At 70.4% G+C, this 55,415-nt stretch carries 57 protein-coding genes; 31 read left to right on the top strand and 26 right to left on the bottom strand.

The window, feature by feature from the left end; translation table 11 throughout:
• Window positions 1–344 precede the first annotated feature (344 nt).
• The 5 genes from ACWDAG_RS08555 (at window position 345) to ACWDAG_RS08535 (ending at window position 5,914) form a co-directional block, all read left to right on the top strand.
• Window positions 345–1,739: a hypothetical protein gene (locus ACWDAG_RS08555; RefSeq protein ID WP_450694856.1), complete on the top strand. Its 1,395-nt coding sequence runs from the start codon at window positions 345–347 to the stop codon at window positions 1,737–1,739.
• A 293-nt stretch (window positions 1,740–2,032) separates the two neighbouring features.
• Window positions 2,033–2,698: a hypothetical protein gene (locus ACWDAG_RS08550; protein ID WP_450694855.1), complete on the top strand. Its 666-nt coding sequence runs from the start codon at window positions 2,033–2,035 to the stop codon at window positions 2,696–2,698.
• 90 nt (window positions 2,699–2,788) lie between these two features.
• Entirely contained in the window at window positions 2,789–4,387 is a 1,599-nt protein-coding gene (locus tag ACWDAG_RS08545) for an ABC-F family ATP-binding cassette domain-containing protein (RefSeq protein ID WP_450694854.1), read from the top strand.
• Window positions 4,388–4,759: 372 nt separating this feature from the next.
• The gene (locus ACWDAG_RS08540) at window positions 4,760–4,981 is read left to right on the top strand and encodes a helix-turn-helix domain-containing protein (protein WP_004002281.1); all 222 of its coding nucleotides are present in this window, start codon (window positions 4,760–4,762) and stop codon (window positions 4,979–4,981) included.
• 129 nt (window positions 4,982–5,110) lie between these two features.
• The gene (locus ACWDAG_RS08535) at window positions 5,111–5,914 is read left to right on the top strand and encodes an enoyl-CoA hydratase/isomerase family protein (RefSeq protein WP_450694853.1); all 804 of its coding nucleotides are present in this window, start codon (window positions 5,111–5,113) and stop codon (window positions 5,912–5,914) included.
• Between the two features lie 103 nt (window positions 5,915–6,017).
• Here the strand turns inward: ACWDAG_RS08535 and ACWDAG_RS08530 are convergent, their stop codons facing one another.
• Window positions 6,018–6,731 carry a nucleopolyhedrovirus P10 family protein gene (locus tag ACWDAG_RS08530; protein ID WP_450694852.1) on the bottom strand — a complete coding sequence of 238 codons (714 nt, stop codon included), beginning with the start codon at window positions 6,729–6,731 and terminating at the stop codon, window positions 6,018–6,020.
• An 88-nt stretch (window positions 6,732–6,819) separates the two neighbouring features.
• Between ACWDAG_RS08530 and ACWDAG_RS08525 the strand changes: the two genes are divergently transcribed.
• The 5 genes from ACWDAG_RS08525 to amaP all read left to right on the top strand — a co-directional run bounded on the left by ACWDAG_RS08525 (window position 6,820) and on the right by amaP (window position 9,178).
• Window positions 6,820–7,317 carry an Asp23/Gls24 family envelope stress response protein gene (locus tag ACWDAG_RS08525; protein ID WP_450694851.1) on the top strand — a complete coding sequence of 166 codons (498 nt, stop codon included), beginning with the start codon at window positions 6,820–6,822 and terminating at the stop codon, window positions 7,315–7,317.
• A gap of 64 nt (window positions 7,318–7,381) precedes the next feature.
• A complete protein-coding gene (locus ACWDAG_RS08520) occupies window positions 7,382–7,567 on the top strand; it encodes a hypothetical protein (protein ID WP_450694850.1) in 186 nt (61 codons plus the stop codon).
• On the top strand, window positions 7,564–7,947 hold the full coding sequence (locus ACWDAG_RS08515; protein ID WP_450694849.1) for an Asp23/Gls24 family envelope stress response protein: 384 nt from the start codon (window positions 7,564–7,566) through the stop codon (window positions 7,945–7,947). The genes ACWDAG_RS08520 and ACWDAG_RS08515 overlap by 4 nt, the downstream gene beginning before the upstream one ends.
• Window positions 7,944–8,594: a DUF6286 domain-containing protein gene (locus ACWDAG_RS08510; RefSeq protein WP_450694848.1), complete on the top strand. Its 651-nt coding sequence runs from the start codon at window positions 7,944–7,946 to the stop codon at window positions 8,592–8,594. Before ACWDAG_RS08515 ends, ACWDAG_RS08510 begins: the two co-directional genes overlap by 4 nt.
• Window positions 8,595–8,599: 5 nt before the next feature.
• A complete protein-coding gene (gene amaP / locus ACWDAG_RS08505; protein ID WP_450694847.1) occupies window positions 8,600–9,178 on the top strand; it encodes an alkaline shock response membrane anchor protein AmaP in 579 nt (192 codons plus the stop codon).
• Between the two features lie 35 nt (window positions 9,179–9,213).
• Here amaP and ACWDAG_RS08500 read toward each other — a convergent pair whose 3' ends face one another.
• The 5 genes from ACWDAG_RS08500 to ACWDAG_RS08480 form a co-directional block, all read right to left on the bottom strand.
• On the bottom strand, window positions 9,214–9,969 hold the full coding sequence (locus ACWDAG_RS08500) for an SDR family oxidoreductase (RefSeq protein WP_450694846.1): 756 nt from the start codon (window positions 9,967–9,969) through the stop codon (window positions 9,214–9,216).
• A gap of 5 nt (window positions 9,970–9,974) precedes the next feature.
• Entirely contained in the window at window positions 9,975–11,762 is a 1,788-nt protein-coding gene (locus tag ACWDAG_RS08495; RefSeq protein WP_450694845.1) for a glycoside hydrolase family 15 protein, read from the bottom strand.
• A gap of 68 nt (window positions 11,763–11,830) precedes the next feature.
• Window positions 11,831–12,622 (bottom strand): SURF1 family cytochrome oxidase biogenesis protein, encoded by a 792-nt coding sequence (locus tag ACWDAG_RS08490; protein ID WP_450694844.1) that lies wholly within the window; start codon window positions 12,620–12,622, stop codon window positions 11,831–11,833.
• A gap of 49 nt (window positions 12,623–12,671) precedes the next feature.
• The gene (locus tag ACWDAG_RS08485; protein WP_450694843.1) at window positions 12,672–12,905 is read right to left on the bottom strand and encodes a hypothetical protein; all 234 of its coding nucleotides are present in this window, start codon (window positions 12,903–12,905) and stop codon (window positions 12,672–12,674) included.
• An 80-nt stretch (window positions 12,906–12,985) separates the two neighbouring features.
• Window positions 12,986–13,975 (bottom strand): DEDDh family exonuclease, encoded by a 990-nt coding sequence (locus tag ACWDAG_RS08480; RefSeq protein ID WP_450694842.1) that lies wholly within the window; start codon window positions 13,973–13,975, stop codon window positions 12,986–12,988.
• Between the two features lie 279 nt (window positions 13,976–14,254).
• On the opposite strand from ACWDAG_RS08480, the gene ACWDAG_RS08475 reads away from it, so the two are divergent.
• The gene (locus tag ACWDAG_RS08475; protein WP_450694841.1) at window positions 14,255–14,968 is read left to right on the top strand and encodes a VIT1/CCC1 transporter family protein; all 714 of its coding nucleotides are present in this window, start codon (window positions 14,255–14,257) and stop codon (window positions 14,966–14,968) included.
• Between the two features lie 125 nt (window positions 14,969–15,093).
• Window positions 15,094–16,140 (top strand): zinc-dependent alcohol dehydrogenase family protein, encoded by a 1,047-nt coding sequence (locus ACWDAG_RS08470; RefSeq protein ID WP_450694840.1) that lies wholly within the window; start codon window positions 15,094–15,096, stop codon window positions 16,138–16,140.
• 3 nt (window positions 16,141–16,143) lie between these two features.
• Here the strand turns inward: ACWDAG_RS08470 and ACWDAG_RS08465 are convergent, their stop codons facing one another.
• From ACWDAG_RS08465 to ACWDAG_RS08450, 4 genes are all read right to left on the bottom strand, one after another.
• A complete protein-coding gene (locus ACWDAG_RS08465) occupies window positions 16,144–17,154 on the bottom strand; it encodes a CopD family protein (RefSeq protein WP_450694839.1) in 1,011 nt (336 codons plus the stop codon).
• A gap of 100 nt (window positions 17,155–17,254) precedes the next feature.
• The gene (locus ACWDAG_RS08460) at window positions 17,255–18,619 is read right to left on the bottom strand and encodes a CoA transferase (RefSeq protein ID WP_450694838.1); all 1,365 of its coding nucleotides are present in this window, start codon (window positions 18,617–18,619) and stop codon (window positions 17,255–17,257) included.
• Between the two features lie 46 nt (window positions 18,620–18,665).
• Entirely contained in the window at window positions 18,666–20,183 is a 1,518-nt protein-coding gene (locus ACWDAG_RS08455; protein WP_450694837.1) for a S8 family peptidase, read from the bottom strand.
• A gap of 109 nt (window positions 20,184–20,292) precedes the next feature.
• The gene (locus tag ACWDAG_RS08450) at window positions 20,293–21,819 is read right to left on the bottom strand and encodes a S8 family serine peptidase (protein ID WP_450694836.1); all 1,527 of its coding nucleotides are present in this window, start codon (window positions 21,817–21,819) and stop codon (window positions 20,293–20,295) included.
• A 252-nt stretch (window positions 21,820–22,071) separates the two neighbouring features.
• Here ACWDAG_RS08450 and ACWDAG_RS08445 point away from each other — a divergent pair, with 252 nt between their 5' ends.
• From ACWDAG_RS08445 to moaA, 3 genes are all read left to right on the top strand, one after another.
• The gene (locus tag ACWDAG_RS08445) at window positions 22,072–22,428 is read left to right on the top strand and encodes a DUF485 domain-containing protein (protein WP_390662725.1); all 357 of its coding nucleotides are present in this window, start codon (window positions 22,072–22,074) and stop codon (window positions 22,426–22,428) included.
• Window positions 22,425–24,050, top strand: a complete 1,626-nt coding sequence (locus ACWDAG_RS08440) for a solute symporter family protein (protein ID WP_450694835.1) — start codon at window positions 22,425–22,427, stop codon at window positions 24,048–24,050. Before ACWDAG_RS08445 ends, ACWDAG_RS08440 begins: the two co-directional genes overlap by 4 nt.
• A 189-nt stretch (window positions 24,051–24,239) precedes the next feature.
• Complete coding sequence (moaA, locus tag ACWDAG_RS08435; RefSeq protein WP_450694834.1) at window positions 24,240–25,229, top strand: GTP 3',8-cyclase MoaA; 990 nt, start codon at window positions 24,240–24,242, stop codon at window positions 25,227–25,229.
• A gap of 15 nt (window positions 25,230–25,244) precedes the next feature.
• On the opposite strand, the gene ACWDAG_RS08430 is transcribed toward moaA, so the two are convergent.
• Both ACWDAG_RS08430 and ACWDAG_RS08425 read right to left on the bottom strand, forming a co-directional pair.
• The gene (locus ACWDAG_RS08430) at window positions 25,245–25,463 is read right to left on the bottom strand and encodes a hypothetical protein (RefSeq protein ID WP_450694833.1); all 219 of its coding nucleotides are present in this window, start codon (window positions 25,461–25,463) and stop codon (window positions 25,245–25,247) included.
• Between the two features lie 236 nt (window positions 25,464–25,699).
• Window positions 25,700–26,098, bottom strand: coding sequence for a DUF3099 domain-containing protein (locus ACWDAG_RS08425; RefSeq protein WP_450694832.1), 399 nt, complete (start codon window positions 26,096–26,098; stop codon window positions 25,700–25,702).
• 246 nt (window positions 26,099–26,344) lie between these two features.
• Between ACWDAG_RS08425 and ACWDAG_RS08420 the strand changes: the two genes are divergently transcribed.
• The gene (locus tag ACWDAG_RS08420) at window positions 26,345–26,623 is read left to right on the top strand and encodes a GlsB/YeaQ/YmgE family stress response membrane protein (RefSeq protein ID WP_450694831.1); all 279 of its coding nucleotides are present in this window, start codon (window positions 26,345–26,347) and stop codon (window positions 26,621–26,623) included.
• A gap of 87 nt (window positions 26,624–26,710) precedes the next feature.
• On the opposite strand, the gene tyrS is transcribed toward ACWDAG_RS08420, so the two are convergent.
• From tyrS to ACWDAG_RS08405, 3 genes are read right to left on the bottom strand one after another with little or no spacing between them, the layout of a single operon-like run.
• Window positions 26,711–27,979, bottom strand: coding sequence for a tyrosine--tRNA ligase (tyrS, locus tag ACWDAG_RS08415; RefSeq protein WP_450694830.1), 1,269 nt, complete (start codon window positions 27,977–27,979; stop codon window positions 26,711–26,713).
• 56 nt (window positions 27,980–28,035) lie between these two features.
• A complete protein-coding gene (locus ACWDAG_RS08410; RefSeq protein WP_450694829.1) occupies window positions 28,036–29,430 on the bottom strand; it encodes a metallopeptidase TldD-related protein in 1,395 nt (464 codons plus the stop codon).
• Entirely contained in the window at window positions 29,427–30,950 is a 1,524-nt protein-coding gene (locus ACWDAG_RS08405; RefSeq protein ID WP_450694828.1) for a TldD/PmbA family protein, read from the bottom strand. Before ACWDAG_RS08405 ends, ACWDAG_RS08410 begins: the two co-directional genes overlap by 4 nt.
• A 255-nt stretch (window positions 30,951–31,205) precedes the next feature.
• Here ACWDAG_RS08405 and fabG point away from each other — a divergent pair, with 255 nt between their 5' ends.
• The 3 genes from fabG to ACWDAG_RS08390 all read left to right on the top strand — a co-directional run bounded on the left by fabG (window position 31,206) and on the right by ACWDAG_RS08390 (window position 33,202).
• On the top strand, window positions 31,206–31,910 hold the full coding sequence (fabG, locus tag ACWDAG_RS08400) for a 3-oxoacyl-[acyl-carrier-protein] reductase (protein ID WP_450694827.1): 705 nt from the start codon (window positions 31,206–31,208) through the stop codon (window positions 31,908–31,910).
• A 5-nt stretch (window positions 31,911–31,915) separates the two neighbouring features.
• Complete coding sequence (gene fabI / locus ACWDAG_RS08395; RefSeq protein ID WP_450694826.1) at window positions 31,916–32,683, top strand: enoyl-ACP reductase FabI; 768 nt, start codon at window positions 31,916–31,918, stop codon at window positions 32,681–32,683.
• Between the two features lie 171 nt (window positions 32,684–32,854).
• A complete protein-coding gene (locus ACWDAG_RS08390; RefSeq protein WP_450694825.1) occupies window positions 32,855–33,202 on the top strand; it encodes a hypothetical protein in 348 nt (115 codons plus the stop codon).
• Here ACWDAG_RS08390 and ACWDAG_RS08385 read toward each other — a convergent pair.
• Entirely contained in the window at window positions 33,183–33,872 is a 690-nt protein-coding gene (locus ACWDAG_RS08385; RefSeq protein ID WP_450694824.1) for a FadR/GntR family transcriptional regulator, read from the bottom strand. The genes ACWDAG_RS08390 and ACWDAG_RS08385 overlap by 20 nt on opposite strands.
• 70 nt (window positions 33,873–33,942) lie before the next feature.
• Between ACWDAG_RS08385 and ACWDAG_RS08380 the strand changes: the two genes are divergently transcribed.
• From ACWDAG_RS08380 to ACWDAG_RS08365, 4 genes are all read left to right on the top strand, one after another.
• The gene (locus ACWDAG_RS08380) at window positions 33,943–35,241 is read left to right on the top strand and encodes a CynX/NimT family MFS transporter (RefSeq protein ID WP_450694823.1); all 1,299 of its coding nucleotides are present in this window, start codon (window positions 33,943–33,945) and stop codon (window positions 35,239–35,241) included.
• A gap of 43 nt (window positions 35,242–35,284) precedes the next feature.
• A complete protein-coding gene (locus ACWDAG_RS08375) occupies window positions 35,285–35,401 on the top strand; it encodes an SGM_5486 family transporter-associated protein (protein WP_097262240.1) in 117 nt (38 codons plus the stop codon).
• Between the two features lie 171 nt (window positions 35,402–35,572).
• Window positions 35,573–35,779, top strand: a complete 207-nt coding sequence (locus ACWDAG_RS08370; protein WP_450694822.1) for a hypothetical protein — start codon at window positions 35,573–35,575, stop codon at window positions 35,777–35,779.
• A gap of 65 nt (window positions 35,780–35,844) precedes the next feature.
• A complete protein-coding gene (locus ACWDAG_RS08365) occupies window positions 35,845–36,363 on the top strand; it encodes a SixA phosphatase family protein (protein WP_450694821.1) in 519 nt (172 codons plus the stop codon).
• A gap of 109 nt (window positions 36,364–36,472) precedes the next feature.
• Here the strand turns inward: ACWDAG_RS08365 and serB are convergent, their stop codons facing one another.
• Window positions 36,473–37,687, bottom strand: coding sequence for a phosphoserine phosphatase SerB (gene serB, locus ACWDAG_RS08360; RefSeq protein ID WP_450694820.1), 1,215 nt, complete (start codon window positions 37,685–37,687; stop codon window positions 36,473–36,475).
• Window positions 37,688–38,513: 826 nt separating this feature from the next.
• Window positions 38,514–40,394 (bottom strand): streptophobe family protein, encoded by a 1,881-nt coding sequence (locus tag ACWDAG_RS08355; RefSeq protein ID WP_450694819.1) that lies wholly within the window; start codon window positions 40,392–40,394, stop codon window positions 38,514–38,516.
• Between the two features lie 241 nt (window positions 40,395–40,635).
• Here ACWDAG_RS08355 and ACWDAG_RS08350 point away from each other — a divergent pair, with 241 nt between their 5' ends.
• Window positions 40,636–43,155 carry an FHA domain-containing protein gene (locus tag ACWDAG_RS08350; RefSeq protein WP_450694818.1) on the top strand — a complete coding sequence of 840 codons (2,520 nt, stop codon included), beginning with the start codon at window positions 40,636–40,638 and terminating at the stop codon, window positions 43,153–43,155.
• A gap of 122 nt (window positions 43,156–43,277) precedes the next feature.
• Here ACWDAG_RS08350 and ACWDAG_RS08345 read toward each other — a convergent pair whose 3' ends face one another.
• The 3 genes from ACWDAG_RS08345 to ACWDAG_RS08335 form a co-directional block, all read right to left on the bottom strand.
• Entirely contained in the window at window positions 43,278–44,033 is a 756-nt protein-coding gene (locus ACWDAG_RS08345; protein WP_450694817.1) for a transglycosylase SLT domain-containing protein, read from the bottom strand.
• Window positions 44,034–44,373: 340 nt separating this feature from the next.
• Complete coding sequence (locus ACWDAG_RS08340; protein ID WP_450694816.1) at window positions 44,374–45,417, bottom strand: S-adenosylmethionine:tRNA ribosyltransferase-isomerase; 1,044 nt, start codon at window positions 45,415–45,417, stop codon at window positions 44,374–44,376.
• Window positions 45,414–46,112 (bottom strand): SDR family NAD(P)-dependent oxidoreductase, encoded by a 699-nt coding sequence (locus ACWDAG_RS08335; RefSeq protein ID WP_450694815.1) that lies wholly within the window; start codon window positions 46,110–46,112, stop codon window positions 45,414–45,416. The genes ACWDAG_RS08340 and ACWDAG_RS08335 overlap by 4 nt, the downstream gene beginning before the upstream one ends.
• Before the next feature lie 225 nt (window positions 46,113–46,337).
• On the opposite strand from ACWDAG_RS08335, the gene ACWDAG_RS08330 reads away from it, so the two are divergent.
• The 3 genes from ACWDAG_RS08330 to ACWDAG_RS08320 all read left to right on the top strand — a co-directional run bounded on the left by ACWDAG_RS08330 (window position 46,338) and on the right by ACWDAG_RS08320 (window position 48,535).
• Entirely contained in the window at window positions 46,338–47,483 is a 1,146-nt protein-coding gene (locus tag ACWDAG_RS08330; RefSeq protein ID WP_450694814.1) for a GAF domain-containing sensor histidine kinase, read from the top strand.
• Window positions 47,476–48,117: a response regulator transcription factor gene (locus ACWDAG_RS08325; RefSeq protein ID WP_344403680.1), complete on the top strand. Its 642-nt coding sequence runs from the start codon at window positions 47,476–47,478 to the stop codon at window positions 48,115–48,117. The genes ACWDAG_RS08330 and ACWDAG_RS08325 overlap by 8 nt, the downstream gene beginning before the upstream one ends.
• Window positions 48,118–48,286: 169 nt before the next feature.
• Complete coding sequence (locus ACWDAG_RS08320; RefSeq protein WP_099927856.1) at window positions 48,287–48,535, top strand: chaplin; 249 nt, start codon at window positions 48,287–48,289, stop codon at window positions 48,533–48,535.
• Window positions 48,536–48,786: 251 nt separating this feature from the next.
• Here ACWDAG_RS08320 and ACWDAG_RS08315 read toward each other — a convergent pair whose 3' ends face one another.
• Window positions 48,787–49,575 (bottom strand): hypothetical protein, encoded by a 789-nt coding sequence (locus ACWDAG_RS08315; protein WP_450694813.1) that lies wholly within the window; start codon window positions 49,573–49,575, stop codon window positions 48,787–48,789.
• A gap of 140 nt (window positions 49,576–49,715) precedes the next feature.
• Between ACWDAG_RS08315 and ACWDAG_RS08310 the strand changes: the two genes are divergently transcribed.
• The 3 genes from ACWDAG_RS08310 to ACWDAG_RS08300 all read left to right on the top strand — a co-directional run bounded on the left by ACWDAG_RS08310 (window position 49,716) and on the right by ACWDAG_RS08300 (window position 52,108).
• A complete protein-coding gene (locus ACWDAG_RS08310; protein ID WP_450694812.1) occupies window positions 49,716–50,507 on the top strand; it encodes an ABC transporter ATP-binding protein in 792 nt (263 codons plus the stop codon).
• Between the two features lie 93 nt (window positions 50,508–50,600).
• Complete coding sequence (locus ACWDAG_RS08305) at window positions 50,601–51,032, top strand: NfeD family protein (RefSeq protein ID WP_450694811.1); 432 nt, start codon at window positions 50,601–50,603, stop codon at window positions 51,030–51,032.
• Between the two features lie 131 nt (window positions 51,033–51,163).
• Window positions 51,164–52,108 (top strand): SPFH domain-containing protein, encoded by a 945-nt coding sequence (locus ACWDAG_RS08300; protein ID WP_099927853.1) that lies wholly within the window; start codon window positions 51,164–51,166, stop codon window positions 52,106–52,108.
• A 63-nt stretch (window positions 52,109–52,171) separates the two neighbouring features.
• Here the strand turns inward: ACWDAG_RS08300 and ACWDAG_RS08295 are convergent, their stop codons facing one another.
• The 3 genes from ACWDAG_RS08295 to ACWDAG_RS08285 all read right to left on the bottom strand — a co-directional run bounded on the left by ACWDAG_RS08295 (window position 52,172) and on the right by ACWDAG_RS08285 (window position 54,187).
• Window positions 52,172–52,678, bottom strand: coding sequence for an HNH endonuclease (locus ACWDAG_RS08295; RefSeq protein WP_450694810.1), 507 nt, complete (start codon window positions 52,676–52,678; stop codon window positions 52,172–52,174).
• 144 nt (window positions 52,679–52,822) lie between these two features.
• Window positions 52,823–53,362 carry a YbhB/YbcL family Raf kinase inhibitor-like protein gene (locus ACWDAG_RS08290; RefSeq protein ID WP_450694809.1) on the bottom strand — a complete coding sequence of 180 codons (540 nt, stop codon included), beginning with the start codon at window positions 53,360–53,362 and terminating at the stop codon, window positions 52,823–52,825.
• Window positions 53,363–53,404: 42 nt separating this feature from the next.
• Window positions 53,405–54,187: a sporulation protein gene (locus ACWDAG_RS08285; protein WP_450694808.1), complete on the bottom strand. Its 783-nt coding sequence runs from the start codon at window positions 54,185–54,187 to the stop codon at window positions 53,405–53,407.
• 137 nt (window positions 54,188–54,324) lie between these two features.
• On the opposite strand from ACWDAG_RS08285, the gene ACWDAG_RS08280 reads away from it, so the two are divergent.
• Window positions 54,325–54,966, top strand: a complete 642-nt coding sequence (locus tag ACWDAG_RS08280; protein WP_450694807.1) for a DNA-3-methyladenine glycosylase — start codon at window positions 54,325–54,327, stop codon at window positions 54,964–54,966.
• 168 nt (window positions 54,967–55,134) lie between these two features.
• Here ACWDAG_RS08280 and ACWDAG_RS08275 read toward each other — a convergent pair.
• Window positions 55,135–55,415 (bottom strand): hypothetical protein (locus ACWDAG_RS08275; protein ID WP_450694806.1); only part of this gene is annotated, 281 nt, incomplete at its 5' end.

The raw sequence follows: 55,415 nt of genomic DNA, 5'->3' as shown, positions 1-55,415 counted from the left end.
CACTCGGCTCGTGCATCTGCTCCTTCGACCCTTCGCCCTGCTCGCGCACCCCTTTCGTGCCGGGTTTCGCTCGGCTCGCGCACTCGCTCCTCCGAACCCCTGCCCTGCCCGCGCGCTCCCCCTCCGCCGGTGCCTCCCCCCGCTCGTGCGCCCCCGTCCGGCACCCCTGCCCGCGATGCCGAGCCGGAGCGGAGCTGAACGGTCGGCACGATTCCGTTTAAGGCCGTACCACTGGCTTGTTCCCGTCCCCGAGCCGCCCGCCGGACCCCGTGCGTTGGCCAGTCCCGTCGCCCGCCGTGACATTCCGTTTGGGTTTTCGGACCGTCAACCGGAAGACTGCACCCGTGACGTCCCGTATCCCGCGCGACTCCAGGCTTCGACTCGTCGGCCCGCGATCCCTGTCCGCCGCCCCCAGAGCCGTGAACCAGCGCCGCCCGCGCCGCGCCGCACCCCGCCCCCCGGAGGGCACACCGGCACCCGCGGAGCTGGCCAGAATGGCTCGCTCCCAGCTGGCCGCCGCGGCCCGCGTCGCCCGCTGGGCCGACGCCGCGCTCGGCCCGGGCAGCGACGGCGCGACCGCCGACGGCAAGGCCACCCTCGCCGACGCGACCGCCGAACGGGCCGCCCGGGATCTCGGCCTGACCGTGACTCAGGTGCGCGCCGACTGGGACACCGCCCGCCTCGCCGGCCTCGTCGAGGTGCATGGCGACAGCGCCCGCCCCGGCTGGCGGCTGCGCGCCTGGAACCGCGACGACAGCGCCGTCCTGCGCGGCTGGGTCGCCCTTTTCGACGCCTGGTCCCTCGCCCACGCGGAACCCGCGGACCACGAGCCCGCCGCCGTCGCCGAGGTCGTCTCGGCCATGCCCCAGGTGCTCTCCTTCCTCCAGCTGTCCGCCGGGCCCGTCCCGGTCGAGCAGCTCCTCGACCTCCTGGAGCAGCGGGTCACGGAACTGCGCACCGAGCGCTGCGAGATCCCGTACGGCCCCCAGCCGGAGCCCGTGGAGCCGCCCCAGGACACGCCCCTGGCCCCCCTCCTCGACTGGGCCCTGCGCGCCCTCGCCTCCGTCGGCGCCCTCACCTACGGCGGCGGACACGCCACGCTCACCCCGCTCGGCAGCTGGGCGGTCTGGGTCAAGCTGGAGCAGATCTGCGTCGCCGCGCAGAGCCCCGCCGGGAACATCGAGGTCGCCGCCGACGAGATGCTCCGCGGCTGTGCCCAGCTGCGCCCCAACGCCGCCCGCGCCGAATACCGCGCCTGGCTCGCCGCCCGCCCCGTCGGCAGCGCCGTCACCGAACTCATCGCCGCCGCCCGCGGCGACGACGCCCTGCTGCGCGGCCTCGCCTTCGAGGCACTGCGCGTGGTCGGCGCCCCCGCCGAGCCGGACGTCAGCGCCGTCGCCGACGAGCCGACCCTGCGGCCGTACGCCCTGCTGTGGCTCGCCGAGCACGACGGCGTCGACCCCGAGGACGCCCACGAGGTCCTCACCCGCGAAGAGGCCACCTGGCTGTGGGTCGACACCGCCGCCGCGGTCGCCGACCACGGCGAGGCCCCGATGCTCGTACGCCACCTGGAGTCGGCCGTGCAGCCGACGGTCCCGCTCCTCCTGGAAGAGGTACGGGCCGTCGGCCATCCCCGCACCGTCCAGGTCCTCGTCGCCCTCGCCGCGGCCCACCCGGACCCGGCCCTGGCCAAGGCGGTGCGCCGAGCCGCGTTCCAGGTGCACACGGGCGGAAGCTGAGCAGGAGGCGCACTCCTCGGCGGTCCGGCAATGGCTTTGTAGGCCGACGGTTCGGCAGGGGCTTGTGGGCCGGCGGTCGGGCAGCGGCTTTTTACGGGGCGCGGGGAACTGCGCGACCAGCCACAATGCAGCCGCAGACGCGCGACGGCATATCGCGGCACATCATTAGGCGCTCGGCGTAGGGGCCGAACGGGGGACATCCCCGCTCGCCCACCGCCGTATCCCCCGCACAGCCCGCGCACGCGACTACGCTCTGCGCCGAATCCGAGCCAAGGGGCGCCGAAGGGGGCAAGGTGGTCGTTCAGCCGGTCGAGGTGACGGACCCGAACCCCGCCGCCCCGGGCCGCACCGTGCCCCCGGCCCTTCGCCGCCGCCTCCCCACCGCCCTCGCCCTCCTCGTGGCGGCGCCCGTCCTGGCAGCCCTCCACGCAGCCCGTCCCGCCCCCTACGGCGACCACTTCACCGCCGCCTCGTCCTACGCCCGCGAGGGCCGCCACCCACTCGCCGTGCTCCCCGCGCGCGGGAGCGCCGTCACGCTCTGGGACGACGGAGTGGTCACCGCCGACGACGGCGTCACCGTCCGCTGGCACCGCGCCCTGCCCGCGGCCGAGGACTGGCTGCCCGCCCACGGCGGAACCGGAGTGCTGCGCCCCCTGGGCCGGGGGATCCTCGCCGTCGTCACGCCGCCCCGCATCGCCGCCTACCGCCTCGCCGACGGCGACCTGCGCTGGGTGGTGCCCGCGCGCGAAGGGTGCGCCTTCGCACCCGAGCGTGCCGTACGTCACGCCGGAGCACTGATCGTCGCCCAGCCCTGCCCGGCGGCGGCCTGGACGTCCCAGCTCATCGCCGTGGACGACCTGGGCCGGATCACCCCGCACCGCACCCCCCTCGGCAACGACCTTCCCGCCAGGCGGCCCGAACACCCGAACACAGAAAAAGTGCTTGCACGGCCCCGTTAGACTTGGCCCATGGCCATTCTCCTCGCGCATTAGACGGCGGGAACGCCTCAGCCGCCCACCCGTCAACCCTTTCTGCCCTGGAGCCTGTCCGTGATCTCCGCCTCCGGTATCGAGCTGCGCGCCGGTGCCCGCGTCCTCATCGAGTCCGCCTCCTTCCGCATCGCCAAGGGCGACCGCATCGGCCTGGTCGGCCGTAACGGCGCGGGCAAGACCACCCTCACCAAGGTCCTGGCCGGCGAGGGCATGCCCGCCGGCGGCACGGTCACCCGCTCCGGTGAGGTCGGCTACCTCCCGCAGGACCCCCGCACCGGCGACCTTGACATCCTCGCTCGCGACCGCATCCTCTCGGCCCGCGGTCTCGACGTACTGATCCGCAAGATGCGCGACAACGAACAGCGCATCGCCAACGGGCAGGGCGCGACCCGCGAGAAGGCGCTGAGGCAGTACGAGCGCCAGGAGACGGAGTTCCTCACCAAGGGCGGGTACGCCGCCGAGGCCGAGGCCGCCACCATCGCCGCCGCGCTCAACCTGCCCGACCGGGTGCTCGGCCAGCCGCTGCACACGCTCTCCGGCGGTCAGCGCCGCCGTATCGAACTGGCGCGCATCCTGTTCTCGGACGCGGACACCCTGCTGCTCGACGAGCCCACGAACCACCTCGACGCGGACTCGATCGTCTGGCTGCGCGACTACCTGAAGACCTACCGCGGCGGCTTCATCGTGATCTCCCACGACGTCGACCTGGTCGACACGGTCGTCAACAAGGTGTTCTACCTGGACGCCAACCGCGCCCAGATCGACATCTACAACATGGGCTGGAAGCTCTACCAGCAGCAGCGCGAGGCCGACGAGAAGCGCCGCAAGCGCGAGCGGGCCAACGCCGAGAAGAAGGCCGCCGCCCTCCATTCGCAGGCCGACAAGATGCGCGCCAAGGCCACCAAGACGGTCGCCGCGCAGAACATGGCCCGGCGCGCGGACAAGCTGCTCTCCGGCCTGGAGGCGGTGCGCCAGAGCGACAAGGTCGCCAAGCTGCGCTTCCCCGAGCCCGCGCCGTGCGGCAAGACGCCGCTCACCGCCGAGGGACTGTCGAAGTCGTACGGCTCGCTGGAGATCTTCACCGACGTCGACCTGGCCATCGACAAGGGCTCCCGCGTCGTCATCCTCGGCCTCAACGGCGCCGGCAAGACGACCCTGCTGCGTCTCCTCGGCGGCGTCGAGAAGCCCGACACCGGCGAGGTGATCGAGGGCCACGGCCTCAAGCTCGGCTACTACGCGCAGGAGCACGAGACCCTCGACCCGGAGCGCTCGGTCCTGGAGAACATGCGCTCCTCCGCGCCCGACCTGGACCTCGTCGAGGTCCGCAAGGTGCTGGGCTCGTTCCTGTTCTCCGGCGACGACGTCGACAAGCCGGCCGGCGTACTGTCCGGCGGCGAGAAGACCCGCCTCGCCCTCGCGACCCTGGTCGTCTCCTCCGCGAACGTGCTGCTGCTGGACGAGCCGACCAACAACCTCGACCCCGCCAGCCGCGAGGAGATCCTCGGCGCCCTGCGCACCTACAAGGGCGCGGTCGTCCTGGTCACCCACGACGAGGGCGCGGTCGAGGCGCTGCAGCCGGAGCGGATCATTCTGCTGCCGGACGGCGTCGAGGACCTGTGGGGCGCGGACTACGCGGACCTCGTCGCCCTCGCCTGAGAGCCTCCGAGGCCTCATGGGAGTCAGCACAGCTTGATCGAAGGCGTGATCCACAGCGTATGGATCATTCGGCCGATCCGTGATCCATCATCTGTGTGAGATCTCCTCGTACCGAGGTGTGTCCTACATCCATTTTCCGGCCGAGCCCTTTATCGACAAGGGCTCGGCCGTCGTACGTCTCTGACCTGGCAATTCATAAAAGAACCCGTTCGGCGGTACGAACGCAGACCGGGGGAATTACTGGTTCCGCTTGTGGGGACGCGCTCCCGTCGTCAAAACCCTGTCTCACGGACCTTGCCGAATGGGTGGCCATGAAAGCCCGGAGGGGTGATCATGAGGGGACCAGAGCGCACTTCCCATGAGGAGGCACGGGTGGCCGAGACTCTGAAGAAGGGCAGCCGGGTAACCGGCGCCGCGCGCGACAAGCTCGCGGCAGACCTGAAGAAGAAGTACGACTCCGGTGCGAGCATTCGGGCACTGGCCGAGGAAACCGGCCGCTCGTATGGCTTCGTGCACCGGATGCTCAGTGAGTCGGGCGTCACGCTCCGTGGGCGTGGCGGGGCGACGCGGGGCAAGAAGGCCGCCTCGTCCTGATCCCGGGCGGCCCATCGGCTTCGATGGTGGCCACCCGGTCGGTCGGCAGATCGGCCGGGTGGTTACTGTGCAGTCACTTAGCTTTGCGCTTTAGCTTGCTCTGCTGACCGCACTCATCGGAGGCACCCCATGGTTTCGCCTGCCCAGGACCTCGGTCCGCTGCTCGACAAGGACGGCGTTCGGCTCACCGTCGACGACGCGATCGCCACGGTGACGCTGACCAACCCGGCCAAGCGCAATGCGCAGAGCCCCGCAATGTGGCGTGCGCTCGCCGAGGCCGGGAGGGTCCTGCCGGGGTCCGTCCGCGTCGTCGTGCTGCGCGCCGAGGGGCAGTCCTTCTCGGCCGGGCTCGACCGGCAGATGTTCACGCCCGAGGGAATCGAGGGCGAGCCGACGTTCATCGACCTTGCGCGCAGCAGCGACGGTGAACTCGACGCGAGCATCGCCGAGTTCCAGGCCGGTTTCACCTGGTGGCGGCGGAGCGACCTCGTGTCCATCGCCGCCGTCCAGGGCCACGCCATCGGTGCGGGCTTCCAGCTCGCGCTCGCCTGTGACCTGCGCGTCGTCGCCGACGACGTGCAGTTCGCCATGCGTGAGACCAGCCTCGGGCTGGTGCCGGACCTGACCGGGACGCATCCGCTGGTGGGGCTGGTCGGCTATGCCCGCGCGCTGGAGATCTGTGCGACCGGGCGTGCCGTCCTGGCCGAGGAGGCCGTCAGCACGGGGCTCGCCAATATCGCGGTGCCGGGTGAGCAGCTCGACGGGGCGGTACGAGACCTGGCGTCGGCGATTCTGGCTGCGCCGCGGGATGCCGTGATCGAGACCAAGGCGCTGATCCGCGGGGCGCAGGGGCGGTCCTACGACGAGCAGCGTGCGGCCGAGCGGGCCGCTCAGGCTCGGCGGCTGCGGGATCTTGCCGGTCTCGGTGAGTGAGCCTCCGGCGGTGCGGGGTCTTTTGTCTGCGGCGTCGTCGTGGCTGGTCGCGCCCCGCGGCGGAGCCGCATGTCGATACGGCCCCGCGCCCCTTGGGGGCGCGTCAGCCGACCGCAGTCACCAGCACCGCCACCGTCGGGTGATCCGGTAGCGACTCCGCGACCGCCGCACGGACCTCGCGGGCCACGTCCGACGCCCGGTGGGTTGCGCTCACCGCGAGTTCCACGCGTGCGTGGCGGTGCGGTAGCGCGCCCTCCTCCTGGAGGGCCGTGATGTGCACCGCCGCGCGGCCCAGGCCGCCCGACAGATAGGCGACGCCCGGGACCATCAGGGCGGCGGATGCCACGCGTAGTTCGTCCTCGTCGTCGGGCTCCGCGGCGCGTGGCGGCTCCGGTGTTCGTACGGGGGCGGGTTCCGGTTCCTCGTCCAGCAGGGCCGTGACGCGTAGGTCCACCTCGGCCAGCGCCAGGCCGAGCAGTTCCGTCGCCGCGGCTGCCAGCGTCGTGCGTACGAGAGCCGCCCTCGTCGGCAGCGGCTCGGACGCCGTCGTGGCGAAGTCCGCCGTCACACGCAGCGGTCCGGGGGGCAGGGCGCTCGGCGGCGGCGGTACGGCGGGGTCGTGAGCGGTGTCCGGGTCGGCGAGCGCGATGCGGAGCCCGTCCAGCCGTACCCCGCGCAGTTCCCCGGCCGTGCGCCGGAGCACCGCCTCGGCCGCCTCCTGCGAGATCCACGCGCCGTCGTGCGGCCCGCCCAGCGGCAGGAGTCTGCCCAGGCCCAACTGATGCCGTACTGTGCGCGCCCACTGTTCCGCCGTCATTCCTCCAGCCTGCCGCATCCCCGGCGCGCGGCGGCGTAACCCCACTTACCGTGGTCATAGGACGACGAACCGAAAGGGACGTGCGGCGATGACCGACATGACGGAACAGAACCGGACGAGGAACCCCCAAGGCACGAGCGAGGCCACGGACCCCCCGACGATGCGCAAGGCGCAGCCGACGCGGCGCGGCGGAGGAGACCCCGCCACCCGGGGGCGGACGACCATCGCCGACGGGGTCGTGGAGAAGATCGCCGGACTGGCCGCGCGGGACGTGGTCGGCGTGCATGCCCTCGGCAGCGGCCTCAGCCGCACCTTCGGGGCCGTGCGCGACCGGGTGCCGGGCGGCTCGAAGTCGGTGACACGGGGTGTGAAGGCCGAGGTCGGCGAGGTGCAGACGGCACTGGACCTGGAGATCGTCGTCGACTACGGCGTCTCGATCTCCGACGTCGCCCACGCCGTGCGGGAGAACGTCATCGCGGCGGTGGAGCGGATGGCGGGCCTCGAGGTCGTCGAGGTCAACATCGCGGTGAGTGATGTGAAGCTTCCCGAGGAAGAGGACGAGGAGCCGGAGCCCCGGATCCAGTGACCGGCCGGTGACCGGACAACCGCACCACCGAACCGGACAACCGCACCACTGAGGGGAGCGCACGATGAGCAGGGCCGTGGTCGGCATGATCGCCGGAATGGCGCTGGGCTTCGCCGGATACTTCGGTGGCTTCGGCGCCTTCCTGCTGGTGGCCGCCCTGGGCGCCATCGGGTTCGTCGTCGGCCGGTTCCTGGAGGGGGATCTGGAGATCGGCGAGTTCTTCCGTACGCGTGACGACCGTCGGCGGTGAGCACGGTGAGCGACGGTGTCGGTGAGCTGCGCAGACCCACGGACACCGTCGCAGCCGGCGAGCGCGGGGCCACCAGGATCGCCGACCGGGTGGTGGCGAAGATCGCCGCCCAGGCGGCCCGGGAGACCCTCAGCGACCAGACCGAGGACACCTCACCCCCGCACGCCACCGTCGTCATTCACCATGCGGCCGCCCATGTCCGCGTCCACATCGAGCTCGACTACCCCTGCGACATCGGCGCCCGATGCGCGGATGTGCGTCGACATGTCGCTTCGCGGGTAGCCGCATTGGTGGGCATGGAGGTGCCGGAGGTCGCCGTCCACGTGGAGCGGCTGCATCTGACCCCGGCGCACGGCGTGGCACAGGGGAGGACGCGATGAGCGAGCCCCAGGGCTCCGAGGGCACCACACAACGACTGCCGGTCATCGAGAAGGCACCCGAACAGGAACCGGCCTACGGGCCCCCGCCGTCCGGCCAGGACGGCGATCAGGGCCGCTTCTGGTCGGCGCGCCGCATCCCCGCGGGCATCGTGGCCCTGTTGGTCGTGGCGGTCGCGGGCCTGTTCCTGTACGACGTCGCGGCCGTACGGGCGCACCGGCACGCGATGGCCTGGCGCCGCGAACTCGCCCGCCAGCTCGCCGAGCGCCCTCTCGACGACACCTGGGTGCTCGTCGGTGCCGGGGTCGCCGCCGTCCTCGGCCTCTGGCTGCTCGTGCTGGCGGTCACGCCCGGCCTGCGCAGGATCCTGCCGATGCGGCGCACCCACGTCGACGTCCGCGCCGGACTGCACCGCGAGGCGGCCGCCTTTGTGCTGCGCGACCGCGCCATGGAGGTCGCCGGCGTCCAGTCGGTACGCGTCCGGATGCGCCGCGCCCGTGCCGATGTGTACGCCGTCTCGCACTTCCGTGAACTGGGCGACGTACGCGCCGACCTGAACGCCACGCTCGACGACGCGATCAGGGGCCTGGGGCTCACCCACCCGCCCGCGCTGTCCGTGCATGTACGGCGTCCCGGACGGAAGGGGTGAGGGCGATGCTCAGGATCGTCAACCGGGTACTGATCGGGATCATCGGACTTGCCCTGCTCCTGCTGGGCGGCTCCGTCCTGGCCGTGGGGCTCGGTGCTCCGCCGCCGTCCTGGTGGATTCACGACGGCCGGCACGACGTCCTGCTCAGTGATGCCGAACGCACCCGCTGGCAGGGCTCCGGCTGGTGGTGGCCGACCGTCATCGCCGCACTGGCCGTCCTCGTACTGCTTGCCCTGTGGTGGCTGACCGCGGTCCTGCGCCGGCGCCGGCTCGCCGAGGTCCTCGTGGACACCGGCGACGGCGAGGGCGCACTGCTGCGGGGCCGGGCCCTGGAAGGCGTACTCGCGAGCGAGGCGGGCGAGTTGGAGGGCGTGGCGCATGCCCATGTCCACCTCACGGGCCGCCGTACGGCACCCGAGACGCGCGTTCAACTCCTCCTGGAACCGCACGTGGACCCCGGGACCGCACTCCAGCACCTCACCGCTCAGGCACTGATGCACGCGCGCAACTCGGCGGGCCTGGCAGCGCTGCCGGCGGTGGTGCGTATGAAGGGCGTCAAGCACCGTGCGGAGAGGGTGAGTTGACCGCCCCTCATTTCGGGGCCCACCATGACCCGCAGTCAGAATCCGTGCCGCATGCCCCCGTCGACAGGCACCATGATCCCGGTCAGATAAGAAGCCGCCGGCGACAACAAGAACGCCGCCGTCCGCCCGAACTCCTCCGGCTTCCCGTACCGCCGCAGCGGAATACGGGATTCGTGGGCGGCACGAGTGGCCTCCGGGTCCGCGGACAATCCGTCCAGCTCGCGCACGCGGTCCGTGTCAATACGAGCCGGAAGCAGCCCGACCACCCGAATTCCCCGCGGCCCCAACTCGTCGGCGATCGACTTGGCAAACCCCGCGAGTCCCGGCCGAAGCCCGTTGGAAATCGTCAGCCCCGGAATCGGCTCGTGCACCGACCCGGACAGCACGAACCCGATGACACCCCCGGCCTCCAACTCCTCAGCCGCCGCCCGGGCGAGCCGTACCGCTCCCAGGAACACCGAGTCGAAGGCCGCCTGCCACTGCTCGTCCGTGTTGTCCGCGACGAACCCGGGTGCCGGACCGCCGACGCTGATGAGGATGCCGTCGAAGCCGCCGAACCGCTCACGCGCGGCCGCGATCAGCTGCGCCGGCGCCTCCGGGTCGGCGTTGTCGACGGCCACCCCGAACGCGTTCGGCCCCAGCTCGTCCGCCGCGGCCAGCGCACGCGTCTCGTCGCGACCCGTCACGACCACCTTCGCGCCGTCCGCGACGAGCTCGCGCGCGGCGGCGTTGCCGAGGCCCCGCGTGGCCCCCGTGACGACGTACACCCGGTCCTTCAGTCCAAGATCCATGGCCCCTATCCTGCCTCGCCGTCCCCGAACAGGGCGAGGGCGGTGTTCACCAGGCCGACGTGGCTGAAGGCCTGAGGGAAGTTGCCGAGCTGGCGGTCGGCGACGGGGTCGTACTCCTCGGACAGCAGACCCACGTCGTTGGTGAGGCCCACCAGCCGTTCGAACAGCTCCCGTGCCTCCTTCTTGCGGCCCGTCATGTGCAGTGCGTCCGCGAGCCAGAACGAGCACACGAGGAACGTGCCCTCGTCGCCGGGCAGTCCGTCGACCGTCGTCTCGTCGGTGCTGTAGCGGCGCAGGAAGCCGTGGTGGCCCAGCTCCTCGCGGATCGCGTCGATGGTGCCGGTCACGCGCGGGTCGTCCGGCGGCAGGAATCCGACGCGCGGGATGAGCAGCAGCGCGGCGTCGAGTTCGCGGGAGCCGTAGGACTGTGTGAACGTGTTCCGCTCGGCGTCGAAGCCCTTCTCGCACACCTCGCGGTGCACCTCGTCGCGCAGCGCGCGCCAGCCGTCCAGGTCGCCGCGCAGCTTCGGGTTCTCCTCCAGCGTGCGTACGGCACGGTCGGCGGCCACCCACACCATGATCTTGGAGTGGACGAAGTGGCGCCGGCCACCGCGCACCTCCCACAGCCCCTCGTCGGGCTGTCGCCACTCCGCGTGCAGCCAGTCCATCAGGGAGGCCTGGATCCCCCACATGTGCGGCTTGACGGGCAGGCCCGAACTCCGGGCCAGCCACAGCGAGTCCAGGACCTCGCCGTACACGTCCAGCTGCAGCTGGTGCACCGCCTCGTTGCCGATCCGTACCGGCGTCGACCCCGCGAAGCCGGACAGCCACGGCAGTTCGAACTCGGGCAGCCGCCGCTCGCCCGACAGGCCGTACATGATCTGCAGGTCGGCCGGGTCGCCCGCGACCGCGCGCAGCAGCCAGTTCCGCCAGGCCTCGGCCTCCTCGTGGTAGCCGCAGGTCAGCAGGGCGCCGAGCGTGAGGGTGGAGTCGCGCAGCCAGCAGTAGCGGTAGTCCCAGTTGCGCACCCCGCCGAGCTCCTCGGGCAGGGAGGTGGTGGGGGCGGCGACGATGCCGCCGGTCGGCGCGTAGGTGAGGGCCTTGAGAGTGATCAGGGAGCGCAGCACGGCGTCGCGGTGCGGACCGTCGTAGCGGCATGCGTCGGACCACTTCTGCCAGTCCTCCACACTGGTGTGCAGGGCCTTGTACGGGTCGATCCGGGGCGGCCGCGGGTGGTGCGAGGGGTGCCAGGTGAGCACGAACGCGACCTTCTCCCCCTTCTTCACGGTGAACTCCGAGTGTGTGCCGTAGTCCTCGCCCCAGGTGCGCACCGGGGGGTCGCTGCGCAGCCACACCGAGTCCGGTCCGGCGATCGCCACCCGGTGGCTGTCCGTTTTGCGCATCCACGGCACGATCGAGCCGTAGTCGAAGCGCAGCCGCAGCGTGCTGCGGACGGTCACCGTGCCGTGCAGGCCCTCGACGACGCGTACGAGGTCGGGGGCGCGGTCGCGCTGCGGCATCAGGTCGGTGACGCGCACCGCGCCCTCGTCGGTCTCCCACTCGGTGTCCAGGACGAGGGTGCCGGGGCGGTAGGCGCGGCGGGTGCAGGGGCCCTTGGAGCCCTTGGGGGCGATGCGCCAGTGGCCGTTCTCCTTGTCTCCGAGCAACTTGGCGAAGCAGGCCGGCGAGTCGAAGCGGGGCAGACACAACCAGTCGACGGAGCCGTCCCGGCCGACCAGGGCCGCGGTCTGTTCGTCGCCGATGAGCGCGTAGTCCTCGATACGGGGGTGCACGGAGTTGCGGGTTCCCGCAAGGACCCCAGGGCAATCCGGGGTGGAGCCGGGGGAGTGACCGCGCGTGGCTACACCGCTGCGGGTTCCGCTTCCTCCGCCTGCTCCTTGGCGGCCGCTTCCTCCCGGTCACGGCGCTCGCGCCGTACCAGGACCCACCAGCCCACCGGGACACCGGCGGCGAACAGCCACCACTGGATCATGTACGCGTAGTTCAGCGGGGCGTCCTCGCTGCCGGGGTCGGAGATCTGCTCGGGGCTGTTGTCCCTCGCCTCCGGTGCCGTCTGCTCGATGTAACCGCCGAGGACCGTGGCCCCGAGCCGCCGGGCCTGGTCCGCGCTGTTGATCAGCATGACCTGCCGGTCCGGCAGCCCCTTGATCTCCTTGATGCCGCTCGCCGCGGTCGTCTCGTCGGCCTTCAGCCGCCCCTTGATGGTGACCTTGCCGGCGGGCGGTGCGGGGATCTTCGGGAAGGTGGTCTGCGCCCCGTTCGCCGGGATCCAGCCGCGGTTGACCAGCACCACCTTGCCGTCCGTCAGGACGAACGGGGTCAGGACATGGAAGCCGACCTCGTCGTCGGAGTTGGTGCGGCGCCTGACGACTTCCTCGCGGGCGGTGTCGAAGGTGCCCGTCGCGGTGACGGTGCGGTACTTGTCGGCGCTGGTGACCGCGTGCCCGGGGGAGGTGAGCCGCTCCACGGGGACCGGCTTCGCGTGCAGCGCCGCGGAGACCAGGTCGTTGCGGGCGGTGCGCATCTCGTAGCGGTGCTTCTGCCAGATGCCCAGCCTGATCATCGTGGGGATCAGGAGGAGGGCGATCAGGGTGAGGATCACCCACTGCCGGGACAACAGGAAGCGGTACACCCCACGACGGTACAACTCGGTCGTGGGGTGCATTCGGGCGGGTGGCGGGTTACACCTTGTCGACGATGCCCACCTTGCCCTCCTCGCGGGCGCAGTGCGCTCCGCAGAACCACTGGCCCTCGACCTCGACTCCCTGCCCGATGATCTGCACACGACAGTGCTCGCACACGGGTGCCATGCGGTGGATCGCGCAGGAGAAGCAGTCGAAGACGTGCACCGCTCCCTGCGCATGCACCTCGAAGGTCATTCCGTAGTCATTTCCACATACTTCACAGGTCGCCATGCGCCACAGGGTGAGCCGTCGCCGCCGCGCGGGCGAGCGGGGCGCGGGCGAGTCGCACGGCAATCACCCGTCCGTACGGGTCATCCGTCGGCGGGCTCCACATCCCTGAGCAACTGGCCGAACGCCGCCTCGTCCACCACCGGTGTCCCGTACTGCCGGGCCTTGACCACCTTCGACGTACCCGAGTCCGGGTCGTTCGTGACGAGCAGGCTGGTCAGCCGGGACAGGCTCGTCGCGACATGCAGCCCCGCCTCGACCGCGCGGTCCTCCAGCAGCTCCCGTTCGACGGAGGTGTCCCCGGAGAAGGCGATCCGCATGCCCTGCTTGAGTGGTTTGCCGTCTTCATAACGCCCTGGGTTGGGATACGGGCATACGGGCCTTTTGCGGGAGGGGCGCCAACTGCTCGGCCGATAGCTGCCGTAGCCCCCGCTCTGCTGTCCGATGCGGGGCGCCGGCCGGTCCGCCCACTCCGTCAGCGGCCGGCATTCGTGCAGCGGCAGCCGTACGCCTCCGGCCGCGGCTGCCCGCAGGCTCGGCCGGAACGCCTCCGCCAGCACGCGCGCGTCGTCCAGCGCGTGGTGCGCACGCTGCTGTACGACGCCGAAGTGGGCGGCCAGCGACTCCAGCTTGTGGTTCGGCAGCGGCAGCCCGAGCTCCTTGGAGAGCGCGATGGTGCACAGCCGCTGCCGCACCGGCGCCTCGCGCTCCGCGCGCGCATACTCCCGCGCGATCATCTGCCAGTCGAAGACCGCGTTGTGCGCGACGAGCACCCGGCCCTCAAGCCGGGTCGCGAACTCCTCGGCGATGTCCTGGAAGAGGGGCGCGCCCTCGAGCGCCTCGCTCGTCAGACCGTGGATCCACACCGGCCCCGGGTCCCGCTCCGGGTTGACCATCGTGTACCAGTGGTCCTCGACCTCGCCGCGCGCGTCCAGCCGGTAGACGGCCGCGGAGATTATCCGGTCGTCCCGGGCCAGGCCGGTGGTCTCCACGTCAACGACCGCGTATCCCTGCGGATACGCGGCCGGCCACGCCGTGGGGGAGGACGCTGCGGTCGGAAGGTCTTCGAGCATGGTCCCTGAGGATACGGCCCGGCACTGACAGTCCTGTCCGTCAGGTGGCCTTCCACGCCGCTCTGTTCGAGTGCCGCGAATGGCGCGAATGTCTGTACCCCCGGCTGTGTCACCGGTGTCGTGGCCGCGGAGCCGAGCCGGAAGACCGACTTCTGCTTCAAGTTCCTTCCCGCGGCGGACGGTTCGCGCCCCCGCCGATCCAGTGCTCGCCTCGACGCGCACCCTCGGTACCGGGCGTCGGTACGGGTGTGGTGACGTCCGCAGTGGGATCCTCCCGGTGTGACGGAACCAACGCACGCCGGCGAGGCCCACGGGGGCGCACTGGGTGAACGGCTGAACTGGCTGCGCGCTGCCGTGCTGGGCGCGAACGACGGCATCGTCTCCACGGCGGGTCTCGTCGTCGGTGTGGCCGGCGCGACGGAGAACCGTTCGGCCCTGCTCACCGCCGGGCTGGCGGGCCTGCTGGCCGGGTCGATGTCGATGGCCGCGGGGGAGTACGTGTCCGTCTCCACCCAACGGGACTCCGAGATGGCCGCACTCGCCCTGGAACGGCGGGAGTTGCGCGAACAGCCCGAGGCCGAGCTGGAGGAACTCACCGGGCTGCTGCAGGAGCGGGGCATGTCCCACGAGGTGGCCAGGGAGGCGGCGGAGCAGTTGACCGAACGGGACGCACTCAGGGCGCACGCGCGCGTGGAGCTCGGCATCGACCCCGACGAGCTGACCAATCCCTGGCACGCGGCGTGGGCGAGCTTCCTGGCGTTCACCGTCGGCGCGCTGCTGCCGCTGCTGGCGATCGTCCTGCCGCCCGCCCACTGGCGGCTCCCGGTCACCGTGGTCTCCGTACTGGCCGCCCTCGTCCTCACCGGCTGGACCAGCGCACGCCTCGGCGGTGCCCGGCCGGGGCAGGCCGTGCTGCGCAACGTGGTGGGCGGGGCCCTGGCCATGGGGGTCACCTACGCGGCGGGGGCGCTCCTGGGGGCGGCCGGGGTCTAGCCGGCCCGGTTCCCGCTGCTCCGCGGCGCTCTCGGTGAGCGGTGGGTGTCCGCCACGACGTACCGTGAAGTGCGCTCGACCACCCCCGGGCGCGCCTGTGACACCGCACGAGAAGGACCCTCGCCATGCGCGCCACCACCATCCACGCCCCGTACGACATGCGCGTGGAGGACGTGCCCGAGCCCGTGGTGCAGCTGCCCACCGACGCCGTGGTGCGAGTGCTGCGCGCCTGTATCTGCGGCAGCGACCTGTGGGCGTACCGCGGCGAGGCGGCACGGGAGCCGGGGCAGCGCATCGGCCACGAGTTCCTCGGCGTCGTGGAGGAGACCGGCAGTGAGGTCTCGAACATCCGGCGCGGTGACCTCGTCGTCGCGCCCTTCATGTGGTCCGACGGCGTCTGCGACTACTGCCGGGAGGGCCTCACCACCTCCTGCGAGCACGGCGGCTTCTGGGGCTCCGTCGGACACGACGGCGGCCAGGGCGAGGCCGTCCGCGTGCCGTTCGCCGACGGCACCCTCGTCCGGCTGCCCAAGGAGGCGGCCTCCGACGACCACCTGCTGTCCGCCCTGCTGACCCTCTCCGACGTCCTCGGCACCGGCCACCACGCGGCCCTCGGCGCGGGCGCCCGCCCGGGAGCCACGGTCGCCGTCGTCGGCGACGGGGCCGTCGGCCTGTGCGCGGTGCTCGCCGCCAGGCGGCTCGGCGCGGAGCGGATCATCGCCCTCGGCCGCCACCAGGTCCGCACCGACATCGCACGCCGCTTCGGCGCCACCGACGTCGTCGCCGAACGCGGCGAAGCGGCCGTCGAGGCCGTTCGTGAACTCACCCGCGGCCAGGGCGCACACGCCGTCGTCGAAGCCGTGGGCACCGAACAGTCCATGCGTACGGCGGTCAACATCACCCGCGACGGCGGCGCCATCGGCTTCGTCGGTGTGCCGCACGGCAGCGGCACCGGTGTCGACCTCGGCGTCATGTTCGACCGGAACATCGCACTGCGCGGCGGTGTCGCACCGGTCCGCGCCTACATCCCGCAACTGCTGCCCGACGTCCTGGACGGCACCGTCGACGCCTCACCGGTCTTCGACCTGACGGTCGGTCTTGAGGGCGTCCCCGACGGCTACAAGGCGATGGACGAGCGCACGGCCCTCAAGGTGCTCGTCACCAACGACTGACCGTCACGACCAGCGGATCGGCAGCGGCAGCGCCGTCAGCAGCCCCGACACCAGAACCACCACCCCCAGGGCGGCGACCTCCAAGCGCGCGGGGAAGCAGGCGGTCAGCGGGTCGGCGGCGCGGCGCAGCCGGATCCGTGCCCACAGGGCGAGCAGGGAGACGGTGGCCACGAGGATCACCTTGGCGAGCAGGGTGCGCCCGTACGCCGTCGTGGTCAGCTGGTCCAGGATCGTGTGCGACGGCATGCGGCGCAGCGAACTCCACACCCCGGTCGCGGTGATGACGGCGAGCAGAACGGCCGCCACGCGCGCGTAGAGCCCCATCAGGGCCGCGCCCGCCTCGCAGGGGCCCCACCGGCGCAGCGTCCGCAGCGTGTGCAGCAGACTGCCCGACCACAGCGTCGCGCACGTCAGGTGCACGGCCGTCAGCCCCGACCCGAGCAGTGGGCTGTGTTCGGTCGTGGGATGCGCGCGCAGGGCTTCCGCGGCGATGATCGCGGCGAGCGGCCAGACCTGGGTGGCCGGGCGGCGCGAGAGGGCGCAGAGGCCGGCCGCGAGAAAGCCGTTGACCTCGATCAGCGCGAGCTTGCCGTCCCGCGAGTCGTAGAGGCCGCCGACATTGATGTCGGCCAGGCTGTGCGGCACCAGGTTGCCGGTGGACACGACCGAGGCGAGACCCAGTGCGGCGACGAAACCGGCGGCGGCCGCGTACGGCGCCCAGCTGCGGGGCGCGGCTTCCGGGGCGCCGGGCAGCGAACGGGCCAGACGCCTCACCGACAACTCGCCCACCGGTACGCACAACGCGGCGAACAACACCGCCCGCAGCAGCCCGATACCGCCGACCCCGGGTGCGGCGGCCTCCCCCGTGCGGTGCAGCGCGACGGACGGGCCGAGCAGTGGTATCAGCGCGGCCAGGGCCACCAGGACGAGCACGGCGACGGCCCGGCCGGCACCGGAGCGCCGCCCGGGCTCCCCGGCCTCGGCCTGCCCTGCCGTGGGTTTCGTCAACGTCACCTCACGATGTTCGCCAGCCGCCGCAGAACCGGGCAAGTGGAGTAAGACAACTGGGGTACGGCATTCTGCTCATGGGTACGCTTTCGGACGCACCCGTGACTCAGACCCACCGCGCGGGATCCGTCCCCCAGGGCACCGGCGGCCGCGCCCAGTCGGCCGGCCCGCCCGCGAAGGACACCGGTGGCAGCGCGTACCGCAGCCGCCCCAGTGAGCTGTCGGTCTCGGCGAGCCAGGGACCGGGCCCGTCGTACGAGTCGTCGCCCACGGCACCGGTCCCGATGCCGTTCACGAGCCATTCGGCCGTCCGCGCCAACGCCAGCCGTACGAACCGGCTGCCGCCCTCGTACGACTGCTCGGTCAGCGCCCGCAGCACCGCCGCAGCCAGCAGATAGCCGGTCCCGTGGTCGAGCGCCTGTGCGGGCAGCGCACCCGGCTGCTCCGGGGAGCCTTCGACGGCGGCGATCCCCGACGCCACCTGCACCAGGCTGTCGAAGCCCCGCCGCTCGCTCCAGGGCCCGTAGGCACCCCATGCCGACACCTGTGCCACGACCACCCCGGGCCGCCGTTCCGCCAGTGCGCGCGGCGACAGCCCGAACCTGTCCAGGGCGCCCGGCCGGTACCCGGTGACGACCACGTCCGCCGCCGCGAGCAGTTCCTCGAAGGTGCGCCGGTCGGCGGCCAGGTCCAGCGTGGTCGACCGCTTCCCGAAGCCCGTGTCGGCGTGCTGGTCGGGCAGTTCGGGCAACTGCGGAGGGTCCACGCGCAGCACGTCGGCGCCGAGCAGGGCGAGCGTGCGGGTGGCGACCGGGCCGGCCAGGACCCGGGTCAGGTCGAGGACCCGCAGTCCGGCCGCGGGCCGCAAGGGAGACCCGTCGACCGGGGCGAGCACGCGCGCGTGCGCAAAGTCGAGCCGTTCGCGCTCCACCAGGGGCCGTGCGGCCACCTCTACGGCCTGCTCGTGCGCGGCCCACTCCTCGGGGGTCCGCAGTGCCACGGCCAGACCCCCGACCGCGTACACCGCCTCCTCGACCTCCAGGGCGGACCGCTCGGCCAACGCGGCTGCGACGGCGGCCACCTCGTCCGGCACACCCAACGCGTCCAGCAGCCGTGCCCGGTGGTGCGGATAGTTCGCGTGCGTCCGCACCCATCCGTCCGCTGTCCGCCAGAACCGCGAGAGCGGCGCGAAGCTGACCGGCGCGCGCCCGTCGAGCAGCAGATGCCGCTCACTGTGGAAGGCCGCGGCGACGGCCCCGTCGTCCACCCGGACCCCGGGCACCTCGGGGAGCCCGCTCCGCCGTGCCCCCAGCTCGGCACCGGCCAGCGCACACGCTCCGACGCAGGCCCGCGCCAGCTCCCGTACAGGAAGGCGCCCCTGGGGAGCGCCCTCCCGCACCACGGCCGACACCCGCGGGAGAAGGGCGGCATCACCGCCCAGTGCGGACCATGCGAACTTGATTGCAGTCATGACTGCACTATGCATTATTGACTGAATCAATATATGGCACGGCGGCCTACTTGGTCACTGCCGCCAGCGCGTCCACCGTGCCCCAGCCGTAGAAGCCGTTGTAGTTCCTCGGCCCCTCGCACACCGCGTCGACCTTGCCGTCCCCGTCGATGTCGTACGGGTCCGTGCAAGCGGTGCCGTCGGCCTCGGCGTACAGCAGGGCCTTCACCAGGGCGGGAGAGGCGTGCGGATGGGTTGACTTGATCAATGCGGCGACCGCTGCCACATGCGGCGAGGCCATCGACGTACCGGCCATGTAGCCCCACTTGCCGCCGGGCAGCGTGCCCAGGATCTGGCCGCTGGTGGCCGGCGGGGCCGGGGCCTGGAAGCGGGTCGAGTCGCCGCCCGGCGCGGCGACGTCGATGGTGCCCAGACCGTAGTTGGAGAACGACGACTTGATGCCCTTCGCGCCGGTCGCCGCCACGGTCACCACACCCGGCAACTGGGTCGGTATGTCAAGGCACCGGGACGGGTCGATCACCCTGTCGGAGGGGGTGCCGTCGTCCGGCGAGGACGGGTCCGTGATCGAGTCCGAGGCCAGGTCGTACTTGTCGTTGCCGGCCGCCGCGACGTTGACCGTGCCCTTCCTCTCGGCGAACCGCGCGGCCCGGGTGACTGCGTCCACGAGCGCCTTCTGGTCCGGGTCGTCGGTGCAGTTGAAGTACCAGGGGTCGGTGTAATAGCTGTTGTTGGTGACGTCGACGCCGTGCTCGGCCGCCCACACGAAGCCGCAGACGACGGCCTCGGTGTAGAAGTAGCCCTTCGGGTCGCCCACCTTGATGCCGGCGACCTTCACGCCCGGTGCCGCACCTGTCATGCCGACGCCGTTCTTCGCGGCCGCGATCTCGCCCGCCACATGCGTGCCGTGCGGGCTCTCCGAGGCGCTGGGGCGCCAGGCGCCGTCGGTCGTGTCCGGCTTGCCCGACACACAGTTGACCGAGGCGTTCCGGTTGAAGTTCGGCGCGATGTCGGGGTGTGTGTCGTCGACGCCGGTGTCGATCACACCGACCGTGACCTTCGGGCTGCCCAGAGACTTCTCGTGTGCCTTGTCCGCCTTGATGGCGGCGAGATCCCACTGCAGCGGCTCCAGCGGGTCCTGCCCGTCGACGGCCTGAACGCCCTTCAGCTCCTCGGCCGTCAGCGCCTTCGGCGCGCCCACGTCGGTCGTCGACTGGGCGGGCAGCGGCGCGTTGCGGGTGTTGCCGGCCGACTCCACCCCGTGCACCGCGCGGATGGTCCCGGCGAAGCCGGGGTTCGCCGAGTGGACGACGATCACGCCGATCTCGTCGTACGACGTCACGATCGTGCCGCCGGCCTCGGCTATCGCCTTCTTCACGTACGACGACGTGCCGTGCCCGGGGCGGACGTTGACGACGTAGCTGAGCGTGCTCGCGGCGGCGGCGGTCGTGGCCGCCGGCGCGCCGGCCACGGCCGTGCCGTTCGGCAGGAACGCGAGGGCCGTTGCCATCGCCGTCCCGAGCGGGATCGCGATCGCGCGGCGGTAGCGCGGGTGAGGCGCTGTCATGTGTCGGTGTCTCCAGTTCGTTCGCGGTGCGAAGCGGTGCGTACGGACCGTGCGGGTGGTCCGGGGCGGCGCGGTCCCCGTCACCGCGCCGCCCGAACAGGCACTGGGTCTACTTCACCGCGCGCAGCGCGTTGACGATACCGAAACCGTAGAATCCGTTGATCCGCTTGCCGCCCACGCAGGTGGCGTCCACGACGCCGTCGCCGTTCCCGTCGTACGGGTCGGTCGGGCAGCCCGGGTTGTCGGCCTGCGCCTTGAGGAGGGCCTGCAGCTGGGCCGGAGTCGCCCAGGGGTGCGTCGACTTGAGCAGGGCGGCGACGGCCGCGACGTGCGGTGTGGCCATCGACGTGCCCTGCAGGAAGCCGTACGAGTTGTTCGGCATCGTGGAGAGGATGCGGCCGTTCTTCGACGGCGTGTCGGGGATCTTGTACTTGTCGCCGCCCGGCGCAGCGACGTCGATGACACCGTCGCCGTAGCTGGAGTAGTACGACTTGGCGCCCGTGACACCGGTCGCGCTGACCGTGACCACACCCGGCAGCTGGGTCGGCACGTCGAAGCACTTGTGCGGGTCGACCGTCCGGGTGACCGGGGTCGAGTCGTCGGGGCTGGAGGCGTCGACGAGCGCGTCCGAGTCGAGGTCGTTGTTGGAGTTGCCCGCAGCGGCGACATTGAGCGTGCCCTTGCGCTGTGCATACAGCTGGGCCCTGTTGACCGCATCAACAATGGCACGTTGATCGGGATCGTCCATGCAGTTGTACTGCCATGGATCAACGTAGTAGCTGTTGTTGGTGATCTCGACGCCGTGATCGGCGGCGAACACGAAGGCGCACACGACGCTCTCGGGGAAGAACAGCTGGTTCGCGTCCGGCTGGGCCACCGTGATGCCGGCGACCTTCACACCAGGTGCGACACCCGCGACACCGATGCCGTTGCGGGCCGCGGCGATCTCGCCCGCGACATGGGTGCCGTGGTAGTGGTCGGCGTCCACCGGCCGCCAGGAGCCGTATGTCGTGTCCGCCTTGCCGCTCACACAGTTCGCGGACTGCGAGGCGGAGAAGTTCGGGGCGATGTCGGGATGGGTGTCGTCGACGCCGACGTCGATCACGGCGACGGTCACCTTCTTGCTGCCCGGGTCGACCTTGGCGGCCTGGTCGGCGCCTATCGCCCTGAGGTCCCACTGGTCCGCCTCGAGCGGCTCCTCGCCGGCCGTCGCACTCCCCGCGACCTTGGCGGCCTCGGCCTTGGAGAGGTACTGGACCGCCCCCTCCTCCGTCGTCCCCGCCGCGGTCACCGGCGAGGTGCGCGAGGCTCCCGCGGACTGCACGCCGGGCGCCTTGCGTATCTCCTGGGCGAAGGCGGGGTTCGCGGAGTGGACGACGATCACGCCGATCTTGTCGTACGCCACGACGACGGTGCCGCCGGCCTTGGCTATCGCCTTCTTGACCGACTCGATCGTGCGATGGTCCGTCTTGGTGTTGACGAGATACGCGAAGTTTTCCGCGTCGGCCGCCTGTGCCGTGGACTCCGCGCGCGGGGCGGCGTGAGCGGCCGCCGGCAGGAAGCCGAGCGAGGCGGTCAGCGACAGCACGACCGGTACGGCGAGTGCGAGTCGGCGTCTGGAACGCAGATGAGCCATGGGGTCTCCACATCATCCGGAAACGAAACCGCCCGAGACGCAGATGCTGCTCGGGCAGGTACATGACGGGCGGTGCAGGCCGAAGCTATCTCCCGACGACGCTGGTCAGCAATGAGTTGCCCAAGGTGAGTTCGGAAACAGGTCAAGGGAGTTGAACCTGCCCTCGCGTGGCGCCGTGACCTTGGACAGGGAGCACGAGGACACTCGCCCCCGATCCCCGTCACAACCGCATCCGCAACGCGAGGAGACTCCGTGGCCACCGAGACACCGCCCCCCTCGAAAACCCAAGCCCGACTTCCCTCCACCGAGGAGTTCGTCGCGGAGCAGGAGAGTGCGGAGTTCGGTGAACTGCGCCGCTCCCACCGCTCCTTCGCCTTTCCGCTCACCGTCGGCTTCATCGCCTGGTACCTGCTCTACGTCCTGCTGTCGAACTACGCGGACGACTTCATGGGCACCAAGCTGTTCGGCAACATCAACGTCGCCCTGGTGCTGGGCCTCGCCCAGTTCCTCACCACGTTCCTCATCGCCTGGTGGTACTCGCGGCACGCCGCCACCAAGCTCGACCCCAAGGCCGAGGCGATCAAGTCCCGTATGGAGGGCGACGCATGAGCATCGCGCAGCAGACCGTGCTGGCCGCGGGTGAGGCCAGTGAGCACCGCCCACTGATCATCACCCTGTTCTCGGTGTTCGTCGCCGCGACCCTCGTCATCACCATCTGGGCGGGCCGCCAGACCAAGGACGCCGCCGACTTCTACGCCGGCGGCCGCCAGTTCACCGCCTTCCAGAACGGCCTCGCCGTCTCCGGCGACTACATGTCCGCCGCCTCCTTCCTCGGCATCGCGGGCGCGATCTCGCTGGCCGGCTACGACGGCTTCCTGTACTCCATCGGCTTCCTCGTCGCCTGGCTGGTGGCACTGCTCCTGGTGGCCGAGCCCCTGCGTAACTCGGGCCGCTACACCATGGGCGACGTCCTCGCCTACCGGATGCGCCAGCGCCCCGTCCGCACCGCGGCCGGCACGTCCACCATCGTCGTCTCGATCTTCTACCTGCTGGCCCAGATGGCGGGCGCGGGTGTCCTGGTCTCGCTGCTACTCGGCATCACCAGCGACGCGGGCAAGATCGGCATCGTCGCCCTCGTCGGCGTCCTGATGATCGTGTACGTCACCATCGGCGGCATGAAGGGCACCACCTGGGTCCAGATGGTCAAGGCCGTGCTGCTCATCGCGGGCGCCCTGCTGCTGACCTTCCTGGTGCTGCTGAAGTTCCACTTCAACATCTCCGACCTGCTCGGCAAGGCCGCCGACAACAGCGGCAAGGGCTCGGCCTTCCTGGAGCCCGGCCTGAAGTACGGCCTCACCTCGACGTCCAAGCTGGACTTCATCTCCCTGGGCATCGCCCTGGTCCTGGGCACCGCGGGCCTGCCGCACATCCTGATCCGGTTCTACACCGTGCCCACGGCGAAGGCCGCCCGTAAGTCCGTCAACTGGGCGATCGGCCTGATCGGCGCCTTCTACCTGATGACGCTCGCGCTGGGCTTCGGCGCCGCGGCGCTCATCAAACCGGACGAGATCATCGCCTCGAACAAGGCGGGCAACACGGCGGCACCACTCCTGGCGCTGCATCTGGGCGGTGTCGACTCCAACTGGGGCGCCATCCTGCTCGCCTCCATCTCCGCGGTCGCCTTCGCCACGATCCTCGCGGTCGTCGCGGGTCTGACCCTCGCCTCCTCCTCGTCGTTCGCCCACGACATCTACGCGAACGTCATCAAGAAGGGCGAGGCCACCGAGAAGCAGGAACTGCGCGCGGCCCGCTGGGCGACGGTCGCGATCGGAGCCGTCTCGATCTGCCTCGGCGCCCTCGCCCGCGACCTGAACGTGGCGGGCCTCGTCGCCCTCGCCTTCGCGGTCGCCGCCTCCGCCAACCTGCCGACCATCCTCTACAGCCTCTTCTGGAAGCGGTTCACCACCCAGGGAGCCCTGTGGTCGATCTACGGCGGCTTGATCACGGCGGTCGGCCTGGTGCTGTTCTCGCCCGTGGTCTCCGGCAAGGAGACGTCGATGTTCCCCGACACCGACTTCCACTGGTTCCCGCTGGAGAACCCGGGCATCATCTCGATCCCGGTCGGCTTCCTGCTCGGCATCATCGGCACCTACCTCTCCAAGGAGGAGCCCGACAAGGGCAAGTACGCGGAGCTGGAGGTCCGCTCCCTGACCGGCACCGGCGCCCACTGAAAACCCCACTGAAGCCGCCGAGAACACACTGAGCACGCCCCCTGAGCGGCCGTGTCGTAGGGAACTACGACGCGGCCGCTCCGTACCTCGTGGGATCGGGCCGCTGTCGTTGTCGGTGGTGTCACGTAGGCTCGCAGGTGACGGGAAATGATTGATCCGTACTGGTCCGTTACGAGGGAGGGGGCCCACGTGCTCATCGACACCTACGGCCGAGTGGCCACCGACCTGAGGGTCTCGCTGACCGACCGGTGCAATCTGCGCTGTACGTACTGCATGCCCGAAGAGGGCCTGCAGTGGCTGGCCAAGCCCGACCTGCTCACCGACGACGAGATCGTCCGCCTCATCGACATCGCCGTCAGCTCCCTGGGCATCAAGGAGGTCCGCTTCACCGGCGGCGAACCCCTGCTGCGCCCGGGCCTGGTCGGCATCGTCGAGCGGGTCGCCGCGCTGCACCCCCGCCCCCAGATGTCCCTGACGACGAACGGCATCGGACTGGGGCGCACGGCGACGGCCCTGAAGGCAGCGGGCCTGGACCGGGTGAACGTCTCCCTGGACACCCTCCGCCCCGACACCTTCAAGATCCTCACCCGCCGGGACCGGCACAAGGACGTCATCGAGGGTCTCCAGGCCGCCCGCGACGCAGGCCTGACCCCGGTCAAGGTCAACACCGTCCTGATGCCGGGACTGAACGAGGACGAGGCCCCGGACCTGCTGGCCTGGGCGGTGGAGCACGAGTACGAGCTGCGCTTCATCGAGCAGATGCCCCTGGACGCCCAGCACGGCTGGAAGCGCGAGGGCATGGTCACCGCCGGCGACATCCTCGCCTCGCTGCGCACCCGCTTCGACCTGACCCCGGAGGGGACGGACGAGCGCGGCTCGGCCCCCGCCGAGCGCTGGGTCGTGGACGGCGGCCCCCACCGCGTCGGCGTCATCGCCTCCGTCACCCGCCCGTTCTGCTCGGCCTGCGACCGCACCCGTCTCACCGCCGACGGCCAGATACGGACCTGCCTGTTCGCTCAGGAGGAGACCGACCTGCGCGCAGCCCTGCGCTCCGACGCCCCGGACGAGGAGATCGCCCGCATCTGGCGACTCGCCATGTGGGGCAAGAAGGCGGGAGCGGGCCTGGACGACCCGTCGTTCGTCCAGCCGGACCGGCCCATGTCGGCGATCGGCGGCTAGGAGCCGCAGGAGAACCTAGGTCCCCGGGGCGGACTCCCATTCCTTCAGCAGGACCACGTCCTTGAGGAAACCCCGTACACCGAGGAACTGGGAGAGATGCTCCCGATGCTCCTCACAGGCCAGCCATGTCTTGCGCCGCTCCGGCGTGTGGATCTTCGGGTTGTTCCATGCGAGTACCCACACGGCATCGGCACGGCAGCCCTTGGCGGAGCAGATCGGGTTCTCGTCACTCACAGGTTCGTCTCACAACCGGGCTGAACAAGGCGCTGAAAAGGCGCCGAACAAGGCGACGCCGAGCAGCCACGGGGGGAGCTGCCCGGCGTCGGTCTGTCGCTCCGACGGGGGATGCGGAGCGCGTACGAAGTATGTCACGGGTAACCCGTCGCCCGGCACTGGAACAACATGATTGATCTGAGCTTTTCTTGAGCTTGGTGCGGAGCCCACTTCCGTTTGCGGCCCTTCCAGCGTGGTCACGCCCGGTCGTGCGGCTCGCTTCCTGCGCCCGGTGCGGGCTCGGCCGCGACATCTTCCGGGACCGGTTCCGCGAAACCGTCGTTCGTCCGCGGCGGCGCAATCATCGGACGCATCGGGACACTCACGAAGGTCGACGGAAGCGACGGCGCGTTCTCCCGGCCCGCGTTCGCGATCACCACGGCGATGTAGGGGAGGACCAGTCCGAGGACCAACGCCACGATCGCGACGTGCCGTTCGACGTTCCACAGTGATGCCGCGAGGATCACCGACACCGTACGGATCGACATCGAGATGACGTACCGGCGCTGCCGACCGCGCACGTCCTCGTCGAGGCTCGCCCGGGCCCCGGTGATCCGGAACACCTGGCTCTTGCCGCCGCCATGCTGCTTCCGCATCACATTCCACCATCCGCCCGCATCGGACCGTCCCCGTCCCCGTGCCCGGTCCGCCCCCGGTAGGGAGACGGCGCCCGGACACCTCCAACGTTACGCCGCACCTGCGCCGCCTACGAGACCGGGTCACCTCCCACCTGGCCGAACGGCCTCGGCCGTAGCGCGTACAGCCGCACCCGACATGCGCCGTACGGTGCACGGTCCGACACTGGGCGCAAGGCTCATATCGAGCCGTACGAGGAGGCAGCCATGGGCTGGTTGTGGGCCATCATCGTGGGATTCGTACTGGGTCTGATCGCCAAGGCGGTCATCCCCGGCAAACAGCACAGCCCCCTCTGGCTGACCACCATCTGCGGCATGCTCGGCGCGATCGCAGGCAACGCCATCGCACGTGGCTTCGGCGTCGAATCCACCCGGGGCATCGACTGGAGCCGCCACGCCTTCCAGCTGGTGGCCGCGATCGTCATCGTCTTCCTGGTCGACATGGCGTACATGGCAACCCTGGGCAAGCACAAACAACGGGTGTGAGCTACAGCGCCCCTTCAGGGGCGCGGGGAACTGCGCGAACCACCACGACGAAGCCGCAGCCCGCAGAACACCGCACCCCCACGGCGATCAAGCCCCGCTCACCTCAACGGCGGCAAGATTCTTCTTGCCCCGCCGCAGCACAAGCCACCGCCCGTGCAACAGATCCTCCTTGGCGGGAACCGCGTCCTCGGACGCGACCTTCACGTTGTTCACGTACGCCCCGCCCTCCTTCACGGTCCGCCGCGCAGCCGACTTGCTGGCCACCAGGCCGACCTCGGCGAAAAGATCCACCACCAGGCCGGGCTCGGCGACCCGGACATGCGGCAGCTCGGACAGCGCAGCCGCCAGCGTCCGCTCGTCCAGGTCCGCCAGCTCCCCCTGCCCGAAGAGGGCACGGGACGCGGCGATCACCGCGGCCGTCTGGTCGGCGCCGTGCACGAGCGTCGTCAGCTCCTCGGCCAGCGCGCGCTGCGCGGCACGGGCCTGCGGACGCTCCTCGGTCTGCTTCTCCAGCTCTTCGAGCTCCGCACGGGACTTGAAGGACAGGATCCGCATGTACGTCGAGATGTCGCGGTCGTCCACGTTCAGCCAGAACTGGTAGAACGCGTACGGAGTCGTCATCTCGGGGTCGAGCCAGACGGCGCCGCCCTCGGTCTTGCCGAACTTGGTGCCGTCCGCCTTGACCATCAGCGGCGTCGCCAGGCAGTGCACCTCGGCGTCGGGCTCCAGCCTGTGGATCAGGTCAAGGCCCGCCGTGAGGTTGCCCCACTGGTCGCTGCCGCCCTGCTGGAGGGTGCAGCCGTGCCTCCGGTACAGCTCCAGGAAGTCCATGCCCTGCAGCAGCTGGTAGCTGAACTCCGTGTAGCTGATGCCTTCCTGGGACTCGAGCCGGCGCGCGACGGAGTCCTTCGTCAGCATCTTGTTGACGCGGAAGTGCTTGCCGATGTCCCGGAGGAACTCGATGGCGGACAGGCCGGCCGTCCAGTCCAGGTTGTTCACCATCACCGCGGCGTTCTCGCCCTCGAAGGACAGGAACGGCTCGATCTGCGCGCGCAGCCGGGTCACCCAGTTCGCGACCGTCTCCGGGTCGTTGAGCGTCCGCTCCGCCGTGGGCCGCGGGTCACCGATCTGACCGGTCGCGCCGCCCACCAGGGCCAGCGGGCGCAGGCCCGCCTGCTGGAGCCGGCGCATGGTGAGGACCTGGACCAGGTGGCCGACGTGCAGACTGGCCGCGGTCGGGTCGAAGCCGCAATAGAACGTGACGGGACCGTCCGCGAGCGCCTTGCGCAAAGCATCCTCGTCAGTGGACAGGGCCCACAGACCCCGCCACTTCAGCTCGTCGACGATGTCCGTCACGGTTCTCGTATCTCCTTGATGATCTTCGGGCGGTCGAGCGACCACCGGCTACGAGGTTATACGCCCTGACTGACAGAGCTCATATTGAAGTCGGGCACCCGCAGCGCAGGCATCGCAGCCCTAGTGAACCAGTCGCTCCACTCCCGTGGCAGCGTCTTTTCCGTGCGCCCGGCCTCCGTCGCCCGCCCGAGCAGGTCGACCGGTGACTCGTTGAAGCGGAAGTTGTTGACCTCGCCGCTGACCTCGCCGTTCTCGACGAGGTAGACGCCGTCCCTGGTCAGGCCGGTGAGCAGCAGCGTCGCCGGGTCGACCTCACGGATGTACCAGAGGCAGGTCAGCAGCAGTCCCCGCTCGGTGTTCGCGACCATCTCCTCCAGGGAGCGGTCGTCCCCACCGGTCAGGACGAGGTTGTCGATCGAGGGAGCCACCGGCAGCCCGGTCAGGCCTGCGCTGTGCCGGGTCGTGGTCAGGTGGGCCAGCTCGCCCTGCCGTACCCACTCGGTGGCCGCGAGCGGCAGCCCGTTGTCGAACACCGACTGGTCGCCGCCGGAGGAGTGCGCGATCACGAAGGGCGCCGACTCCAGGCCGGGCTCGTTCGGGTCGCTGCGCAGGGTCAGCGGCAGCTCGCTGAGCCGGTCGCCCACGCGTGTGCCGCCGCCCGGCTTGGAGAACACCGTGCGGCCCTCGACCGCGTCCCGGCCGGACGCCGACCACATCTGGTAGATCAGCAGGTCCGCGACGGCGGTCGGCGGCAGCAGCGTCTCGTACCGGCCGGCGGGCAGCTCGATCCGCCGCTCGGCCCAGCCGAGGCGTACGGCGAGCTCCGCGTCCAGCGCGGCCGGGTCGACGTCCTTGAAGTCCCGTGTGGAGCGGCCCGCCCATGCCGAACGCGTACGGTCCGGCGACTTGGCGTTCAGCTCCAGCGTCCCGTTGGGCTGGTCGTGCCGCAGGCGCAGGCCCGTGGACGTACCCACATAGCTCGACGTCAGCTCGTGGTTGGCGAAGCCGTACAGCTCGCGGCCGCCCGCACGCGCGCGTGCGAAGGCCTCACCGAGCGCCGGCGCGAAGTCGGCGAACACGGTCGACGAGGTCTCGGCGGGCGCGTCCGTGAAGTCCGGCGACTGCGCGACGCCCGTGACCAGCGGCTGCGCGTCCTCCGCCGGCCCGGCGCCGCGCGCGGCGGCCTCGGCGGCCCGCACCAGCGGCTCCAGCTCGTCCACGGTCACCGCCGAGCGGGAGACGACACCGGAGGCGGTGCCCTCCTTGCCGTCGACGGTCGCGACGACCGTGAGGGTCCGCCCGCGCGTGACGCCGTTCGTGGTGAGTGCGTTGCCCGCCCAGCGCAGGTTGGCGGTCGAGTGCTCGTCGGCGATGACGACACAGCCGTCGGCGGTGGACAGCTCCAGCGCCCGCTCGACGATCTCGTGCGGCTTGTTGCTGCGGGCGCTCATCGACCGGCCTCCTGCGTGGTGTTGAGGATGTTGACGCCCTTGAAGAGCGCGGACGGGCAGCCGTGCGAGACGGCGGCGACCTGGCCCGGCTGGGCCTTGCCGCAGTTGAAGGCACCTCCGAGGACATACGTCTGCGGGCCGCCCACCGCGGCCATCGAGCCCCAGAAGTCGGTGGTCGTCGCCTGGTACGCGACGTCCCGCAGCTGCCCGGTGATCCGCCCGTTCTCGATCTTGAAGAACCGCTGGCCCGTGAACTGGAAGTTGTACCTTTGCATATCGATTGACCATGAACGGTCGCCGACGACGTAAATGCCCCGGTCCACCCCGCCGATCAGATCCTCCGTCGCCATCCCGGCCGGGTCCGGCTGCAGCGACACATTGGCCATGCGCTGCACCGGAACATGCCCGGGGGAGTCGGCGAACGCGCACCCGTTGGACCGCTCGAACCCGGTCAGCTTCGCGATCCGCCGGTCCAGCTGGTAGCCGACGAGCGTGCCGTCCTTCACCAGGTCCCAGGACTGGCCCTCGACGCCCTCGTCGTCGTAGCCGACGGTGGCGAGTCCGTGCTCGGCGGTGCGGTCGCCGGTGACGTTCATCAGGTCGGAGCCGTACCTCAGCTTGCCGAGCTGGTCGAAGGTGGCGAAGGAGGTGCCGGCGTAGGCGGCCTCGTAGCCGAGGGCTCGGTCCAGTTCGGTGGCGTGGCCGATGGACTCGTGGATGGTCAGCCACAGGTTGGAGGGGTCGACGACCAGGTCGTACAGGCCCGGCTCGACGCTCGGCGCGCGCATCTTCTCGGCGAGCAGTTCCGGGATCTGCTCGAGCTCGCTCTCCCAGTCCCAGCCGGTGCCGGTCAGGTACTCCCAGCCGCGTCCCACGGGCGGCGCGATCGTCCGCATCGAGTCGAACTCGCCGCTCGACTCGTCGACCGACACGGCCGTCAGCTGCGGGTGCAGCCGCACGCGCTGCTGCGTGGTCACGGTCCCTGCCGTGTCGGCGTAGAACTTGTTCTCGTGCACGGTGAGCAGTGAGGCGTCGACATGGTTGACGCCGTTCGCCGCGAGCAGCTGCGCGCTCCAGTCCGCCAGCAGCGCCGACTTCTCCTCGTCGGGCACGGAGAACGGATCGATCTCGTACGACGAGATCCAGGTCCGGTCCGCGTGCACGGGCTCGTCGGCCAGTTCCACCCGCTCGTCCGAACCGGCCGCCTTGATCACCTGGGCGGAGAGCTTCGCCATCGCCACCGCCTGCGAGGCGACCTTGGCGGCGGCGTCCAGGCTCAGGTCCACCCCCGAGGCGAAGCCCCATGTGCCGCCGTGCACGACCCGCACCGCGTACCCGAGATCGGTGGTGTCCGACGAACCGGAGGGCTTGGCATCCCGGAAGCGCCAGGACGCGCTGCGTACCCGCTCGAACCGGAAGTCCGCGTGCTCGGCCCCCAGCGCACGCGCGCGTGCCAGCGCCGCGTCGGCCAGGGCCCGTAGGGGAAGTGCCGTGAAGGCTTCGTCGATGGTATGAGGCACCGAGGTCTCTCCTTGTTGTCGTGACCTGTGATCGGACCGGCGGTTGCTCCGATCATTTCGCGTGACCGGGCCGCGGACCACAGGTTTCGAGCCGGTACCGGGAACTTTCTGTAGGGACCCGACAGTGAGTCCCGTGAGCCACTGTCGGTGCCCGATTGTCCGCGGACGGTCTCGGCCCGATAGGTTTTCGAGGAAGCCGCCTGTCATCCAGGTGTCCGGGCGGGGGTATCAGACCGCTATCGAAAGGGTGATCCGTTGAGCCGCTCGGTTCTCGTCACCGGAGGCAACCGGGGCATCGGCCTCGCCATCGCCCGCGCATTCGCCGACGCCGGCGACAAGGTCGCGATCACGTACCGCTCGGGTGAGCCGCCGGCCGGCTTCCTCGCGGTGAAGTGCGACATCACCGACACCGAGCAGGTGGAGCAGGCCTACAAGGAGATCGAGGCCGAGCACGGCCCGGTCGAGGTTCTGATCGCCAACGCCGGCATCACCAAGGACCAGCTCCTGATGCGCATGTCCGAGGATGACTTCACCTCGGTCATCGACACCAACCTCACCGGCACCTTCCGCGTGGTCAAGCGCGCCAACCGCGGCATGCTGCGCGCCAAGAAGGGCCGCGTCGTCCTGATCTCCTCGGTCGTCGGGCTGTACGGTGGCCCCGGCCAGGCCAACTACGCCGCCTCCAAGGCCGCCCTGGTCGGCTTCGCGCGCTCCCTCGCCCGTGAGCTGGGCTCGCGCAACATCACCTTCAACGTCGTCGCGCCCGGCTTCGTCGACACCGACATGACCAAGGTGCTCAGCGACGAGCAGCGCGAGGGCATCGTCAAGCAGGTGCCGCTCGGCCGTTACGCGCAGCCCGAGGAGGTGGCCGCGACGGTGCGGTTCCTCGCCTCGGACGACGCCTCGTACATCACTGGAGCCGTCATCCCCGTTGACGGCGGACTGGGAATGGGTCACTGATCACCATGAGCGGAATTCTCGAGGGCAAGCGCGTCCTGATCACCGGTGTGCTGATGGAGTCCTCCATCGCCTTCCACGCCGCAAAGCTGGCCCAGGAGCAGGGCGCCGAGATCATCCTGACCGCGTTTCCGCGGCCCACGCTGACCGAGCGCATCGCCAAGAAGCTCCCCAAGCCCACCAAGGTCATCGAGCTCGACGTCACCAACGACGAGCACCTGGGCCGCCTGGCCGACCTGGTCGGCGAGGAGCTCGGCGGCCTGGACGGCGTCGTGCACTCCATCGGCTTCGCGCCGCAGGACGCGCTCGGCGGCAACTTCCTGAACACGCCGTTCGAGTCCGTGGCCACCGCCATGCATGTCTCGGCGTACTCCCTGAAGTCGCTGACCATGGCCTGCCTGCCGCTGATGCAGAACGGCGGCTCGGTCGTGGGCCTCACCTTCGACGCGCAGTTCGCGTGGCCGCAGTACGACTGGATGGGCCCGGCCAAGGCCGCCCTGGAGGCCACCAGCCGCTACATGGCGCGTGACCTGGGCAAGCAGAACATCCGCTGCAACCTCATCTCGGCCGGTCCGCTCGCCTCCATGGCCGCCAAGTCCATCCCGGGCTTCAACGACCTGGCCTCCGTCTGGGACGACCGCTCCCCGCTGGAGTGGGACCTCAAGGACCCGGAGCCGGCCGGCAAGGGCATCGTCGCGCTGCTGAGCGACTGGTTCCCGCAGACCACGGGCGAGATCATCCACGTGGACGGCGGTCTGCACGCCATCGGTGCGTGATCGCTGCCGCTGTCTGAACGGGGATCGAGGGCGCGCGTCCGGCCGGACGCGCGCCCTTGGCATGTCACCCGTTCGGCCTATCCGGCCGGGCGGGCCGGGGCTCAACTGCGCACTCTGGATCACGTGTTCAGTACGTGATTCCCTCCCCAGCACGGCCGAGGAGGTTCCCTTGTGCGCATCTTCCGCAACCTGGCCTCAGCGACCGTCGCTGTCGCTCTCGTGATGTCCCTGCCGTACGAGGCGATGCCCCACGCGCGCGTGAAGCCCGGGAAACCACCGGCACCGCAGCTCTTCGGCGCCGAGTGCCGCACCAGGGTCACCGGCTCCCACGTGACCGCGTACTGCCACAACCCCTATCCACAGACCGACGGTGTCAGCCTGCATGTCGAGTGCGCCCGCTGGTGGGACCTCGACACGGACGGCACCCCGGTCGACGTCGGGCCGGCGCTGACCGTGCGGCTCGCCGGCCGGTGCTGGAAGGAAGTCGGCTCGGTGTGGATCAGCCACCAGAAGCGGTGAACCGTCCGGGACGGCACAGGAACGGATAGCTCGCCGCCTCCGCACCGGCCGCCTCGGCGTCGCCCGAGCGGATCGCGTCGACCAGGCGCGTGTGCTCCATGTACGTCTCCGGGGTGAGCTCCCGCCCGACGTCCTCGCGCAGCCAGTCCCGCAGCACCTCGCCGAGGTCCGCGTACATCGCGGTCATCACGTCGTTGTGGGAGGCCGCCACCACGGCCATGTGGAAGGTCGCGTCCGCCGTCACGAAGGCTTCCGCGTCGCCGGACCCCCAGGCCTCCTCGCGCCGCACCAGCAGCGCGTCCAGCTGCTTGAGGTCCTTCTCCGTGCGCCGCCCGGCGGCGAGCTTCGCGGCTGCCGACTCCAGCGTGGAGCGCAGCTCGGCGATGTGCCTCGGGTCCGCGTCGGCGAAGCGGCGGTGCATCACGCCCGCCAGCTCGCTGGTCGCCACGACATACGTGCCCGAGCCCTGACGGATGTCCAGCAGACCGTTGTGCGCGAGGGCGCGGACGGCCTCCCGGACCGTGTTCCGGGCCACGCCGAGCTGCTCGACCAGCTCGGGCTCCGTCGGGATGCGGGAGCCGACCGGCCACTCGCCCGAGGTGATCTCGTGCCGCAGAGCGGCGATGACCTGCTCGGACAGCGCGGAACGGCGGGGATGACTCAGGGGCATGGCACACCTTCGCACGCGGCGGGCGGGTCCGGCCGACCCGGGGATGGACAACCAATCATCCAATGATTCTATGATGGACGGCATGGCAAGTGAGGAAACCCGGACGACGACGTTCACGACCGCGGCCATTTCGGCCGCGGGCGAGCCCCGGCGACCCGCCACGCGCGCGTGGACGACGAGACTGCTCGTGCTCGGCATCGTCCTGTCGGCTCTCAACCTCCGCCCCGCCATCACCAGCCTGGGCGCGCTCCTCGAAGAGGTCCGCGACGGGCTCGGCATGAGCGGCAGCGTGGCCGGGCTGCTCACCTCCGTCCCCCCGCTCTGTTTCGCCGTCTTCGGCGTCACCGCCCCGCGCCTCGCCCGCCGCTTCGGACCGGGCGCGGTGGTGTGCGCGGGCATGGTCGCCATCACCGCGGGTCTGCTCATACGGCCGTACGTGGGCGGCACGGTCGGCTTCCTGGCCGCCAGCGCGCTCGCCCTCATGGGCATCGCCGTCAGCAACGTCCTGATGCCGGTCATCGTCAAGCGCTGGTTCCCGGACCGGGTCGGCTCCATGACCGGCCTCTACTCGATGGCGCTCGCCCTGGGCACCGCCGCCGCGGCCGCGGTCACGGTGCCCATGACCGAGGCGCTGGGCGGCAGTTGGCGGTCGGGCCTCACGGTGTGGGCGGCCCTCGCGGCGGCCGCCGTACTGCCGTGGATCCCGTTCGTACGGCAGCGGGGCGCGGCGCCCGCCGAGCAGCCGGCCGGGCGGCAGGAGCACGCGCGCGTGGAGGCGCCCACGCTACGGATCACCCGCAGCCGCACCGCCTGGGCGCTCGCCGTCTTCTTCGGGCTGCAGGCCACCGCCGCGTACATCACGATGGGCTGGATGGCGCAGATCTTCCGGGACGCGGGCGTGCCCGCGGGCACGGCGGGGCTGCTGCTCGCCGTGACGATGGTGATGGGCGTGCCCCTGGCCTTCGTCATCCCGCGCGTCGCCGCCCGGCTGCCGCACCAGGGGCCGATCGTGCTCGCGCTGGGCGCCTGCGGCCTGGCCGGTTACGCCGGCCTGTATCTCGCACCGGCCGCCGGCGCCTGGGCCTGGGCGCTGCTGCTCGGCGTGTCCAACTGCGCCTTCCCGCTGGCCCTCACCATGGTCGGCATGCGGGCCAGGACCGGCGCGGGCGTCGCCCAGCTGTCGGCGTTCGCGCAGAGCACCGGCTATCTGATCTCCATCCCGGGCCCGCTGCTGGTGGGCGTGCTCTACCAGCACAGTGGCGGCTGGGGGCTGCCGATCGCGCTGATGGCCGCCCTGATGGTCCCGCAAATGGTCGTCGGCGTCCTGGCGGGGCGCAACCGCACGGTGGAGGACGAGGCGGCCCGCTGACCCCGGCCGAACCGCCGCGGGCGGCGGGTGCGAGACTTGCCGTATGCCAGTGCTCGACCCGAACCCCCAGAACGGCCAGAAGAAGATGCTGCTCGTCTTCGGCTCGTTCCTCGCCATCTTCGTGATCATCGCTGTCATCGCGACGATCGCCTCGCCGTGACCGTCCGCCGGGCGGCCCGATGGTGGGGCTAGCACCACCATCCCCTAGGGGGTGAGTGTCAGGGTCAACTGGGTGGATCTCCGGATGGGTTGAGGGCTCGGGATTCCGTAACTTCGAGGTGTGGCCGCGAGAGGCGGATCACCCAGGACCCGAAGACCAGCGGAGGCACCCATGTCGGCCCAGTCGCACACCCGGCCCCACCCGGCGACCCCGGGTGGCATCGACATCCGGCTGCCCTGGTGGGCCCTCGCGCTGCCGACGCTCGCCTTCATCGTGCTGCTGGCTCTGATGCTGAACCCGTCGGACGCGCAGGCGGCGGCGGGCGACCCGGCGATCACCCACCTCTTCGAGCGGGCACAGCAGCTCATAGGCCGCTGAGCACCGGTTCGGCCGCCAGTCAACTCCCTGCGCCCCATGGCCTGTTTCATGCGAAGCTGGGTTCCATGAGCGTCGCAGAACCCCGCAGGATCGTCCTCTTCCGGCATGCGAAAGCCGACTGGCCACAGGTGACCGATCACGAGCGCCCCCTCGCCGAGCGGGGCCGCACGGACGCCGCAGTCGCCGGACGCAAGCTGGCCGACACCGGTATCCCCTTCGATCTGGCACTGTGCTCCACCGCGGTCCGGACCCGCGAGACCTGGAAGCTCGCCGTCCATGAGTTCCCGCACCGGCCGAAAACCGTCTACGAGGAGCGGATCTACGAGGCCTCACCAGGCGAGCTGATCGCTCTGCTCAACGAGACCCCCGACGACGTGCAGAACGCCGTACTCATCGGCCACAACCCGGGCGTGCAGGGACTCGCCGAGATCCTGGCCGGCTCGTCCGAGGGCGACGCCGGCGAGCGGATGAACCGCCGAGGCTTCCCGGCCGCCGCCTTCGCCGTCCTGTCCTTCGAAGGCCCCTGGAAGACCCTGGAGCCGGGCGTGGCCACGCTGCTGGACTACTGGGCGCCGACCGAGTAGCCGAGACGGCAAAACCATTAGACGACCGACGAAGCGAGCAGGCGACACGACGACCGAGGGGCCCGGCACCATCACGGTGCCGGGCTCCTCGACGTGCGGATATGGGCGACTACTCCTCGTGGTGCGTGTCCGCGGCCTCGACCTCTTCGCGGGTGACGCCCAGCAGATACAGGACCGTGTCCAGGAAGGGCACGTTCACCGCGGTGTGCGCGGCCTCCCGCACGACAGGTTTGGCGTTGAAGGCGACGCCGAGACCGGCCGCGTTGAGCATGTCCAGGTCATTGGCGCCGTCGCCGATCGCCACGGTCTGGGCAAGCGGTACGCCTGCCTCCGCGGCGAACCGGCGCAGCAGCCGCGCCTTGCCCGCGCGGTCGACGATCTCGCCGGTGACCCTGCCGGTGAGCTTGCCGCCGACGATCTCCAGGGTGTTGGCCTGCGCGAAGTCGAGCCCCAGCCGCTCCTTCAGATCATCCGTGACCTGGGTGAACCCCCCGGAGACCACGCCCACTTGGTACCCGAGCCGCTTGAGCGTACGGATCAGAGTCCGCGCCCCCGGCGTCAGCCGCACCTCGCTGCGCACCTTGTCCACCACGGACGCGTCGAGCCCCTCCAGGAGCGCCACGCGCGCGTGCAGGGACTGCTCGAAGTCCAGCTCCCCGCGCATCGCGGCCGCGGTCACCTCGGCGACCTTGTCCTCGCAGCCGGCGTGCGCCGCGAAGAGTTCGATCACCTCGTCCTGGATGAGCGTCGAGTCGACGTCCATCACGACCAGGCGCTGCGCCCGCCGGTGCAGCCCCGCCGCGACGACCGCCACATCGACACCCAGTGCCGCGGCGTCCGTCACCAGGGCGGTGCGCAGCGGCTCGGTCTCGACGCCGGACACCGCGAACTCGACCGCTGTGACGGGGTACTTGGCGAGGCGGAAGATGCGGTCGATGTTGCCGCCGACGGAGGCGATCTTGGCGGCGATCCGGGCGGTCGCCTCCGCCGTGAGCGGGTGACCGAGGACCGTGACCAGTGAGCGTCCGAGGCCGCGCGGACGGTTGTCGCCCCGCCCGGAGATGATCTCCGCCTGCATCTTCATCGACTCCGCCCAGCTGTGGACGGTGGCCCGCAGATCCCCCTCCATGCCGTGGGGCGGCGGGGTCACGAGCGCGCACAGCGTGAGCCGGCCACGGGTGACGACCTGCTCGATGTCGACCACGTCGACGGAGTAGGCGGCGAGGGTGTCGAACAGGCCGGCCGTGATGCCCGGCCGGTCCTTGCCGAAGATCTTGACGAGGAGGGTGGGGACGTCAGAGGTCGAGGTCTGCGATGCGCTCATGGTGTACCCACCGTATCCGGCACCCAGTGCCGACCGCCGCCGCGGTCCGCCTGCCGGACACGGAACAATGGACGTCGCGCAGATGTCGAAAGCCTTACGGCCGGACCACGACTGCCCCGAGGGCACAGAACGCTCCGGCTGTTTCGGCTGTGGGCGGGTGCCTCAGGCGGCGCGCCTGCGCCGGGGTCGGTGTATCCGGTTCTGCGCTCTGCCTCGGTTGGCGGGGGTTGGTGGGGGGCGGTGCGACGTTCCCGGCTGCTTCCGCTGTGGCGGGTGCCTCGGGTGCCTCGGGTGCCTCGGGTGCCTCGGGTGCCTCGGGTGCCTCGGGTGGCGCGTGTGCGGGGGCGGCCGGTTCCGTCGGGCTGGTCTGTCCGGCTCAGCGCCTGTCCGAGGCCGGCGGAAGCCCTGGGGTTGGTCGAGGCGGCCCCTGCAGTACCCTCGGCCCGGCCGCGGCGACACTCGGCGGACATCTCAGAGCGACATACGCACGACGGACGGCCCGGTTCCGCCAGGGAGCGATGCGCCTGGCTCGGCGCCTCACTTCCCCCGGCGGGGGCCTACGCGTCGGCCACGACCGCACGGGCCGCTTCGGCCGCATCCGCCGCACCGCCTCTCGGCGAGTGTCGCGTCCGTGTGCGGCGCCCTGTGCCGGACGGGCCGGTCTGGTCGGGTCGGTGTATCCCGCTCTGCGGTCTGCCTCTGCCCGGCGTACGCGTGCCGCAGAGGTCGGCGACGCCTGTCCCGGTGGCATCCGCTCTCGGTGGCCGCCTCGAGCGGCACGCGTACGCCGGACAGCCCGGTTCCCGCGGTGGCCGACCCCCGCGCCTCAGCGGTCGTCCTTCGGCCTTCCCGGAGGGGGCGGCGGCTGGGGTGGGGGAGGGGCATCGTTCGGGCCGGGGTGCGATCGGTTCCCGCGGCGGGGATGGCGCGGCTGCCGTGGTGTGCGGGGCGGTGGGCTGCCCATCGGACGGGCCACCGTCGGTGCGCCGTACATGTCGCTGTTGCCGGAACCGGGTGGTGGCGAGCCGACAGGCGGCCGTCCGCGGTCGGGGGCACCCGGCGGACCCTGCCGAGCCCCGTCCGGCGGCCGCGCGTCCTCCGGCTCCCGCAGCTCGTCCGGCAGCTGCAGATACGGATTGGTGGTGGGGTTCGGCGCCCGGTACGGCGTACTGGGCGTGTACGGCCCCGACACGCCCCCGGCTTCGCGCACGTACTGCGGATACGCGGCATCCCCGGCCGACACCGCCGCGCCTCCGCCGCCCGACGCCAACGGCGCCGCCCGCCGCCCCGCCGCACCGCTCGCCCACGCCAGCAACGCTCCGGCAGCCCCCGCTCCCGCACCCCACAGGGCACCCAGCAGCAGTGCCATGCCGAGGTGCCCGTGCAGCTCGATCCCGGCACCGAACGCATCGAAGCCCAGCACCGACAGCGAGGCGTCCACCGACACCTCCGTCAGCCATGCGAGCAAGGGCAGCGTCAGCGCCGTGACGATCCCCAGCCGCACCGCGCACCGCCCGGCGAACCCGAGGGCCCCCGGACCTCGTACGCCCGAGGAACCCTGAGCAGGTGAAGCCCCGGCCCCCACCGGCGTCCGCACCGCGGCCAGCACCCCCGCCAGCAGCATCATCACGGCCGCCGCCACCGCGAGCAGCCACACCCGCCCGTCCAGGTCGGCCAGCCGCCCCAGCGTCACCGACTGGTCGGTCTTCGCCGTGAGCAGGTTGTCCAGGGGGTCCGGCAGGAACTTGGTCAGTACGCCGGTCGCCTTGCCGTCGAACGGCACGAACAGGCCGACGGGGATGCCCAGCCAGGTGCCGTTGGGAGCGCCCAGCAGCGCGGCTCCGAAGATCCGCTTCGGATGGTCGTCACCGATCGCCGCGTACGCCCCAGCCGCGAACCCCGCCGCCACCGCCAGCAGCATCACGGTGACGATCGCCGACACCGCCGGCCGTACGACCCGGTGCACGGCCTCCCAGCCGCGCGGCAGGGGAGTGCGGCGCGAGGCCAGCAGGGCGATCAGCAGGATGCCGGCCGACCAGCCGAACCCGCCCAGAAGCGTGGGCGCCGTGTCGACGGTGAAGCCCACCGCCGCCTTCGCGTCGATGAGCTTGCCGATGTTGTCGGGCAGCAGCCCGCCGATGTCCCCGATGTCGCCGAGACCGGGGATGCTGACGCCGCCCCCGCCCCCGCCGCCTCCGCCGGGCAGCTTGTCGAGGCCCAGCGAACCGCCGTCGATCGTGATGACGTCGTGCCCCGCCCAGGCCAGTCCGCCCAGCGTCGCCACGAACAGCGCGACCACCGCGCCCGCGCGCGCGAGGAGTTCGGCCGGTGCGATCACAACTCCCGCCGCCCGCAAGGACCGCAGGAAGAACCACGAGAGCAGGAGTGCGCCGACCAGGCTCACGCCCAATGGCGTGATCGTGACGGCCGTATGCGCCTGAGCGCCTTTCAGGCCGAACGCCGAAACGTCGCCGGACGGTGTGACCGACCCACCCGCCCCAAGTGCCACCACCGCCGCGGTCATCGGTCCGAGCGAGCCCGATGCGTCCGCCTCCAGCAGATGCAGGCCGAGCGCCGCCGTGCCCGCCATCCCCATCAACGCCCAGCTCACAGAGGCGATCGCGGACAGCAGGACGTCCCCCCACGGCACCCTGGTGCCGCTCCCGACGGACTCGACACTCGACGACGTGCCCATGGACGCGCTCATGGCAGACCCCCCGATCCGCAATGCGGCACGGCGGCCGCGCATGTCCCCCTCGCGTGGATTACCACTCTCCGGGTCGGTTTCAACCCCGTCAACGGAACCAGTCGATGCGTATGCGCGTGGTGGTTCACAAGGCCCGACTTTCGGTCAGGGGGGCGAGCCTGAAATAGTTCCCGACGATGTTCGACATCCCTAGACTCCCTGTGTTGGGGGTAACTCGGGGGACTACTCAGTGGGGCATGGAGTGCCGGAACTCGTACTGGAATTGAATGGACGTACCTGGACGCTCGACCCGTCCAGGCCGTACACCCTCGGACGTGATCCGCAGGGGGACATCGTGCTCGACGACGCCAGAGTGTCCTGGCGTCACGCCACGATCAGCTGGGGCGGCCGCAGTTGGGTCATCGAGGACCAGGGCTCCACCAACGGCACGTTCGTGCAGGGGCAGCGGATCCATCACATGGAGATCGGGCCCGGCTCCGCGGTGCACCTCGGCAACGCGACCGACGGCCCGCTGGTCCACGTCACCGGCGCGGCGGCCGCCGTCGCCCAGCCCCAGCAGCAGCCGTACGCCGCCCAGGGCGCGGGCCCCGGCTGGGCTCAGCAGACACCGCAGCAGCAGGCACCGCCGCAGCAACAGGCCCCGCAGCCAGGCTGGCAGCAGCCGCAGCAGGCCGCCGCACCGATTCCGCAGCAACAGGGCCCCGGTGCCGGCGCGGGAGCGCCGCCGGTCTACGGCGACCGCAGCCCGACCACGTTCCACCAGTTCTCCATCGGCCGCATCATGCGCATCGGCCGTGCCCTGGAGAACGAGCTGGTGGTCTCCGACCTCCAGGTCTCCCGCCACCATGCCGAGTTCCACGCGACGCCCGACGGCCGCTTCGAGATCCGCGACCTGGGCTCGCACAACGGCACCTATGTCAACGGCCAGCTGATCGCCAAGGGCGGCTCGGCGCTGCTCGGCCCGAACGACATCGTGGGCGTCGGCCACTCCACGTTCCGCCTGGTCGGCGACCGCCTGGAGGAGTTCGTCGACACCGGTGAGGTGTCCTTCTCGGCCCGGCATCTGACCGTCACGGTCGACGGCGGCAAGCAGATCCTCAAGGACGTCTCCTTCGGCGTCCCGGAGAAGTCCCTGATCGCGGTCATCGGCCCGTCCGGCTCGGGCAAGTCGACCCTGCTCAAGGCGCTCACCGGCTACCGCCCGGCCAACCAGGGCGACGTCCTCTACGACAACCGCAACCTGTACAAGCAGTTCGCCGAGCTGCGCCAGCGCATCGGTCTGGTCCCGCAGGACGACATCCTGCACAAGGAACTGACGGTCAAGAAGGCCCTCAAGTACGCGGCCAAGCTGCGCTTCCCCGCCGACACCACGGCTCAGGAGCGCGAGAACCGCATAGACGAGGTGCTGCGCGAGCTGAAGCTGGACATCCACAAGGAGAAGAAGGTCACCTCCCTCTCCGGCGGCCAGCGCAAGCGCGTCTCGGTGGCCCTGGAGCTGCTCACCAAGCCGTCCCTGATCTTCCTGGACGAGCCGACCTCCGGCCTCGACCCGGGCATGGACCGCGACGTCATGCAGCTGCTGCGCGGCCTCGCCGACGACGGCCGTACGGTCCTGGTCGTCACCCACTCCGTGGCCGAGCTGGCGCTGTGCGACAAGCTCCTGGTGATGGCACCGGGCGGCGCGGTCGCCTACTTCGGCCCGCCCGAGGAGGCCCTGAACTTCTTCGGCTACGACACCTGGGCCGACGTCTTCTCCGCCTTCGAGAACTACCGCGACTACGACTGGGCGGGACGCTGGAAGGGCTCGCAGCACTACCAGATGTACGCCGCGGACATCGACGCCGTTGCACCACAGTCCGTACAGATGCCTCCGATGCAGGCGATGAAGCCGCCGAAGCCACAGGGCTGGATGAGCCAGTTCGGCACCCTGGTGCGCCGTTATGTCTCGGTCATCGCCTCCGACAAGGGATTCCTCGCCCTGACGGTGATCCTGCCGCTCGTCCTCGGCTCGGTGAGCCTGCTCATCGACTCGGGCAAGGACCTGCTGGTCAACACGGAGATCAACCCGACGACCCAGCAGCCCGTCCCGAACGGCACGGCCACCACCGTGCTGCTGATCCTCGCGGTCGGTGCCTGCTTCGCCGGTGCCGCGAACTCCGTCCGTGAGCTGATCAAGGAACGGGTCATCTACGAGCGGGAGCGCGCGACCGGCCTGTCCCGCTCCGCGTACCTGATGTCGAAGGTCTTCGTGCTCGGGTTCATCACGGTGCTGCAGGGCCTGATGGTCGGCATGATCGGCTTCGCCAGCCGCAAGATCCCGACGGAGGGCCTGGTCCTCAAGAATCTCCCGCTGCTCGAGCTCACCATCCCGATCATGGCTCTGGGCTTCACCTCGATGATGTTCGGCCTGATCATCTCCGCGTTGGTGAAGACGTCCGAGAAGACCATGCCGCTGCTGGTCATGTTCGCGATCGTCCAGGTCGTCTTCACCGGCTGCCTCTTCGCCCTGAACGGTGCGATCGGCGTCAACCAGTTCTCGTACCTGATGCCCTCGCGCTGGGCCGTCGCCGCCGCGGGCACCACGCTCGACTTCAACAGGATCAGCCCGCCCGGCAAGGGCAAGCCCAACGACCCGCTCTGGGAGCACACCGTGGGCGCCTGGAGCATGGACATGATCGCCCTGATCGCGCTCGGTGTGATCTGCGCGTTCTTCGTGGCCCGCTTCCTGCGCCGCCACGAGCCGGAGGTCATGCGCAAGTAGTCGCGGTCCTACGACGCTCTCGTACGGGCGTCCTTGTACGACGTCCCTGGTACGGCGCGAAGGGCGGCACCCGTCAGTGGGTGCCGCCCTTCGGCGTTCACGTGGAGAGGTCCGCGCCGACCTCAGTACGCGCTGTTGACGTTGTCGATCGAGCCGTACTTGTCGGCCGCGTAGTTGGCGGCGGCGGTGATGTTGGCGACCGGGTCGTAGATGTTCCAGGACGTGCCGTTCACGTGGTACGCGTTGAAGGTCGGCGGGATGACCTGCAGCAGGCCCTTCGACGGGATGCCGTTGATGGCGTTGATGTCCCAGTCGTTGATGGCGTTCGGGTTGCCCGAGGACTCCCGCATGATGTTGCGGTACAGGCCGTTGTAGCTGCCCGGTATGCCCTTGGCCTGCATGATGTCGAGCGCGTTCCTGATCCAGCCGTCGAGGTTGTTCGCGTAGGTCTTGGCGACCGGCTTGATCGCGGCACGGTGGGCGGACCGGCTCGCGGCCTCCTTCGCCTTGCGCGCGGCCTCGGCCTTCCTGGCCGCGGCCGCGGCGGCGGCCTTCTTCGCGGCGGCCTTCTTCGCGGCAGCCGCGGCGGCGGCCTTCTGCTTGGCCTTGGCCTCGGCCTTCGCCTTGATGGCCTCGGCCTTCAGGCTGGCACCGGCGAGCTGGTCGGTGACGCTGGCCTTGACGTCCTTGATCTGGCCGGTGCCGTACTCCACCTTGGCCGTCGAGACGGTGGCCTCGTTCGTGGTCGTCTCGGCGTTGCTGGGCACCGCGGAGAACGCGAGAGCGGCGGCACCGAGGGTGGCGACACCCGCCATCGCGACCTTCTGGTGACGGGTCAGCGAACGACTGAGACGGCGAATGTTGGTGTTCTTGAGCATGGCAGACGGACCTCTTCGAATAGCGCGGAGGTCGCTCTCTGTCAGGCGGGGGACACGGGTCCTTCCCGCACAAACGCCGCGGGGGGAACCCGCGGCGCTGAGCGACGACAGCCATTCTTAGCGGCCGCAAAATGTCGTGGCAAAGGTGTGACGTACGATCCCCGGTAGTGGATCGGGCAAGGGCAAAAACGGACAGACTGGACTGTTCGTCCCGCTCATGAGGGGAGGGTTGTCTCCTATCGCCCTTCGTACGTGATCTGCGCCCTATGCGCGGGCTCACATCGACGCCGCAACAGTCTCACCATGAGTTGCTAGAGCGATTCACTGTGTGAGGGTCCTCCTACGGGAGGATGAGGTGGACGTCCCCGAACTCGTGCCACAGGTAGAGCCCGCGCAGCGCCTCCTCGTAGCTGCGGTCGATCGCGGCCCGACCGGCGATCGCCTCCAGCATCAGCAGATGCGAGGCCTCCGGCTCGTGCAGCCCGGTCAGCAGCCCGTCCACCACCCGCACCCCGCGCTCCGGGGTGACCACGAGATCAGTCCACCCTTCACGCGCGCGTACGCGGCCGTCCGGCCCCGCCGCCGACTCCACGGCCCGCACGGCCGTCGTCCCGACCGCGACGACCCGTCCGCCGCCCGCCCGCACGGCATTGATCAGCCGCGCCGACGCCGTCGGCACCGAGAACCGCTCCGGATACGGCGGCTCGTGCACCTCCGCCGAGGCCACCCCGGTGTGCAGGGTGACCGGTGCGAACTGCACACCCCGGCTCACCAGCTCCGCCACCAGTCGCGCCGTGAAGGGCCGCGCCGCACTCGGCATCTCCGCACTGCCCGTCCCGTCGGCGGACGGCAGCGCGAACACCGTCTGGTATGCGGACAGCGGCTGGTCCCGCTCCGTATAGGGGTAGCGAATGGGCCGCCCGTGCTCCCGCAGCATCTCGAGGATCCCGGGCCCGGACACCCGCGCCCACCACAACCGGTCGCCGCGCGCGCTCAGCGGCTCCTCCAGGGCCAGTCGTCCGCCCCCGGGCAGCCGCACCTCCAGACCCGCGGGCCCGCCCGCACGCGCGCGCGTGGTGCCCTTCCCGTCCGGATCCCGCAGCTCGACCGCCCACCGCCCGTCGTCCCCGCGCGCGGAGAAGTGCACCACCACGCGCGCGTGCCCGGCCCGCCCGTCCACGGCGGCGGCCAGCGTGGGAGAGGTGTTCACGACGAGCAGATCCCCGGCCCGCAGCAGCCGCGGCAGCTCGGCGAACGCATGGTGCGACACCTCGGTCCCATGCGACACGAGCAGCCGTACGGCATCCCGGCCGAGCCCGGCCCCGCGCTGCTCGACCGGGATCCGGGCCGACAGTTCCTCGGGCACGTGCACCGCCACCGTCATCGCTGCCCCTCCAGCAGCGCCGGAGCCGCATACCGGCCGGATACCGGCCGCTCGTCCAGCAGCCGCAGGAACGCCGGCACCACACTCGCCGGTGCCGGCCGTGGATCGCCGTCGTCAGGTACGGCCGCCGCATACAGGTCCGTGGCCATGTCCCCGGGGTCGACCGCCCAGACCCGCACCCCGGGCTCCTCCTCGCCGAGCACCGCCGCGAGATGGTCGAGGGCCGCCTTGGAGGCGCCGTACCCGCCCCACGTCTCGTAGGCCTCGGCGGCCGCGTCCGAACTGACTGCGATCACCGAGCCGGCCTCGGAGGCCCGCAGCAGCGGCAGCGCCTCCTGGACCAGGGCCAGCGCGGCCACCACGTTCACCTCAAGCGCCCGCCTGAACCCCTCCAGGGGCAGCTGCTCCAGCCGTACGAGCGGCTCGGCGCCCAGCGCGCTGGCGTTGCTCACCAGCAGGTCGATGCCCCCCAGCTTCCCCGCGGCCGCCACCAGCTCCGCCCGGTGACCGGCGTCCGTGACATCCCCCGGCACGGCGCTCACCCGCGTGCCGTACGCGGACACCGCCCCCGCCGCCTCCGCGAGAACCCCCTCCGTCCTTGCGTCGAGCACCAGATCCCAGCCGCGTGCGGCCAATGCCTCGGCCAGCGCCCTCCCCAGCCCCTTCGAAGCCCCCGTGATGATCGCTACCGGCATGACACGTCCCCTCGTCTCGCCCGCCCGTCGATCGGCGGTGACCTCAACGTAGGAACCGAGCAGCCCGCCCCGCCTCGGACGCGGGCCCCAACGAGCCGGGGTCCTTCGGACTAAGCCGCCCGTCCGGGGCCCCGGTCCTAGTCCGCCCGGCCTAGGCCCACCGGCGCAGGCCGCGCCGTCACAGGTCCGATCCGCGTTGTCACACCCCGCCGGTACCTTGAGGGCATGAGTCACGGCCCCCGGTCCGGCCTCACCGCGGTGAGTTCCGCGCTGCTGGCCATGAGCAGGCATCTCGAGGTGCGCGACGTCCTCAAGACGATCGTCGCCTCGGCCCGCGAGCTGCTCGACGCGCAGTACGCCGCCCTCGGCGTCCCGGACGACCACGGCGGCTTCGCCCAGTTCGTGGTCGACGGTGTGAGCGAGGCACAGTGGAAGGCCATCGGCCCGCTCCCGCGCCAGCACGGCATCCTCGCCGCGATGCTGCAGGAAGCGAAGATCGAGCGCCTCGCCGACGTCCGCAAGGACCCCCGCTTCGAGGGCTGGCCTTCGGCCCACCCCGACATGTCCGACTTCCTGGGCCTGCCGATCAGGGACGGCGACGAGGTCATCGGCGCCCTGTTCCTGGCCAATAAGAACTGCCCGAAGCCGGAAGGCAGCTGCGGCTTCACCGAGGAGGACGAGGACCTGCTCGCCATCCTCGCCCAGCACGCCGCGATCGCCCTCACCAACGCCCGCCTGTACGAGCGCAGCCGCGAGCTGACCATCGCCGAGGAGCGCTCCCGCCTCGCCCACGAGCTGCACGACGCGGTCAGCCAGAAGCTCTTCTCCCTGCGCCTGACCGCACAGGCCGCCGCCGCTCTCGTCGACCGCGACCCCTCCCGTGCCAAGGGCGAGCTGCAGCAGGTGGCCGCGCTCGCCGCCGAGGCCGCCGACGAACTGCGCGCCGCCGTCGTGGAGCTGCGCCCCGCAGCCCTCGACGAGGACGGACTGGTCGCCACCCTGCGCACCCAGATCCAGGTCCTCGACCGCGCCCACACCGCGCGTGTGACCTTCGACAGCAGTGGTGTGCGCGCCCTGCCCGCCGCCCAGGAGGAGGCCGTCCTGCGCGTCGCCCAGGAGGCCCTGCACAACGCCCTGCGGCACTCCGGGGCGCAGCACGTGGACGTGACCCTGGCCCGGCGCGAGGGCGGAACGGTCCTGCGCGTCACGGACGACGGCAGCGGCTTCGACCCGAAGTCGATACGCCGTGCGGGACGCCACCTGGGCCTGGTGTCCATGCGTGACCGCGCAAGCGGGGTCGGCGGCGTGCTGACCGTCGAATCGGCGCCCGGCAAGGGCACCACGATCGAGATGGAGGTCCCCGGTGGCTGACGCAATCAAGGTGCTGCTCGTCGACGACCACCAGGTGGTCCGCCGCGGCCTGCGCACGTTCCTCGAGGTGCAGGACGACATCGAGGTCGTGGGTGAGGCTGCCGACGGCGCCGAAGGAGTCGCCCGCGCCGAGGAACTGCAGCCCGACGTCGTGCTGATGGACGTCAAGATGCCCGGCATGGACGGCGTCGACGCCCTGCGCAAGCTCCGCGAGCTGAACAACCCCGCGCGCGTGCTGATCGTCACCAGCTTCACCGAACAGCGCACGGTGGTCCCGGCCCTGCGCGCGGGCGCCGCCGGATACGTCTACAAGGACGTGGACCCGGATGCCCTGGCCGGCGCCATCCGTTCGGTGCACGCCGGGCACATCCTGCTCCAGCCCGAGGTCGCGGGCGCCCTGCTGTCCCAGGAGGAGGCCAACTCGGGCCAGGGAAGAGGCGGTTCACTCACGGAACGGGAGCGCGAGGTGCTGGGCCTGATAGCGGACGGCCGCTCGAACCGCGAGATCGCCCGCGCCCTCGTCCTGTCCGAGAAGACCGTGAAGACCCACGTCTCGAACATCCTGATGAAGCTCGATCTGGCGGACCGCACCCAGGCGGCGCTGTGGGCCGTACGCCACGGTGTGACCGGTTGAAACAGGCCGCGCGCGGGGACGCCGCGGCAATACGGAGGGTTCCGTTCCGGACTGAGATTCATACCGTCGTGGGAATGTCCCCCACATGGCGCATCCTCCGTGGATCTCCGCCGTTCTTCAGTGCGTGCTGCGGCGATTGCCGTAGCAACCGCTAGGGAGGGCTTGGAAAGTGAAGAACCTGAAGAAGGCAGCGGCTGTGACGATGGTGGCCGGCGGTCTGCTCGCCGCCGGAGCCGGAATGGCCTCCGCCACCACCGGCGGTGCGCACGCCGACGGGACGGCCGTGGGCTCGCCCGGCATCGTCTCGGGCAACGTGGTCCAGGCCCCGGTGCACGTCCCGGTGAACGTCTCGGGCAACAGCGTGAACGTCGTCGGCGTGCTGAACCCCGCCTTCGGCAACCTGGCCGTCAACCACTGACGCAGGCCACACCGCATGCAGTGACTCCGGCCTCCCGGGCATCCCGGGAGGCCGGTCAGTTTTTTGAGGACGGTCGCCTTACGGCACTTTGAGGGCATTCGCTCTTTTGAGAGCAGTCGTTCTACGGCTCCGGTCGGCACTCTCAGCCCGTCCGGCGTTTGAGGACGAGGCCGTTCAGGCCGACAAAGGGGGTCTGGGGGCAAAGCCCCCAGGGACGACCACACAACCGCCGACCACACAGAACCCGGCGCTCACCGCACCCCCCGCTCCCGCTCCTCCACAACGGAGTTGTACGCGGCGACCTGCGCCCGCCGAGCCGTCCGCTCCACCGGCCGCAGAGCCTGAGCCCGCGCCCCCATCTCCCCGGCGCTCACCGCACCCCCGTGCCCGTTGCCATGAGCAAGGGAAATCAGCAGCCCCACCCGCTGCGCCAGCTCCAGCACCCGCACCGCCCGTGGCGGATACCCCGGAGCCAGCACCTCCCGCCCCCGCTCCGCCCGCGCCCGGTACGCATCGATCGCCGCCTCCGCCACCGGCCCCGACCCGGCGACGTCCAACTGCGACAGCACCTCCGTCGCCTCCCGCAACGCCTCCGCCAGCTCCCGCTCGGCCTCACCCAGCGAGGGCACATCGGCCGGCGGAGCCTCCCGCACCGGCAGACAGTGCCACACGACCTCCACGTGCACATCGCCGTCGGGCCCGGCCTCGTACACCTCGGGAACCAGCCCGAGCGCGGCGCCGTAACAGATGACCGCCTCCTCGGCGTCCATCGCCCGCGCATTGAACTCCGGCGGCCCGCTCAGCCCCAGCGGATGCCCCGGCGCGGGCAGCGCGACCCGCAGCCCCGTGACGCCGAGCGCCCGCAGCCGGCCCAGCGCCAGCGTGAGCCCGACGGGCGCCGACTCGCCGGGCAGCCCCTCCATGCGATGCACGGCATCGTCCCCGACGATCGCCAGCACGGCGTCGTCCGGCGAGACAAGTCCGGCCAAAAGGGCGTTTCCCCAAGCGGCAAAGCGTCCTGAACGCGGTTCCGAGAACATGCCCCCACCCTAAGGACCGGACCGATGGAATGGGCCGGGCGGCCGGTGGCGTAGATTTCATCGAAGGCTGCGCCCGAAGGCGCGCACGCGACAGCCGAGACGCCGAGACCGGTCACACTGCAAGGGGAGACAACGCGCTCATGAGCGATGTTCTGGAGCTTCAGGACGTATCCGTGGTCCGTGAGGGCCGGGCTCTGGTGGACCAGGTCTCCTGGTCGGTGAAGGAAGGCGAGCGCTGGGTCATCCTCGGCCCCAACGGCGCGGGCAAGACGACCCTTCTGAACGTCGCCTCCAGCTACCTCTTCCCCAGCAGCGGCACCGCGAGCATCCTCGGCGAGACCCTCGGCAAGGTCGACGTCTTCGAACTGCGCCCCCGCATCGGCATGGCCGGCATCGCCATGGCCGACAAGCTCCCCAAGCGCCAGACCGTCCTGCAGACCGTGCTGACCGCCGCGTACGGCATGACCGCCGGCTGGCACGAGGACTACGAGGACATCGACGAGCAGCGCGCCCGCGCCTTCCTCGACCGCCTCGGCATGACCGAGTACGTGGACCGCAAGTTCGGCACCCTCTCCGAGGGCGAGCGCAAGCGCACCCTCATCGCCCGCGCCCTGATGACCGACCCCGAGCTCCTCCTCCTCGACGAGCCCGCCGCCGGCCTCGACCTCGGCGGCCGCGAGGACCTGGTCCGCCGCCTCGGCCGCCTCGCCCGCGATCCGATCGCCCCCTCGATGATCATGGTCACCCACCACGTCGAGGAGATCGCCCCCGGTTTCACCCACGTCCTGATGATCCGCCAGGGCAAGGTCCTCGCCGCCGGCCCGCTGGAACTCGAGCTCACCTCCCGCAACCTCTCCCTCTGCTTCGGCCTCCCGCTCGTCGTCGAACAGGTCGGCGACCGCTGGACCGCCCAGGGCCTGCCGCTGTCCTGACCGTGTGAAGCCCGCGCGAAAACACGGGTAAGAAGCCCGTCCAGCCACATCGCGCCCTGTCCGAGGCGGGACCCGCGGTCCTACCATGACCATGTGAACGACATCGACGCATGGGTGTGGTGGCTCGTCGGCGCGGCTGCGCTCGGAATCCCGCTCGTGGTGACCGCGATGCCGGAGTTCGGCATGCTCGCAGTGGGCGCCGTCGCCGCCGCCGTGATGGCAGGGGTGGGCTTCGGTGCCGTGGCCCAGGTGCTCGCCTTCGTCGTCGTCTCGGTCGCCCTCATCGCCGTCGTACGCCCCATCGCGGTCCGGCACAGCGCGCAACGCCCCCAACTCGCCACTGGAGTCGAGGCGTTGAAGGGCAAGCAGGCCGTCGTGCTCGAACGCGTCGACGGCTCCGGAGGCCGCATCAAGCTGGCCGGCGAGGTCTGGTCGGCGCGCTCGCTCGACGCCGACAGCGCCTACGAAGTGGGGCAGGAAGTGGATGTCGTGGAGATCGAAGGGGCCACCGCGATCGTCATCTGACCTCGTAGGACTCAACTGAAGCGAACAGCCCACGAGTTGTGCGACGGTCTGTCAGACTCGACCAGCAAGATCTTCAACAACCATAAGATCTTCCGAAAGCGCCGAGGCGGAGAAGGGTACGGGGAACGACGATGGAACCGGTCATCATCGTCCTGATCATTCTGGTGGTGTTGGTCTTCATCGCCCTGATCAGGACAATCCAAGTCATCCCACAGGCCAGCGCCGCCATCGTGGAGCGCTTCGGCCGCTACACGCGGACACTCAACGCGGGCCTCAACATCGTGGTCCCGTTCATCGACACCATCCGCAACCGCATCGACCTCCGCGAGCAGGTCGTGCCCTTCCCGCCGCAACCGGTGATCACCCAGGACAACCTGGTCGTCAACATCGACACGGTCATCTATTACCAGGTGACCGACGCCCGGGCCGCGACCTACGAAGTCGCCAGCTACATCCAGGCGATCGAGCAGCTCACCGTCACCACGCTGCGCAACATCATCGGTGGCATGGACCTCGAGCGGACCCTGACCTCCCGCGAGGAGATCAACGCGGCCCTGCGCGGCGTCCTGGACGAGGCCACCGGCAAGTGGGGCATCCGCGTCAACCGCGTCGAGCTCAAGGCCATCGAACCGCCCACCTCCATCCAGGACTCGATGGAGAAGCAGATGCGCGCCGACCGTGACAAGCGCGCCGCGATCCTCACTGCCGAAGGTACGCGCCAGGCCGCCATCCTCACCGCCGAAGGTGAGAAGCAGTCCCAGATCCTGCGCGCCGAGGGTGAGGCCAAGGCCGCCGCCCTGCGCGCCGAGGGCGAAGCCCAGGCGATCCGCACGGTCTTCGAGTCCATCCACGCCGGCGACCCCGACCAGAAGCTCCTCAGCTACCAGTACCTCCAGATGCTCCCGAAGATCGCCGAGGGCGACGCCAACAAGCTCTGGATCGTCCCCAGCGAAATCGGCGACGCCCTCAAGGGCCTCTCCGGTGCCATGGGCAACTTCGGCCCGTTCGGCGGCAACTCAGGCGGCGGAGGCTCGGAGAAGGCCCCGGAACGCCGGGAGAAGCCGTCGATCGACTGACGGCTCCTGTACGACACTGGGGCTCACCTCCCGACGGAGGTGAGCCCCAGTTGTGCGTATGGCCTAGGCGGCAGGCTGGGCCAGCCAGTCCGGAAGCGCCTCGAACTCCTCGCTACCCAGCGTCAAAAGCATCGCATCCTGAGGCGTCGGCTCGAACGGCTGCCGCAGCAACGGCATACCCGCCTGCTCCGGAGTCCGGTCCGCCTTGCGGTGGTTGTCCTCCGCGCACGAGGCCACCGTGTTCAGCCACGAGTCCTGACCGCCCTGTGCGCGAGGCACAACATGGTCCACGGTGGTCGCCCGCCGACCGCAGTACGCGCACCGGTGCCGGTCCCTGATCAGCACACCCCGCCTCGACCACGGAGCTTGTCTTCGGAACGGCACCCTTACGTACCTGCACAGCCGGATCACCCGGGGCGCGGGTATGTCGACCGCGGCTCCACGCATGCGCAGTTCGGGGTGGGCCTGCTCGACGACGGCCTTGTCCTGCAGCACCAGAACGACGGCTCGATTCAATGTCACCGTCGACAGCGGCTCAAAGCTCGCGTTCAGCACCAGCGTGTCCCGCATCCAGCCCACCTCCTATGCGCACCGGCCCACCCCCTGGCGGGCTTGGATCAACTCTGGCCGGGCACGCCGAGATGGACAACGCAATAAAAACTGCCCGCCCCTGATCAATTCCAAGACCAGAGGCGGGCAAACGTTCCATGAACGTCAGTCTTCGGCGGGCACCTCGTACTCACCGATCAGCTGGGCACGCGCGATCGCGTGGAACCGCAGATTGAAACCGACGACTGCGGGAGAGACATCGGAATCCGGGCCCAACTTCTCCTGGTCCACGGCGTACACCGTGAACACATACCGGTGCGGCCCGTCACCGGGCGGCGGAGCAGCTCCGCCGAAGTCCTTGCTCCCGTAGTCGTTGCGCACCTGCACAGCACCCTCGGGCAGCCCCTCGAACTTGCCGCTGCCCGCACCGGCCGGCAGCTCGGTCACCGAGGCCGGAATGTCGAACACCGTCCAGTGCCAGAACCCGCTCCCCGTCGGAGCGTCAGGGTCGTAGCAGGTCACGGCGAAGCTCTTGGTCTCAGCCGGGAAACCCTCCCACCGCAGCTGCGGCGAGGTGTTGCCGGCCGCGTAGACCTGAGCGTCCTTGAGCGTGGCGCCCTCCTCGACGTCCTCACTCGTCACCGTGAACGACGGCACGGGCGGATGGAAGTCATGGGGGAGCGGCCGCCGCTTGAGCTCGGTCACCTCGGTACCTCCTGATCGATGACGGAATCAGCAGTTCCGAGCCTAGAACCAGTTGCGCTTGCTGCCGACCTCGGACAGCCACTGGTTGAGGTACGCAGCCCAGTCGGTCCCATGGAAGTCGTGCAGACCCACCTGGAACGACCGGAACGTGTCACTGCCCTCGCTGAACAGACCGGGCTTCTTGTCCATCTCCAGGATGACGTCCATGGCGTGCTCGTCGGCCACAAAGCTCAACTCGACCTGGTTCAGCCCGCGGTACTGCGACGGCGGGAAGAACTCGATCTCCTGGTAGAACGGCAGCCTCTGCCGCGTACCCCGGATGTGCCCGCGCTCCATGTCCGCGCTCTTGAAGCGGAACCCGAGCTGGATGAACGCGTCCAGGATCGCCTTCTGCGCCGGCAGCGGGTGCACATTGATCGGGTCCAGGTCACCGGAGTCGATGGCCCGCGCGATCGCCAGCTCGGTCGTCACCCCGATGTTCATCCCGCGCAGCGCCTGCCCGTCGATCATCGTGATCGGTGTCTCCCACGGGATCTCGAGCCCGAACGGCACCGCGTGCACGGCCCCGGCCTGCAGCTCGAAGGCCCCACCGAGACTGACCTTGGTGAACTCGATGTTCTGCTTGTACTCCTCGTCGCCGCTCTCGACCTCGACCTTGGCCTGCAGCCCCACGGACAGGCCCTCGATGTCCTGGTTCACGGACCCGCCCTGGATCCGCACCTCACCCTGGACGACGCCGCCCGGAACGACGTTGACCTCGGTCAGCACCGTCTCGACCGAAGCCCCACCGGCCCCCAGGCTCGCGAGCAGCTTCTTGAACGCCATGTCTCTCCCTATACGTGTGGACCCTTGATCCCTACAAACGCGATCCGGGTACGGCCGGTTCCGCCCCACACCCTGGCAAGGAGAGGGAACCTTGACCACCCTTTGGCCTCCACCCGTCTGGACTAGGCTCGTACCCCATGATCGCGCCACCGGACCGTACGCCACTCCCCAGGGAGTTCTTCGACCGCCCCGTCCTGGAAGTCGCCCCCGACCTCCTGGGCCGCGTACTCGTGCGTACGACACCGGACGGTCCGATCGCTCTGCGCCTCACAGAGGTAGAGGCCTACGACGGCCCGAACGACCCCGGCTCCCACGCTTATCGCGGCCGCACGGCCCGAAACGGCGTGATGTTCGGTCCGCCCGGGCACGTATACGTCTACTTCACCTACGGCATGTGGTTCTGCATGAACCTGGTGTGCGGCCCCGAAGGGAAGGCGAGCGCGGTCCTGCTCCGGGCCGGCGAGATCATCGAGGGCGCCGAGCTCGCTCGTAAACGTCGACTCTCGGCCCGAAACGACAAGGAACTGGCCAAAGGGCCCGCACGCCTGGCCACAGCCCTGGACGTGGCCCGCGATCTTGACGGCACGGATGCCTGCACCCCTGGGGACACCCCCTTGCGGATCCTGACGGGCACCGCCGTCGCCCCCGACCAGGTACGCAACGGTCCGCGCACCGGCGTGGCAGGTGACGGGGGCGTGCACCCGTGGCGCTTCTGGATCGCCGACGACCCGACGGTGAGCCCTTATAGGGCCCATGTTCCGAGGCGCCGCTCAAGTTGACGCGTCCCTGGAAGGTGCGTAACGTAGCCCGAGCCGCTTGAACCGGGTACGGCAATCGCCAGCAGCCGGAAGCGGCCAAACCACTACCTACGATCGCCCCTCGGCGGGGTCGAATTCGGCGTGCCCGCATGCCTGATTTCGGACTCGCAGAACTCGATTATGAGTTTGTCACGGGAATCGGTTAACGTAGTGAATGTCGAAAGGCCCCGCCGGCAGGGAATCAGGCCCGAAAGGATCTGATAGAGTCGGAACCGCCGGAAAGGGAAACGCGAAAGCGGGAACCTGGAAAGCGCCGAGGAAATCGGATCGGGAAACGGTCTGATAGAGTCGGAAACGCAAGACCGAAGGGAAACTGCCCGGAGGAAAGCCCGAGAGGGTGAGTACAAAGGAAGCGTCCGTTCCTTGAGAACTCAACAGCGTGCCAAAAATCAACGCCAGATATGTTGATA

The organism is Streptomyces sp. NPDC001157, assembly GCF_053598255.1.
The sequence above is the reverse complement of the archived record's forward strand: the minus strand, read 5'-3'. Positions and strand labels throughout refer to the sequence as shown.

Coding starts and splice junctions, on each gene's coding strand:
- ACWDAG_RS08410 (WP_450694829.1), bottom strand. CDS start 29,430: ATGAGCGCCCGCAGCAACAAGCCGCACGAGATCGTCGAGCGGGCGCTG.
- ACWDAG_RS08295 (WP_450694810.1), bottom strand. CDS start 52,678: ATGCGGGACACGCTGGTGCTGAACGCGAGCTTTGAGCCGCTGTCGACG.
- ACWDAG_RS08530 (WP_450694852.1), bottom strand. CDS start 6,731: ATGACGGCGGAACAGTGGGCGCGCACAGTACGGCATCAGTTGGGCCTG.
- ACWDAG_RS08450 (WP_450694836.1), bottom strand. CDS start 21,819: ATGGCTCATCTGCGTTCCAGACGCCGACTCGCACTCGCCGTACCGGTC.
- ACWDAG_RS08280 (WP_450694807.1), top strand. CDS start 54,325: ATGATCGCGCCACCGGACCGTACGCCACTCCCCAGGGAGTTCTTCGAC.
- ACWDAG_RS08335 (WP_450694815.1), bottom strand. CDS start 46,112: ATGCCGGTAGCGATCATCACGGGGGCTTCGAAGGGGCTGGGGAGGGCG.
- ACWDAG_RS08345 (WP_450694817.1), bottom strand. CDS start 44,033: ATGCTCAAGAACACCAACATTCGCCGTCTCAGTCGTTCGCTGACCCGT.
- serB (WP_450694820.1), bottom strand. CDS start 37,687: ATGAGCGCATCGCAGACCTCGACCTCTGACGTCCCCACCCTCCTCGTC.
- ACWDAG_RS08330 (WP_450694814.1), top strand. CDS start 46,338: ATGAGTCACGGCCCCCGGTCCGGCCTCACCGCGGTGAGTTCCGCGCTG.
- ACWDAG_RS08310 (WP_450694812.1), top strand. CDS start 49,716: ATGAGCGATGTTCTGGAGCTTCAGGACGTATCCGTGGTCCGTGAGGGC.
- ACWDAG_RS08315 (WP_450694813.1), bottom strand. CDS start 49,575: ATGTTCTCGGAACCGCGTTCAGGACGCTTTGCCGCTTGGGGAAACGCC.
- ACWDAG_RS08425 (WP_450694832.1), bottom strand. CDS start 26,098: ATGCGGAAGCAGCATGGCGGCGGCAAGAGCCAGGTGTTCCGGATCACC.
- ACWDAG_RS08510 (WP_450694848.1), top strand. CDS start 7,944: ATGAGCGAGCCCCAGGGCTCCGAGGGCACCACACAACGACTGCCGGTC.
- ACWDAG_RS08500 (WP_450694846.1), bottom strand. CDS start 9,969: ATGGATCTTGGACTGAAGGACCGGGTGTACGTCGTCACGGGGGCCACG.
- ACWDAG_RS08365 (WP_450694821.1), top strand. CDS start 35,845: ATGAGCGTCGCAGAACCCCGCAGGATCGTCCTCTTCCGGCATGCGAAA.
- ACWDAG_RS08455 (WP_450694837.1), bottom strand. CDS start 20,183: ATGACAGCGCCTCACCCGCGCTACCGCCGCGCGATCGCGATCCCGCTC.
- ACWDAG_RS08385 (WP_450694824.1), bottom strand. CDS start 33,872: ATGCCCCTGAGTCATCCCCGCCGTTCCGCGCTGTCCGAGCAGGTCATC.
- ACWDAG_RS08355 (WP_450694819.1), bottom strand. CDS start 40,394: ATGAGCGCGTCCATGGGCACGTCGTCGAGTGTCGAGTCCGTCGGGAGC.
- ACWDAG_RS08460 (WP_450694838.1), bottom strand. CDS start 18,619: ATGACTGCAATCAAGTTCGCATGGTCCGCACTGGGCGGTGATGCCGCC.
- ACWDAG_RS08485 (WP_450694843.1), bottom strand. CDS start 12,905: ATGGCGACCTGTGAAGTATGTGGAAATGACTACGGAATGACCTTCGAG.
- ACWDAG_RS08375 (WP_097262240.1), top strand. CDS start 35,285: ATGCCAGTGCTCGACCCGAACCCCCAGAACGGCCAGAAGAAGATGCTG.
- ACWDAG_RS08380 (WP_450694823.1), top strand. CDS start 33,943: ATGATGGACGGCATGGCAAGTGAGGAAACCCGGACGACGACGTTCACG.
- ACWDAG_RS08440 (WP_450694835.1), top strand. CDS start 22,425: ATGAGCATCGCGCAGCAGACCGTGCTGGCCGCGGGTGAGGCCAGTGAG.
- ACWDAG_RS08525 (WP_450694851.1), top strand. CDS start 6,820: ATGACCGACATGACGGAACAGAACCGGACGAGGAACCCCCAAGGCACG.
- amaP (WP_450694847.1), top strand. CDS start 8,600: ATGCTCAGGATCGTCAACCGGGTACTGATCGGGATCATCGGACTTGCC.
- ACWDAG_RS08470 (WP_450694840.1), top strand. CDS start 15,094: ATGCGCGCCACCACCATCCACGCCCCGTACGACATGCGCGTGGAGGAC.
- ACWDAG_RS08285 (WP_450694808.1), bottom strand. CDS start 54,187: ATGGCGTTCAAGAAGCTGCTCGCGAGCCTGGGGGCCGGTGGGGCTTCG.
- ACWDAG_RS08420 (WP_450694831.1), top strand. CDS start 26,345: ATGGGCTGGTTGTGGGCCATCATCGTGGGATTCGTACTGGGTCTGATC.
- ACWDAG_RS08340 (WP_450694816.1), bottom strand. CDS start 45,417: ATGACGGTGGCGGTGCACGTGCCCGAGGAACTGTCGGCCCGGATCCCG.
- ACWDAG_RS08520 (WP_450694850.1), top strand. CDS start 7,382: ATGAGCAGGGCCGTGGTCGGCATGATCGCCGGAATGGCGCTGGGCTTC.
- ACWDAG_RS08480 (WP_450694842.1), bottom strand. CDS start 13,975: ATGCTCGAAGACCTTCCGACCGCAGCGTCCTCCCCCACGGCGTGGCCG.
- ACWDAG_RS08300 (WP_099927853.1), top strand. CDS start 51,164: ATGGAACCGGTCATCATCGTCCTGATCATTCTGGTGGTGTTGGTCTTC.
- ACWDAG_RS08535 (WP_450694853.1), top strand. CDS start 5,111: ATGGTTTCGCCTGCCCAGGACCTCGGTCCGCTGCTCGACAAGGACGGC.
- ACWDAG_RS08370 (WP_450694822.1), top strand. CDS start 35,573: ATGTCGGCCCAGTCGCACACCCGGCCCCACCCGGCGACCCCGGGTGGC.
- fabI (WP_450694826.1), top strand. CDS start 31,916: ATGAGCGGAATTCTCGAGGGCAAGCGCGTCCTGATCACCGGTGTGCTG.